37 protein-coding genes and 1 tRNA gene are annotated in these 44278 nt (G+C 69.3%); 20 read left to right on the top strand and 18 right to left on the bottom strand.

Going from position 1 to position 44278, the window contains the following annotated elements; genetic code table 11:
* The 3 genes from HNV26_RS22025 to HNV26_RS22015 form a co-directional block, all read right to left on the bottom strand.
* Positions 1 to 889: zinc metalloprotease HtpX (locus HNV26_RS22025; protein ID WP_171452865.1), on the bottom strand; the 889-nt coding region annotated here is incomplete at its 3' end.
* Positions 890 to 1055: 166 nt separating this feature from the next.
* Positions 1056 to 2510: an HTTM domain-containing protein gene (locus HNV26_RS22020; protein ID WP_171442998.1), complete on the bottom strand. Its 1455-nt coding sequence runs from the start codon at positions 2508 to 2510 to the stop codon at positions 1056 to 1058.
* Positions 2503 to 3741, bottom strand: coding sequence for an imelysin family protein (locus HNV26_RS22015; protein WP_216612589.1), 1239 nt, complete (start codon positions 3739 to 3741; stop codon positions 2503 to 2505). Before HNV26_RS22015 ends, HNV26_RS22020 begins: the two co-directional genes overlap by 8 nt.
* Before the next feature lie 187 nt (positions 3742 to 3928).
* Between HNV26_RS22015 and HNV26_RS22010 the strand changes: the two genes are divergently transcribed.
* Together HNV26_RS22010 and HNV26_RS22005 are read left to right on the top strand one after the other, a co-directional pair.
* Positions 3929 to 5401 (top strand): NHL repeat-containing protein, encoded by a 1473-nt coding sequence (locus HNV26_RS22010; protein ID WP_171443000.1) that lies wholly within the window; start codon positions 3929 to 3931, stop codon positions 5399 to 5401.
* Between the two features lie 123 nt (positions 5402 to 5524).
* Positions 5525 to 7957, top strand: a complete 2433-nt coding sequence (locus tag HNV26_RS22005) for a TonB-dependent receptor domain-containing protein (RefSeq protein ID WP_171443001.1) — start codon at positions 5525 to 5527, stop codon at positions 7955 to 7957.
* A gap of 33 nt (positions 7958 to 7990) precedes the next feature.
* On the opposite strand, the gene HNV26_RS22000 is transcribed toward HNV26_RS22005, so the two are convergent.
* The gene (locus tag HNV26_RS22000) at positions 7991 to 8398 is read right to left on the bottom strand and encodes a hypothetical protein (RefSeq protein ID WP_366816920.1); all 408 of its coding nucleotides are present in this window, start codon (positions 8396 to 8398) and stop codon (positions 7991 to 7993) included.
* A 161-nt stretch (positions 8399 to 8559) separates the two neighbouring features.
* Between HNV26_RS22000 and fni the strand changes: the two genes are divergently transcribed.
* Genes fni through HNV26_RS21975 form a run of 5 tightly spaced genes read left to right on the top strand, consistent with a single transcriptional unit; the run spans position 8560 to position 13991 of the window.
* Positions 8560 to 9618: a type 2 isopentenyl-diphosphate Delta-isomerase gene (fni, locus tag HNV26_RS21995; RefSeq protein ID WP_171443002.1), complete on the top strand. Its 1059-nt coding sequence runs from the start codon at positions 8560 to 8562 to the stop codon at positions 9616 to 9618.
* Positions 9619 to 9651: 33 nt separating this feature from the next.
* Complete coding sequence (locus tag HNV26_RS21990) at positions 9652 to 10980, top strand: hydroxymethylglutaryl-CoA reductase, degradative (RefSeq protein WP_171443003.1); 1329 nt, start codon at positions 9652 to 9654, stop codon at positions 10978 to 10980.
* Between the two features lie 4 nt (positions 10981 to 10984).
* Positions 10985 to 11917 (top strand): mevalonate kinase, encoded by a 933-nt coding sequence (gene mvk, locus HNV26_RS21985; protein ID WP_140864810.1) that lies wholly within the window; start codon positions 10985 to 10987, stop codon positions 11915 to 11917.
* A gap of 8 nt (positions 11918 to 11925) precedes the next feature.
* Positions 11926 to 12912, top strand: coding sequence for a diphosphomevalonate decarboxylase (gene mvaD, locus HNV26_RS21980; RefSeq protein WP_171443004.1), 987 nt, complete (start codon positions 11926 to 11928; stop codon positions 12910 to 12912).
* Complete coding sequence (locus HNV26_RS21975; RefSeq protein WP_171443005.1) at positions 12912 to 13991, top strand: mevalonate kinase family protein; 1080 nt, start codon at positions 12912 to 12914, stop codon at positions 13989 to 13991. Before mvaD ends, HNV26_RS21975 begins: the two co-directional genes overlap by 1 nt.
* Positions 13992 to 14089: 98 nt before the next feature.
* Here the strand turns inward: HNV26_RS21975 and HNV26_RS21970 are convergent, their stop codons facing one another.
* Positions 14090 to 16360, bottom strand: coding sequence for a pyridoxal phosphate-dependent decarboxylase family protein (locus HNV26_RS21970; protein ID WP_253816886.1), 2271 nt, complete (start codon positions 16358 to 16360; stop codon positions 14090 to 14092).
* Between the two features lie 486 nt (positions 16361 to 16846).
* On the opposite strand from HNV26_RS21970, the gene HNV26_RS21965 reads away from it, so the two are divergent.
* Complete coding sequence (locus tag HNV26_RS21965; protein ID WP_171443006.1) at positions 16847 to 18187, top strand: trypsin-like serine peptidase; 1341 nt, start codon at positions 16847 to 16849, stop codon at positions 18185 to 18187.
* Between the two features lie 228 nt (positions 18188 to 18415).
* Here HNV26_RS21965 and HNV26_RS38540 read toward each other — a convergent pair whose 3' ends face one another.
* Positions 18416 to 18595 carry a hypothetical protein gene (locus tag HNV26_RS38540; RefSeq protein ID WP_253816884.1) on the bottom strand — a complete coding sequence of 60 codons (180 nt, stop codon included), beginning with the start codon at positions 18593 to 18595 and terminating at the stop codon, positions 18416 to 18418.
* A 58-nt stretch (positions 18596 to 18653) separates the two neighbouring features.
* Here HNV26_RS38540 and HNV26_RS21960 point away from each other — a divergent pair, with 58 nt between their 5' ends.
* The 3 genes from HNV26_RS21960 (at position 18654) to HNV26_RS21950 (ending at position 22817) form a co-directional block, all read left to right on the top strand.
* The gene (locus HNV26_RS21960; protein ID WP_253816883.1) at positions 18654 to 19970 is read left to right on the top strand and encodes an FG-GAP-like repeat-containing protein; all 1317 of its coding nucleotides are present in this window, start codon (positions 18654 to 18656) and stop codon (positions 19968 to 19970) included.
* Positions 19971 to 20169: 199 nt separating this feature from the next.
* The gene (locus tag HNV26_RS21955; RefSeq protein WP_216612595.1) at positions 20170 to 21732 is read left to right on the top strand and encodes an alkaline phosphatase family protein; all 1563 of its coding nucleotides are present in this window, start codon (positions 20170 to 20172) and stop codon (positions 21730 to 21732) included.
* The gene (locus tag HNV26_RS21950) at positions 21729 to 22817 is read left to right on the top strand and encodes a lysylphosphatidylglycerol synthase transmembrane domain-containing protein (protein ID WP_171443008.1); all 1089 of its coding nucleotides are present in this window, start codon (positions 21729 to 21731) and stop codon (positions 22815 to 22817) included. The genes HNV26_RS21955 and HNV26_RS21950 overlap by 4 nt, the downstream gene beginning before the upstream one ends.
* A gap of 56 nt (positions 22818 to 22873) precedes the next feature.
* Here HNV26_RS21950 and HNV26_RS21945 read toward each other — a convergent pair.
* The 7 genes from HNV26_RS21945 to HNV26_RS21915 form a co-directional block, all read right to left on the bottom strand.
* A tRNA-Leu gene (locus tag HNV26_RS21945) sits at positions 22874 to 22957 on the bottom strand.
* An 83-nt stretch (positions 22958 to 23040) separates the two neighbouring features.
* The gene (locus tag HNV26_RS21940) at positions 23041 to 23418 is read right to left on the bottom strand and encodes a 2Fe-2S iron-sulfur cluster-binding protein (RefSeq protein ID WP_011554983.1); all 378 of its coding nucleotides are present in this window, start codon (positions 23416 to 23418) and stop codon (positions 23041 to 23043) included.
* Between the two features lies 1 nt (position 23419).
* The gene (gene hscA, locus HNV26_RS21935; RefSeq protein ID WP_171443009.1) at positions 23420 to 25267 is read right to left on the bottom strand and encodes a Fe-S protein assembly chaperone HscA; all 1848 of its coding nucleotides are present in this window, start codon (positions 25265 to 25267) and stop codon (positions 23420 to 23422) included.
* Positions 25264 to 25821 (bottom strand): Fe-S protein assembly co-chaperone HscB, encoded by a 558-nt coding sequence (gene hscB, locus HNV26_RS21930; protein ID WP_026114026.1) that lies wholly within the window; start codon positions 25819 to 25821, stop codon positions 25264 to 25266. The genes hscA and hscB overlap by 4 nt, the downstream gene beginning before the upstream one ends.
* 108 nt (positions 25822 to 25929) lie before the next feature.
* The gene (locus HNV26_RS21925; RefSeq protein WP_002634234.1) at positions 25930 to 26328 is read right to left on the bottom strand and encodes a HesB/IscA family protein; all 399 of its coding nucleotides are present in this window, start codon (positions 26326 to 26328) and stop codon (positions 25930 to 25932) included.
* 25 nt (positions 26329 to 26353) lie between these two features.
* Positions 26354 to 26755 (bottom strand): Fe-S cluster assembly scaffold IscU, encoded by a 402-nt coding sequence (gene iscU / locus HNV26_RS21920; protein ID WP_002634235.1) that lies wholly within the window; start codon positions 26753 to 26755, stop codon positions 26354 to 26356.
* 96 nt (positions 26756 to 26851) lie between these two features.
* Positions 26852 to 28213, bottom strand: a complete 1362-nt coding sequence (locus tag HNV26_RS21915; RefSeq protein WP_237079598.1) for an IscS subfamily cysteine desulfurase — start codon at positions 28211 to 28213, stop codon at positions 26852 to 26854.
* Positions 28214 to 28560: 347 nt separating this feature from the next.
* Between HNV26_RS21915 and HNV26_RS21910 the strand changes: the two genes are divergently transcribed.
* Together HNV26_RS21910 and HNV26_RS21905 are read left to right on the top strand one after the other, a co-directional pair.
* Positions 28561 to 30453 (top strand): SPFH domain-containing protein, encoded by a 1893-nt coding sequence (locus HNV26_RS21910; protein WP_216612586.1) that lies wholly within the window; start codon positions 28561 to 28563, stop codon positions 30451 to 30453.
* 57 nt (positions 30454 to 30510) lie between these two features.
* Positions 30511 to 31953 carry a protein-disulfide reductase DsbD family protein gene (locus HNV26_RS21905; protein WP_171443011.1) on the top strand — a complete coding sequence of 481 codons (1443 nt, stop codon included), beginning with the start codon at positions 30511 to 30513 and terminating at the stop codon, positions 31951 to 31953.
* 84 nt (positions 31954 to 32037) lie between these two features.
* On the opposite strand, the gene HNV26_RS21900 is transcribed toward HNV26_RS21905, so the two are convergent.
* Positions 32038 to 32466 (bottom strand): thiol-disulfide oxidoreductase DCC family protein, encoded by a 429-nt coding sequence (locus tag HNV26_RS21900; RefSeq protein WP_171443012.1) that lies wholly within the window; start codon positions 32464 to 32466, stop codon positions 32038 to 32040.
* A 150-nt stretch (positions 32467 to 32616) separates the two neighbouring features.
* Here HNV26_RS21900 and HNV26_RS21895 point away from each other — a divergent pair, with 150 nt between their 5' ends.
* On the top strand, positions 32617 to 33516 hold the full coding sequence (locus HNV26_RS21895; RefSeq protein WP_253816882.1) for a VanW family protein: 900 nt from the start codon (positions 32617 to 32619) through the stop codon (positions 33514 to 33516).
* Positions 33513 to 34562 carry a hypothetical protein gene (locus tag HNV26_RS21890; RefSeq protein WP_171443013.1) on the top strand — a complete coding sequence of 350 codons (1050 nt, stop codon included), beginning with the start codon at positions 33513 to 33515 and terminating at the stop codon, positions 34560 to 34562. Before HNV26_RS21895 ends, HNV26_RS21890 begins: the two co-directional genes overlap by 4 nt.
* Before the next feature lie 71 nt (positions 34563 to 34633).
* Here HNV26_RS21890 and HNV26_RS21885 read toward each other — a convergent pair whose 3' ends face one another.
* The 4 genes from HNV26_RS21885 to HNV26_RS21870 form a co-directional block, all read right to left on the bottom strand.
* On the bottom strand, positions 34634 to 35218 hold the full coding sequence (locus HNV26_RS21885; RefSeq protein WP_171443014.1) for a tRNA-uridine aminocarboxypropyltransferase: 585 nt from the start codon (positions 35216 to 35218) through the stop codon (positions 34634 to 34636).
* Positions 35215 to 35763 (bottom strand): hypothetical protein, encoded by a 549-nt coding sequence (locus HNV26_RS21880; RefSeq protein ID WP_090495904.1) that lies wholly within the window; start codon positions 35761 to 35763, stop codon positions 35215 to 35217. Before HNV26_RS21880 ends, HNV26_RS21885 begins: the two co-directional genes overlap by 4 nt.
* 101 nt (positions 35764 to 35864) lie before the next feature.
* Positions 35865 to 36731, bottom strand: coding sequence for a DMT family transporter (locus HNV26_RS21875; protein ID WP_171443015.1), 867 nt, complete (start codon positions 36729 to 36731; stop codon positions 35865 to 35867).
* Between the two features lie 58 nt (positions 36732 to 36789).
* Positions 36790 to 37521: a helix-turn-helix transcriptional regulator gene (locus HNV26_RS21870; RefSeq protein WP_171443016.1), complete on the bottom strand. Its 732-nt coding sequence runs from the start codon at positions 37519 to 37521 to the stop codon at positions 36790 to 36792.
* A gap of 87 nt (positions 37522 to 37608) precedes the next feature.
* Here HNV26_RS21870 and HNV26_RS21865 point away from each other — a divergent pair, with 87 nt between their 5' ends.
* From HNV26_RS21865 to HNV26_RS21845, 5 genes are all read left to right on the top strand, one after another.
* Positions 37609 to 38367: an alpha/beta fold hydrolase gene (locus HNV26_RS21865; protein ID WP_171443017.1), complete on the top strand. Its 759-nt coding sequence runs from the start codon at positions 37609 to 37611 to the stop codon at positions 38365 to 38367.
* A gap of 29 nt (positions 38368 to 38396) precedes the next feature.
* Positions 38397 to 40004, top strand: a complete 1608-nt coding sequence (locus HNV26_RS21860; RefSeq protein ID WP_171443018.1) for a sensor histidine kinase — start codon at positions 38397 to 38399, stop codon at positions 40002 to 40004.
* 140 nt (positions 40005 to 40144) lie between these two features.
* Positions 40145 to 40747, top strand: a complete 603-nt coding sequence (locus tag HNV26_RS21855; RefSeq protein WP_171443019.1) for an RNA polymerase sigma factor — start codon at positions 40145 to 40147, stop codon at positions 40745 to 40747.
* The gene (locus tag HNV26_RS21850) at positions 40744 to 43740 is read left to right on the top strand and encodes a CHAT domain-containing protein (protein WP_171443020.1); all 2997 of its coding nucleotides are present in this window, start codon (positions 40744 to 40746) and stop codon (positions 43738 to 43740) included. The genes HNV26_RS21855 and HNV26_RS21850 overlap by 4 nt, the downstream gene beginning before the upstream one ends.
* A gap of 96 nt (positions 43741 to 43836) precedes the next feature.
* Positions 43837 to 44025, top strand: a complete 189-nt coding sequence (locus tag HNV26_RS21845; protein WP_171443021.1) for a hypothetical protein — start codon at positions 43837 to 43839, stop codon at positions 44023 to 44025.
* Positions 44026 to 44278 lie beyond the last annotated feature (253 nt).

The following is a 44278-nucleotide window of genomic DNA, read 5'->3' as shown; positions in this document are numbered from 1 at the left end:
GGTGGGTGGAGAACAGGGTCATGACTCCGCCACGGTGGAGCGGGTTGACGATGAAGAGGTGGGCGGTGGCCGGGGCCCTGTCGTAGGGAATGGCCTCCGCGCCGCGTTCCAGCTTCAGCAGGGCATTGGCGAGCGCGTCCGGGTCGCCCGCCAGCTCGGCGCCCGTCTGGTCCGCCCCGTATTCCCGTGAGCGGCTGACGGCGAGCTGGAGCAGCGTGGCGGCGATGGGGGCCACCAGCAGCAGGCCCAGGTTGGCGAAGGCGCTGCCCAGTCCGCCGCGCTCGTCGTTGTCGCCCCGGCTGAGCATGGAGCCGCCGAACCAGAAGAGCATCTGCGCGGCGTAGCTGATGATGCCGGCCAGGGTCGCCGCCACCGTGCCGATGAGGGTGTCCCGGTTGCGCACGTGCCCCAGTTCATGGGCCAGCACGCCCTCCAGCTCGCGCCGGTCGAGCAGCTCCATCAGGCCCGCTGTCACCGCGATGGCGGCGTGGCTCGGGTTGCGGCCCGTGGCGAACGCGTTGGGCGCCGCCGTGGGGAGGATGTAGACCTTGGGTTTGGGCATGCCCGCTCGGGAGGCCAGCCGCGCCACCATGTCGTGCAGCCAGGGCGCCTGCTCGTAGGGCAACGGCCTGGCGCCGTGGATGGCCAATGCAATCCGGTCGCTGAACCAGTAGGAGCCGAAGTTCATCACCACCGCGAAGAGGCCGGCGAAGAGCAGACCTTGCGGGCCGCCCAGTCGGTCGCCGATGACGAGCACCAGGGCCGTGAGCCCGGCCAGCAGCACGGTCGTCTTGAGCGCGTTGCCCAGCCGGTGCCAACCGCCGCCTCCGTGCAGTGCTGGCCGGTCCGCGTCGGCGCGGGCCGTATCGTGGGAAGATTGGAACGCCATGGCCGCCTCGTTTCCGGAGACCCTTCGGGGCCCTCTGGAAACGTAAACAAGCGCGAGGGCTCGGCAATGACGGGGGACGGCACGCCCCCCAGGGCCAGGAGGCAGGGGGCCTGGGTGCAATGGTGCACCCTCCACCCAGCCCCTGGCCCCTTGCCGTGACACGCTCCTACGGGCGCTCGGCCGTCGCGCCGCGCAGCGGAGAGCGCAAGCGGATGGGCGGCGACTCCGGCGCGGGGCGGATCCACCGCTTGGGCGCCAGGCCGTCCACCTCCCGAGCGAGGTCCACGTCCGGGTCCACCAGCAGCTCCGCGGGGCGGCCATTGAGCGACACCTGGGCGTCGACGTGGACCTGGACGCGGCCCTTGCCCTGCGCCTCGAAGTCCCGGGCGATGTGCCGCGCCAGTTGGAGGATGAGGTCCGGCTGCACCGACATCTCCCGCTCCTGGAGGCGGGTGAGGTACTGGCTGGGCGCGACGTGCCACTCCCGGTCCGACGCCGGGTCGCGGACGATGAAGGTCACGCTGCCGTTCTTCTCGCGCGCCATCACTCGCCAGGAGAAGCGCATGCCCTGCTCGTGCCACAGGACGTTGCCGCCGTAGAGGTGGGTACGCAGCGGAATGGCGACCTGCACGAAGGCGTAGGTCAGGGCCAGGCCGAGCGCCACCTGTCCCTTCCATCCGGGAGCGCTCAGGGTGGGCGTCGTGGGCGTTTCCGAGGCGGACGAAGTCGCGACGGACGTCCGCGCGAGGCGGGCGCGCAGCCCGTGGCACAGCCGCCGTGGCCAGGAGGCTTCGAAGAAGACCAGGGCCCCGGTGACCATGATGAAGGGGAACATGCCAATGGGAAACAGCGCGGAGGTGGCCGCGTGGAACCCGAGCACCACGACATAGGCGAAGGGCCGCAGCTTCCGGGTGAGGAGGAAGGCGACGATGGTGGTGTCGAAGAGGAATCCCGACCAGGCCGCGAGGTAGGCGACCCAGGGCTCGTCGAGCATGGGACCGACGAGGGGCAGGCTCGTCCGGGCCGACAGCCAGATGCCGAGCGGCTGGGCATGGAGCAGCCAGTCACCGGTCAGCTTCGCCAGCCCCGCGAAGACGTACACCACGCCCACCTGGAAGCGCAGCAGCAGCGTGCACCACGAGGGCAGCCAGTCACTGCGCAGTGAGGGCTTGCGCCAGGCATCCACCGAGAAGGCCCGGTGCGCCGGCACGACGAGCATCAGCCCGAGGAGCAGGCTCACCAGGTAGTAGTGATTGAGGTAGTTGCTGACGTCCACGAGCTGGACGTAGGTGAAGGCGACGAACAGCAGGCCCACCGTCACGCGGTAGAAGAGGCCCGCCGCCATGCAGAGCCCGAGTATCGCGAGCACCGCGAAGACGGTGTGCATCCACGGCGCCGGCAGCGCGGGCACCCAGCCGAAGCCCCAGTAGGTGAAGTGGAAGCGGGGGCCGGTGAACAGCACGTCCACCCAGCCGTAGGCGAGGAACCGGACCGCTGAGACGAAGATGAGCAGCCCCAGCGCCACGCGGAACGCCACCAGCGCCGCGATGTCTCGCGGCGCCAGCAGCACCTTCCAGATGCGCCCGGACGCGGGGCGCTCGCCCGACGCCACCTCAGTCATTGTCCCCCTCGACGGACTGGGGCAGCTCCAGGTCCAGCACGGTGACGAGCTCCGTCTTGAGCACGTCCGTCACGGCCTTGATGACGTCGTACATCGTCCGCATCGCGGCCTTGTCCTGAGCCAGGACCGTCGCCAGGTCTTCACCCGGAACAGCCTCGATGCCCGCCGCCGCCGCCGCGTTGCGCTCGCGCAGCTTCGCCGCCAGCGCGCCGGCGCCCGAGGCCTCGAGCAGGTCGTCGAAGCCCGTGCCGGAGAAGTTCTCGCCGCAGCCTTCCGTGATGCGCCGGTAGCCCACCAGGTTGGCCCGGATGTTCGCCTTCGAGCGCGCGGCGAACTGCGACTCCAGGTGTTCGGGGCACGTCGACGTGGCGCAGTCACGCAGCGCCAGCGGCCGTGCCACCTTGAGGTCCTTCACCTCGCGCTCGAAGTAGAAGATGGCGTCGCTCACGGAGTTCAGCGCCGCCTGCGTGGAGGGGTACACGGCATTGCCGGAGCCCGCCGTCGCCAACGTCCGGCTGAAGTTCTCCTGGTCCGGGGCCCACGCGTTCACCAGCGCGTCCGCGCGTCGGCGGACGTCGGCGGCCACCACGGCGGCGTACGCCCGCTTGCGCGCGGCCCGCTCGTCCGCGGACAGCGCCGCCCACGTGCCCTGGGATACGATGACGGAGGTGCCGGGGCAGGCGGTGTCGTCCCCCTCGAAGAAGAGCAGGTACTCCAGCGCGTACAGGCCGCGGCGGCTCACCAGTGAGCTGTCGAAGGTCTCCGACTCGTAGCTGCGGTTGACGAGCTGCTCCTCGATGGCGCACCGGCTGACCAGGGGCCACGAGTAGATGTTGTCGCGAATCTCCGCGCCGCCCGGGAGGCTCCGGGGCGCGGCGGGACCGAACTGCATCACCTCCGCCACCTGCCACGCGTTCATGGCCTGGTGGTAGGCCTCGCGCGCGGCGTCTCGCGTGGTGGCATCCGGCGTGGCCGCGAGGGCCGCGCCGGCGCTCTCCAGCGCGGCGGCCGCGGTCTGGAACTCACGTGCCGTCTGCAGCACACAGGCTCCGGTCGATTCCAGCAGCGCGGCGCGCGTCGCGGCCACCGTGTCGTCCGGATTGTCCGTCCCTGCGTCCGGCGGGGTCACCTTGTCCGACTTGCACGCGGACAGCGAGAGGAGGGCGGGCACCGCGAGCGCGATGGCCCGCGCACGCAGGACGGAGAGGGGGCGCGATGACTCGGTGTTCATGTCCGGGCTCGCTAGCACGCCGAAGTTGTTAATGACAATCAACTTCAAATTTGACCGGGGAAGCGTGCGAGTTTCCACAGGTTGGGTGTTGACCCGTCGCGGTCTTCCGGAGTACGAGGCGGATGTGGAGAAACTGATAACGATTATCGTTTGCAGTTCGAAGGGTTCCTGAGGAGGGGAAGACATCATGTTGAAGACGGTGAAGCACCGCAGCTTCCTGGTGCGTGGAGCCGCGTTGGCGCTCACGCTGGCGTGCATGACGGGCTGTGGCGACGACGATGAGCCCACTCCGACGCCTGACGCGGGCACCAACACGGACGCCGGTACGGACGCGGGCACGAACCCGACGCCTGACGCGGGCACCGGCGCGCTGGACAGCGACATCGCGGTGGTCCGCTTCAACGAGGATGGTACGCACGACACGACGTTCGGTGCGGGCGGCGTGACGCACGTGGACTTTGGCACCGGCCGCGACGGCACGCGTGACTCGCTGTGGGACGTGCGCGTGGACGGCACGGACCGCATCGTGCTGTTCGGCAACAAGCGCGCGGACGGTACGCGCTCGGACACCGACCGCGTGGTGGCACGCTTGACGGCGACAGGTGCGCTGGACACGACGTTCGGCTCCACCGAGACGCCCAACGGGTTCAGCGTCCTCAACCTGTCCAACCTGAACGACGGCATGCGCTACGGCTTCATCCAGCCGGACGGCAAGATCATGACGTCCGGCTACACCTCCATGCCCACGGGCGTGGGTGCGCAGGCGGCCAACCGCATCGTGCTGCAGCGGCTGAACGACAACGGCACGGCGGACGACGCGTTCGGCTGGAAGGGCGTCGTGACGTCCGCGCCGTTCCAGGCCCAGAGCGAGACCAACCCTGAGTGGGGCATGGCCGAGGCCTACGCCGTGGGCATGCAGTCCAACGGCAGCTACGTGACGACCGGCTACGGCCGCTCCGCGTCCTCCGGCGCGGTGGACCTGGTGTCCTTCCGCTACACCGCCACGGGCGCGCTCGACCCGACGTGGGGCGTGGGCGGCGCCGTGGTGCTGGACCTGGTCGGTGACAACGACCGCGGCCGCAACCTGGTGGTCCTGAACGACGACCGCGTCCTGCACGTGGGCAGCGGCTCCCTGGGCGCGCAGAACAACCAGGCCCTCCTCCTGGTGCAGACGCCGGACGGCCAGCCGGACACGGCCTTCGCGCCGGAAGGCTACAAGACCTTCAGCCTCGACCGGCCGGAGCAGGCCTTCTTCGGCGTGGCCCGGTCGGCGGACGGCAATTGGGCCGCCGCGGTGGGTTACCGCGCGGGTGGCAACCAGAACGACGACGGCATCCTCGCCATCATCCCCACGAGCGGCTCGGCGGAGGAGGTCATCATCAAGGCCACGCCGATCTCCACCTCGGAGAACGACCGCTTCTGGTCCGTCGCCTTCGATTCGACCAACCGCATCTACGCGGCGGGCTTCGTGACCGAGGGCGGGGACAACCAGATGGTGGTGGCTCGCTTCACCACCGAGGGCAACCTCGACACGACCTTCGGTACCGGCGGTATCGCGAAGCTCAACGTCGCGACCGCGGGCACCGAGGAGGCCGCTCGCGGCATCGCCATCCAGTCGGATGGAAAGATCGTCATCGGCGGTCCCATTGAGAAGCGGTAGTCGCTGACGCAGTGTAGAAGCAGGAGCCGGGGAAGGCGGCCCGCGCGCGGGCGAGTCACCATCCCTGGCTCCTGGCTTTTGAGTCGTCGGACATCCCAGTCAGACAAGGTCGAAACGCTTCAGATGGCACTGTTCGAGCAGAAGCTGATGTGGGCGCGGAGTTGGACACTTCCGGCGCTCTTGCTGGCATGGGCCTCCCCGGCCGCGGCGCAGTCCGAGCCGCCCCAGGATGCCGCCACCGTGGCCCCCGAGCCGGCGCAGGCGCAGGACACCGCCGTCGTTCCTGAAGCGCCGCCGGCGCAGGACGCCGCCGCCCTTCCTGAGGCGCCGCCAGCGCAGGACACCGCCGCCGAGGCGGCGCAGTGGGCCGAGCCCGCGCAGGCGCCCGTGGGCGACGCGCCGCTGGCCACCGAGCCCCCCGCGAGCGAGCCCCTGGCGCTGGAGCCTTCACCCGCGGCGGTGGAGAAGAGATTCGAGAGCGTGGTGGTGGGCACCTCGGAGGCGCGCACGAGCGGCTCCATCCACGTGCTCAAGCCCGCGCAGTTGGAGCGCTTCGAGCGCGATGACCCCGCCGCCATCCTCCAGACGGTGCCCGGTGTGTACTCCCGTGGCGAGGACGGCTTCGGCCTGCGGCCGAACGTGGGCTTGCGCGGCGTCAATCCGGACCGCAGCAAGAAGGTCACCCTTTTGGAGGACGGTGTCCTCTTCGGCCCGGCGCCGTACTCCGCGCCGGCGGCCTACTACTTCCCGCTGGCCACGCGCATGCAGAGCATCCGCGTGCTCAAGGGGCCCTCGGCCATCCAGCAGGGACCGCAGACGGTGGGCGGCTCCGTGGAGTTCATCACCCGGGACATCCCCGCGTCCGAGTCCGCCTGGCTGGACGTGGCGGGCGGCGAGTACCTCTACGGCAAGGCCCACGGCGTCTTCGGCGCCAGCACCGAGCGCGCGGGCTTCCTGCTCGAAGGCATCCACCTGCGCAGTGACGGCTTCAAGGAGCTGGACACCGTTGGCGGCAACACGGGCTTCGCCCGCAACGAGTGGATGGCCAAGGGCCGCTACCTGCTCGTCCCCGAGGGCCCCGTGCGCCAGACGCTCCAGCTCAAGCTGGGCTACTCGGACGAGGACTCGAACGAGACGTACCTGGGCCTGAGCAGCGCGGACTTCGCCGCCGCGCCGCTGCGCCGCTACGTCGCGAGCGCCCTGGACCACATGAAGTGGCACCGCACGCAGGTGGTGCTCAGCCACGAGCTCGAAGCGGGCGGGCTGGCCGTGACGACGTCCGTCTACCGGCATGACTTGAGCCGGGCGTGGCGCAAGGTGAACCGCTTCCGCGGCGCCTCCATCGCCAGCGTGCTGGCGGACCCCACGAGCGCGCGCAACTCCATCTACTACGGCGTGCTCACTGGCGAACTGGACTCGTCGTCGTCCCAGGATGCGCTGCTCATCGGCCCCAACGACCGCACGTACGTGTCCCAGGGGCTCCAGAGCATCGCCCGTTGGACGGCCACCACCGGGTCGCTGAGCCACAACCTCGAGCTGGGCGCGCGCTTCCACTACGACAGCATCCTCCGCCTCCACACCGAGGACGCCTTCCTGATGCAGGGCGGCCAGCTCGTGCGGACCAGCGAGCCCACGTACACGACGGCCGACAACAAGGACTCCACGCACGCCATCGCCCTGCACGCGACGGACGCCATCGGTTGGGGGCCCCTGGTGCTGACGCCGGGCGTGCGCATGGAAATCATCCGCTCGGCGTCGCGGAACCACCTGACGGGCACCGAGTCGAGCGGCGCGCTGGAGGTGCTCATGCCGGGCATGGGCATCTACGGCGCCTTGACGCGCGAGCTGGGCCTGTTCGCGGGCGCTTATCGCGGCTTCTCGCCCCCGGCGCCCGGACAGCCGGACGTGGTGCTGCCGGAGAAGAGCATCAACTACGAGGCCGGCGCGCGGTGGACCCGCCGTGGTGAGCGGTTGGAGGCGGTGGGCTTCTTCAACGACTACTCGAACCTCACCGACATCTGCACGTTCTCCAGTGGCTGCCTCAATGATGCCCTCGACCGGCAGACGGACGCGGGCAAGGCCTACATCTACGGCCTGGAAGTCTTCGGTGAGAAGACGTTCCGTCCGGGCGGCGGCGTGACGTTCCCCGTCTCGCTGTCCTACACCTTCACGCGCACGCGGCTGCGTGAGGACTTCCAGTCGGCGGACCCGCAGTTCGGCAACGTGCGCGCGGGCGACGAGCTGCCCTACGTGCCCCGGCACCAGCTCTACGCCACCGCGGGCGTGGAGACGTCCTGGGGCGGCCTGGCCCTGAGCGCCTTCTATGTGGATGCCATGCGCGAGCAGGCGGGGCAGGGCGAGGTGCCTCCGGAGCTGCTGACGGACGCGCTGCTGACGTTCGACGTCAACGCGAGCTGGAACTTCTCCCGCTGGGGGCAGCTGTACCTGAGCGCGCGCAATATCCTGGACGAGCAGGCCGTCGTGTCGCGCCGTCCCTACGGTGCCCGGCCCAACGCGCCTCGGGCCGTCATCGTGGGCGTCAAGGTGGGCCTCTGAAGCCCGGCCACCACCGCGGGCGGCGCCTCGTTTCTAGAGATAGAAGCGGTCCGTCACGCCCGCGGTGCGCTGGAGGATGGCGCTCCAGCCCAGCCACAGGGCGATGCCGCTGGCATCCGCCCGCGCCTCCGCACCCAGGGCTCCCAGCGAGCCCGTGCACCCGGCCAGCGTGAAGCGTCCTGAATCGGTCAGGTGTGTGAGGAGGGCGCGCAACGTGGGCATCCCACGCGACTCGAAGCGGTCGGAGACGTCATCGCGGCCCATGAAGTCCGGGTCGTCGAGCGCCCCATCGAGGAAGCGCTCCAGGGCCCACCAGAAGAGGTACACCTCCGCCTTGCGGCCAGAGGCCACGGCAGCGGCGGCGATGGACAGGCCTTGATGCACGCGGTCGTAGTCGCCGCTGTGCAGGAAGACAACCACGTGGGTCGGGGGGGCGCTCACGCGGCGCTCATACCGCCCACGAGGCGCCAGCGTCCACCCACACGCCGGGACTGACCGCCCGGGCCCTTTGGCTTGCGCCTTGGCCGCCGTGCTTGCTAGGAAACCTCGGTCATTCGGGCACTTACGCGCCGTAGCACCTGGGCGGACCGGACTTCATCGAGATGGGCGACGACATCACAGCCAGACGCAAGGACGCGCATCTCGACCTTTGCTCGACGGGTGACGTCGAACCCAGCGGAAACAGCACCCTGCTGGAGTGCATCAAACTGGTCCACTGCGCGATGCCGGAAATGTCCGTGGAGGACGTGGACCTGTCCACGGCGTTCCTGGGCAAGCGGCTGCGCTACCCGCTGCTCGTCACCGGCATGACGGGTGGGACCGAGCGTGCGGGTGCGGTGAATCGCGACCTCGCGCTGCTCGCCGAGCGCCACGGCCTGGCCTTCGGTGTGGGCAGCCAGCGCGCCATGTCGGAGGACGCCTCGCGGGCCGCGTCCTTCCAGGTGCGGCAGGTGGCGCCCACGGTGGCGCTCCTGGGCAACATCGGCATGTTCCAGGCCATCGGGCTGGGCGTGGACGGGACGCGCCGGCTGGTGGACGGCATTGGCGCGGACGGGCTGGCGCTGCACCTCAACGCGGGTCAGGAGCTGACGCAGCCGGAAGGAGACCGGGACTTCCAGGGCGGCTATCGCGTGGTGGAGCTGCTGGTGAAGGCCTTTGGCGACCGGCTGCTGGTGAAGGAGACGGGCTGCGGCATTGGCCCGGACGTCGCGCGGCGGTTGGTGGAGCTGGGCGTGCGGAACATCGACGTGTCCGGTCTGGGCGGGACGTCCTGGGTGCGCGTGGAACAACTTCGCGCGTCGGGCGTACAGGCACAGCTGGGGGCGGAGTTCAGCGCGTGGGGCATTCCCACGGCGGCGGCGTTGGCCTCCGTGCGCCGGGCCGTGGGCCCGGACGTCCACCTGGTGGCGAGCGGTGGCCTGCGCACGGGGCTGGACGCGGCCAAGGTGCTGGCGCTGGGGGCGAACCTGGCCGGCATGGCGCTGCCGTTGTTCCGGGCGCAGCAGGCGGGCGGGCTGGAGGCGGCGGAGGCGGCGCTGGAGGTCATCCTGGCGAGTCTGCGGCAGGCGCTCGTGCTGACGGGAAGCAGAAGCTGCGCTGAACTGAGACAGCGCCCCCGGGTGGTCACCGGAGAGTTGAAGGATTGGTTGGCGGCGCTGTAGAGGGTGCCCGCGCCGAAGTCTGGAAGGAAGAATATGTCTGACACCGTGACGTCCCGGCTTCCCGGGTTCCACAAGCTGCCGATGGAGGAGCGCCACGCGCACCTCTCCCGCATGTTCCGGCTCACGCCCGAGGACCTGCAGCAGCTGCTGGGCTCGGAGGCGCTCCAGCCTGTCCTGGCGAACCAGATGATTGAGAACGCGGTGGGGACCTTCTCCCTCCCGCTGGGCCTGGGCCTGAACCTTCAGGTCAACGGGCGCGACTACCTGGTGCCCATGGCGGTGGAGGAGCCGTCCGTCGTGGCGGCGGTGTCCTTCGCGGCGAAGATTGTCCGGGAGGCGGGCGGCTTCATCGGTGAGGCGGACCCGTCGCTGATGATTGGCCAGGTGCAGGTGTCGCGCTACGGCGACCCGACGGTGGCCACCGAGCGCATCCTGGCGCACAAGGAGCAGATCCTCGCGCTGGCCAACAGCTTCCACCCGGCCATGGTGGCGCGTGGCGGCGGGGCGAAGGACGTCGAGGTTCGCGTGCTGCCGGCCCCGGAAGGGCCGCGCGGCGAGCCGCTGCTCATCGTCCACCTCATCATCGACGCCCAGGAGGCGATGGGGGCCAACCTCATCAACACCATGGCGGAGGGCGTGGCGCCGCTCATCGAGCAGGTGACGGGCGGGAAGGTGTACCTGCGCATCCTCTCCAACCTGGCGGACCGCCGGCTGGCGCGCGCCATGTGCCGCATCCCCATCCCGCTGCTGGCGGACTTCGAGATGCCGGCCGAGGAGATCGCCGAGGGCATCGCCCAGGCCAGCCGCTTCGCGGAGGCGGACCCGTACCGCGCGGCCACGCACAACAAGGGCGTGATGAACGGCATTGACGCGGTGGCCATCGCCACGGGGCAGGACTGGCGCGCCATTGAAGCGGGCGCGCACGCGTTCGCCTGCCGCAACGGGCAGTACCGGCCGCTGTCCACCTGGTACCTGGAAGAGGGCCACCTGGTGGGCCGCATCGAGCTGCCCATGGCGCTGGGGACGGTGGGCGGGCCCATCAAGATCCACCCGGGCGTGCAGATGGCGCTCAAGCTGATGCAGACCACGTCGGTGCGAGAGCTCGCCATGGTGTTCGCGGCGGTGGGGCTGGCGCAGAACTTCGCGGCGCTCCGGGCGCTGGGCAGCGTGGGCATCCAGAAGGGCCACATGGCGATGCACGCGCGCTGCGTGGCGGTGACGGCGGGCGCGCGGGGCGACTGGGTGGAGAAGATCGCCAACCTGCTGGTGAAGGCGGGCCACGTGAAGGTGGAGAAGGCCCGCGAACTGCTGGCCAGCCTCCCCGCCGAGGATGCCGCGGCCGCGACCGGCACCACGGTCTGACGCCGTGGCTCCTCGTCCTGAATCCTTGTCGGCCTTTGGCGCCGGCAAGGTCATCCTGTTGGGTGAGCACAGCGTCGTGTACGGGCACCCGGCCCTGGCCGGGCCGTTGTCGCAGGGCGTGACGGCGCGCGCGGTGCCCGCGAAGGCGTGTCAGCTCGCGTTGCCCTCCACGCTCAGCCGCCCGCAGCGGGCGCAGCTCACGGCGGCGTTCGCCCGTGCGGCGGAGGTGACGGGCGCGCCGCCGGTGAAGGTGTCGCTGGAGGCGGACCTGCCGTTGGCGGTGGGCCTGGGGAGCTCGGCGGCGTTGTCGGTGGCGTGCGCGCGGTTGCTGCTCCAGGCGGCGGGGAAGGTGCCCACGCCGAAGGACGCGGCGCGCGTGGCGTGGGCGATGGAGCAGGAGTTCCACGGCACGCCATCCGGGGTGGACCACACCACCAGCGCGGCGGAGCAACTGGTCCTCTATCGGCGCAAGCCGGGGGCCGCCAAGGGGACGGGGCAGGTGGTGGAGTGCCCCAAGCCCTTGCACATGGTGGTGACGCTCGCGGGTGAGCGCAGCCCCACGAAGAAGACGGTGGGCGCGCTGCGGGAGCGGCAGGCTCGCTGGCCGTCGCGCTACGAGCGCCTGTTCACGGAGATTGGACGGGTGGCCTCGGAGGGGGCGAAGGCGGTGGCGGCGGGAGATTTGGAGGCGCTGGGCGACGCGATGAACGTCAATCAGGGCCTGCTCGCGGCGCTGGGCCTGTCGTCGCCGCAGTTGGAAGAGATGGTCTACCGGTTGCGGGAGCTGGGGGCGCTGGGCGCCAAGCTGACCGGAGCTGGTGGAGATGGTGGGGCCGTCATTGGCCTGTTCCTGGAGCCCAAGCCCGTGGTGACGAAGCTCACCCGGATGGGCGTGCGCTGCTTCAGCAGCCAGCTCGCGGGTCCGCGGGCGTCGTGAGTCTTCCCATGAAAGCCACAGCTCTGGCGCATCCCAACATCGCCCTGGTGAAGTACTGGGGGAAGCGGGATGACGCGTTGATTCTGCCGCACCAGTCCAGCCTGTCCCTCACGCTGTCGCCGTTGTCGGTGACGACCACGGTGGAGTTCGGCGCCGCGAGCGACCAGGTGGAGCTCAACGGGCACACCGCCAAGGGCAGCGAGCGCGATCGCGTGCTGCAGCTGCTGGAGTTGGTGCGCGCCCAGGCGAAGGCCGACCTGGGCCCCGCGAAGGTGGTGTCTCGCGGGGACTTCCCCATGGCGGCGGGGTTGGCCAGCAGCGCGGCGGGCTTCGCGGCGCTGGCGGTGGCGGGACGCGCGGCGGCGGGGCTGCCATCGGAGCCCCGCGCGGCCAGCATCCTGGCGCGCATGGGCAGCGGCTCGGCGTGCCGGAGCGTCCAGGGTGGGTTCTGCGAGTGGCAGCGCGGCGAACGTCCGGATGGTGAGGACAGCTTCGCGGTGCAGCGCTTCGACGCGGCCCACTGGCCGGACGTGCGCATGGTGGTGGCGATTCTCGACCGCGGCGAGAAAGAGGTGAAGTCGCGGGACGGGATGAAGCTCACGGTGGACACCAGCCCGTACTACCCGGCGTGGGTGAAGGACGCGGAGGTGGAGGTGGTGCAGGTGCGCGAGCACATCGCCCGGCGAGATTTGCAGGCCCTGGGTGAGCTGTGTGAGCGCAACGCGTGGCGGATGCACGCGACGTCGTTCGCCGCGAATCCGCCGCTGAGCTACATGAGCCCCGGCACGTTGGCGCTCATCCAGCACCTGAAGGAGCAGCGCAAGAAGGGCATCCCGGTGTGGTTCACGCTGGACGCGGGGCCGAACCCGGTGCTGCTGACGGACGCCGCGCACGAGGTGGCCGCGGAGGCGCTGGCGCGCGCGTGCGGCGCGGTGGATGTGATTCGCTGCGTGCCGGGTGGTGACGCGGAGCTGAAGGCGGAGCACCTCTTTTGATGGAGCGCGCCCTCTCCGCGCCGGGGAAGCTGTTCCTCTCCGGTGAGTACGCCGTGCTGTGGGGCGGCGTGGCGCGACTGGCCGCGGTGGCACCGCGCACCGCCGCGTATGTCCGCCGCCGTGCGGATGCCCGGGTGCACGTGTGCCTGGAAGATGGGACGCTGGCGGGAAGTACGACGCCGTTGGGCGTGCGCTGGGAGCGTGAAGTCCCAGCGGGGTTCGCCTTCGTGGCGCGGGCGCTGGACGAGGCCCTGCGCGCTCACGGACGCGCGAGCCAGGGGTTCGACCTGGCGGTGGCCCCGTCCGCGGTGGGGCCGAACGGGCAGAAGCTGGGCATGGGCGGCAGTGCGTGCGCGACGGTGCTGGCGGCGGAAGGCGCGCGCTATGTGCTGGAGGAGCGCTATGACGCGCTGAAGCTGGCGCTGCTGGCGCACACGCTGGGGCAGGGCGGCAAGGGCAGCGGCGGGGACGTGGCGACGAGCTTCGCCGGTGGCATGCTTCGTTACCGTCGCTACGACGTGGCGTCGCTGATTGAGGCGAGCAACACCGGGCGGTTGCGCGCGGCGCTGGCGGAGTCTCCGTCGGTGGACGTGTGGCGGCTACCTTCGCCTCGGGTGTCCATGGCGTATGCCTTCACGGGCGAGAGCGCCTCGACGCGGGTGTTGATTGGCCAGGTGGAAGCGCGTCTGGAGGAGTCAGGCCGCCAGAGTTTCGTGGCGCGCTCGGACACGCTGGGTCACGCGATTGAAGACGGGCTGAGCGGCGGTGACTTCCGGGCCTTCGCGGAGGCCGTGAAGGCGCAGCACGCGCTGCTGTTGGAGCTGGGGCCGCTGGAGACGGAAGGCATGCGCCGCGTGCTGGCGCTGGCGGCGACCTACGGCGCGGTCGGCAAGCTGTCCGGGGCGGGTGGTGGAGACGGTTGCATCCTGTTCGCGCCGGATGCCCAGGTGCGGGCGGAGATGTGCAAGGGATTGGACGCCCGAGGCTTCCATACGCTGCTCCTGGATGCCGAACCCGGCGTGCGTGGTGAGGCCCAGGCGGTTCCCCGGCTGCGGACCTGGGTCGACGCTCTATCCTGAGTGCGCTTTTCCGAAGACGACGAGGCTGCCGGGCCTTGAGAAATCCAATGCCTCACGGGCTCAACAGCCTCGTCGCTGACGGAGCTCCCTGCAGCGCGTCAGCGCGAGCGCTTCGATGAGGTGCCGCGCATCTCGTTGAGCGCGTCCGTCACGGCCGCTCGCAGCTCCTCGATGATGGTGTCGAGGAACGGTCGACCCTGGAGGTCTTCGGTAATCCAGGGGTCCATGATGACTGAGCGCAGCACGGTGATGCGGCCCTCCCCGCCACGTCCCGACGCCGCGCCACTCCCCAACAAGCGCGTCTTGTAGTCATCGAAGAACTTCTTGCCGTAGTCCTCCTCGATGAAGTCCGTGGTGCTCACCAGCAGCCGGTAGCCGTAGATGTCACGGCCATCCGCTTTGACACCCAGACGATCGTAGATCATTCGGTTGAAGGTGTTTGCCTCCTCCAGGCTCGTGTTGAGTCCCTGCTCGTTCTTGAAGTTGAAGGCGTACGTGAGGATGTTGAGGTCCGCGCCCGTTTCGCGCAGCAGCTCCAGTTCCTCCTCACCCGAGGCGCTGAGGAGCTGCTCCTGACGCATGCCCTGGATTTGCTGACGCAGGACCTCCAGCGCCTGCTTCTCTCCGCCGTACTTGCGCTTGAGGGAGTCGGAGAGCTTGAAGCGCGGTCCCGGGACCACGATGAAGTCGCTCGCCACGGTGTTCATCGTCAGTAGCCGGGCATGGAAGAGCTTGCAGTTGTAGAGCGCCCTTCCGAGGATCTTCCCGTAGCCACGCTGGTCGGGTGGCACGACGGCATGACTGAGGTACACGCCCGCCGCCGCGGCACCGGGCTTGGAGCCCTCGATGCCGTACTTGCCCACGGTGAGATCCTCCTGGCTCCCCGCTGTGTTGATGTAGGGCGCCTCGAAGGCCACCAGGCTTCGCATGGATTGATTGCGGTAGCACAGCGCACCGGCGGGGTAGGGCAGGTAGCCCGTCTTGTGCGGGTCCACGGTGATGGTGTCCGCCTCCGGGAGGGCCTCGAACTGCTCCGTGACATAGCGGCTCAGTGGCAGCACGGGGGCGGGCGGCCCCGCGAGGCGCTTGTTTGAACTCGGCGGCGCGCGGAGGAGTGAGGCGAAGTACCCGCCCCAGGCCGCGTCGGCGTGCACGCAGAACGACATCCCCTGCGGATGGTACTTCTGCCGGCGAAGCGCCAGCACGGACGCGAGCGGGTCCACCAACCCTTCCTCCGTCGTCCCCATCACCGCCGTCACCGCGATGACGGGCTGCTTGTCCTTCACGCATTGGTCCAGCCGCGCCTCCAGGGCCGACACGTCCATGCGCCCCTCTTCATCCAGAGGAATGCTGAACATGTGGTCCGCGCCGATGCCCAGAATCGCCGCCGCCTTGGGCAGCGAGTAGTGCTTCGAGCCGGGGACCATGAACACGGGCGCCGGGAGGTCTCCCAGGTAGCGGCGGGTGAACTCCACGAGCCCCAGATCCTGGAGCATGTAGTTGCTCACGTTCGCCGTCAGGGTCTCCGGCGGGATCTTGAACTCCTCATGGATGCGGGTGGGGAGGCCCAGCACCTCGTCTACATCCAGGTTCAACGCTTGCCACACATCCAGGTCAACCAGACGTGCCTGGGTTCTCGAGGGCAGCGTTACCTTGAGGGCCTTCGCGGCGGCAAGCGTGGACTCCCGCTGAAGGGCCGCGCTCAGGGACAGGGGATAGAACTTCAAGTTTCGCGCGGCCCACATCGCCTCGATGTTGGCGGTGGTGCCTCCGCTGGTCAGATGGCTCCAGGGCCGGATGCCGTTCTGCTGGGTGTAGCCCACCATCCGGCACAGGTCCTCGCCAGCCCGGACCTCCAGCAGCGTCGTCAGCGGTGAGGCCTCCAGCGCGACGTTGTTCTGATTGTAGAGCATGGCCGCGAAGTAACCGGCCATGCCCGGGAGCGTCTGCTCCCACGTCATGTGGCCCTGGTAGCGCATGCTGAAGAACGGCGCGGACTTCTTCAGCTCGGCCAGGAGGTTGTCGAACTCGGTGTGCAGTGTGTCGAGCGCCCGGAGGTAGCCCGGGTCTCTCTTGATGCTCTGGGTGATGGCCGGTGGGTCCATCGGGTGGAAGTTCCGGCGCCAGAAGGCGTGGTCTCTCAGGGCCTCCAGCACCAGTTGCTCGAAGACGTCCGCGTTCTCCGCGCGGGGGCCCAGGAACCAGGCCTCGACGTCCCGCTCGTTCTCGACCGGTGCCTCCCTGCCGTGGGTTGATTCCCACAGCAGCTCTCTGTGCGCGAGTTGGTTGGTCTTCAGGCGCTCGCGCAAAGCTTGCTTCAATCCATCAAGGGCATGACTGGAGTAGTCCGGCTGGGACTTGTGGGCCATGTGGGGCTCCTTGCGGCGGGGACGGACCATGGCCAGACGCGGATAGCGCACTCAGCCACGGGGCGCCCAGATATAGCTGATGCGCTCCCAATCCCTTTTGAGATGTTGCACTGGTGCCTGTAGATGACAGTTTCCTGCCCTTCAGGGCCGGCAGGCCACAACCACGCTTCATCCGGAACGGCTGCCCTGCTGCCGCTCTTCTTTCGAGCGAATGAGCCACAGGCCACGAGGTGGGCACGTTTACGGCCACCAGCGGCCCGGTGGTGCCAGGGGTACTGGGAGCTCGCTGCGTGCGGACTCGGGAACGCCACATGTCAAGCTGTCTGTTTTTGAGACCAAGGGAAGTCCGCGTGCGGCAGCCCCAATTGAGGTCCGGCTGATATTCGTCCCAATTTGCTTGCGGATTTTCCGTTAAAAAGTGGATTATCTGATGAGTGTTCTTTGTGTGACGTCCGAGATTCTCAACTCCAGCAGGAGCCACCTTTCATGCAGGTCATTCTCAGTCACGTTCGACGGACGCTCTTCGGCGTGCTGCTCTGTTTCATTTCGGTGGCGGCGTGCGTGCAGGATTCCGGGCCCGTGACAAAGGGAGGCGACACGCCCGCTCCCACGGACATGCTTCAGCAGCGCGCGGTGTACGGCAATGACGACCGCATGGACTATTACGCGCACCCATCCCTGGCTCTGCGGAAGCTCACCCAGGAATCGACCGTGGCGCTGATGGATGTGGATGACCTCAACATGAGCGACTCCTCAAGAACCATCTTCTTCTCGAAGACGCTACAGGAATCCCTGAACCTCTGCTCCAACCAGAGATTCCTGCAGGACCCGACGCCCGCCTTTTGTTCAGGCACGCTCATTGATGACGACCTGGTGCTCACCGCAGGCCACTGTATAAAGGGGCCGCGGTCGTGTTCATCCACGCGCTTCGTCTTCAAGTATTACCGAACAGGGGCGACCACCCTGGAGTCGTCGACGTGGGAAGACGTCTTCAGTTGCAAGCGCGTCGTCGTGCGCAATACGTCCACGGTGGCTGGACGTCAGTTGGACTATGCCGTTGTCCGGCTGGACCGCCCTGTCAATTCATCGCGCGCCTTCCCAGCGTCTGTCCGCGTGAGCAACACCGCGCTGCCGGTGGGGGCCAAGCTGGCGGTGATCGGAACGGGCAGCGGCATCCCCTTCAAGATTGATTCAGGCGGCCAGGTGCATGACCCGCGTGGTTCCACGCTGGACTACTTCGTCGGCGACACGGACACCTTCGGAGGTAACTCCGGTTCGGGCGTCTACGTGAGCTCCAACGGCAACTATTTCCTGGCGGGTATCCTCGTGGGCGGCAGTCCAGACTACGTCGAGGCCCCTGATGGGGAGTGCAACGTCGTCAACGACTGCCAGGATGGATCGTGTTCCGGAGAGGAAATCACCTACGTGCGGCCGGCCATTGATGCGTATTGCGCGGTGGATACCAGCGTGCGGCTATGTGGTGGCCAATTGCCGCCGACACCGGTGACGTTCAGTTTCCAGGCGAGCAATACCAACAATGCTCGGCGCGACACCATCACCCGCGACGTCACGTTGTCGGCGGGGCAGACCCTCTATGTGGGGACCGCGATGGTGCACCTCGCCACGGCCACGGGGGATACGTATTTGCGCCTGTATCGGCGCGGGGCCTCCGCGGACGAGTTCGTCGCGGTCGCGCACAACGATGATGCTTATGACAGCCTCTCCCACATCCGTTACACGGCGACGGTCGCGGGAACGTACCAGATTCGCGTTGGCTGTGCCTTGGACAGTTTCTGCGCTGGCAGGGTGGCGTATGTCATCCGTTAGGGGCCGGGCAGAAGGTGCTTGTTGGTCTTTCGTTGATACCCTATTCCGGAGCCGGACGGCTCCCAGCCAGACAAGTGAGGGCCTCGTGCGGAGAAGCTCGACCTTTCATGCCCTGCCTCTCCTCCTGACGTTTGTGGGAGGCCTTCTCATCACGGGTTGTGGTGGCTCCGGCGAGGCGCTGCCCTCGTTCGAGCAGGAAGGGACTGTCGATACGGACTCGAGAGGGCTCTACGCGGACACGTCGTCCACCTGGGATTCGCCATTCATCCCCGTCTGCTGGGAGAACCCATCAGCCGCTGACGCTGTCGCGCGAAGCTGGGTGCAGAGCGCGGCTGAAGGCACCTGGGGTTCGGTCACGAAGATCGACTTCACTGGCTGGGGCCCGTGTTCCTCGGGTTCGCGTGGCATCCGCATCCTCATCTCGGACACCTCCGCTGGGGCGCGGACGAAATACCTGGGGCGGCACTTGGATGGCCGCTACGCCGGCATGGTGCTCAACCTCACCTTCGCTTATTGGATGCAGGAGTGCCTGGTCACGCGAGAAAGATGCATCCGCGCTAGCGCGGTGCATGAATTCGGTCATGCGCTCGGCTTCGCCGACGAGCAGACGCGAAGTGCTCCTTTCAGTTGTCCGGCGACCGCGTATGCCGGCACTTTTACGCCGTTTGGCGAAGCTGAGGAGGACGTCGATTCCGTCATGTATGAGTGCGCCGACAGCCGGTGGCGCCGGGGAGGCCGACTGACCGCGTATGACGTCAAGGGGGCCGCCTTGCTCTACGGCGACGCGCTGTGGAGCCGCCAGTTCGGCGCTGACGATAGCGCTGGGGGGTGGAGCGTGGAAGACCACGTGCGTGTCATGGGAGATGTCACTGGCGATGGGCTCCCCGACATCGTCGGCTTCGGATATGCGGGCGTGTATGTCTCCAAGAATATGGTGGAGTCCGACTTCATTCTCCCGGAGAACGGCTCCTTCGCTCCCACGCTGCTCAAGCTGCAGGGGTTCGGATATGCCCAGGGCTGGCGCGTGGAACGCCATCCACGCACCGTTGCGGACGTCAACGGCGATGGCAAGGCCGACCTCATTGGCTTCGCCGACAATGGCGTATACGTCGCACTGTCCAATGGCGACGGCTTTGGCGCGCCCGAACTCTGGCTGACGAATTTCGGCTACGATGCCGGCCAATGGCGTGTGAAATTCCATGAGCGCACCGTCGGGGACGTCAACGGCGACGGCAAGGCCGACATCGTTGGTTTTGGAGTCGCTGGTGTGTATGTCTCACTTTCCACGGGCTCTTCGTTTGGTCCTTCCAACATCTGGATTGCGGATTTCGGCGTAAACCAAGGCTGGTCTTGGTCCGCGACTGTGCGTACCGTCGCGGACGTCAATGGGGATAACAGGGCCGACATCATTGGCTTCTCCGAGAGTGGCGTATACGTCGCACTGGCCAACAGCGCTGGCACCGGTTTCAACCCAACTCAGCAATGGAGTTCTGAGTTCACCTACAACCAGCAATGGCGTGTGGAGCGCCATGTGCGCACCGTCGCGGACGTCAATGGGGATAACAGGGCCGACATTGTCGGGTTCGGAGAGACGGAGACCCGCGCCGCCCTGTCGACGGGCTCCAGCTTCTCTGCGTCCACCCTCTTGTCGCCGGACTTTTCCTTCGACGCTGGTGGCTGGCGCGTGGGCCGGCACCCTCGCTTCGCCGTGGACCTCGACGCCGACGGCCGAGCGGACCTCATCGGCTTTGGCGAGATGGGCGAATACGTGTCACTGCGCTGAGCCACTGGGGCCGCGTGCTTCGCGGTCCTGGCACGGTGGCGTGATGCGGCGCTTCCCCCCGAGTTGATGCGCCTCGACGGTTGCCCGGCCGCTGCCCTGGAGGGCGTCCCTCCCTCCAGGGCAACTGGCCTCTTGGGTGCTCATCTTGGCTGCCGGAGGAGGGGAGGCGACGCCCGTGAGCACTGTGCTTCCACCAGCGATGCGCTTATGGGCTCACGGCCTCGTGCGCCGGGTCCGGGATAAGGTGCCACCCGCGCCAGGGCGCAGGGCGAGGAGGCTGCTCCTCGTCCACCTGGATGGCGTCCCCAAGAGCCTGCTGGATGAAGCGCTCGTCGCGGGGCGCATGCCCTTCCTATCGCGGCTCGTCCGCTCGGGGGCCTTCCACCTGGACGAGGCCTTCTGGGGAGCGCCCACGTCCACGCCTTACTTCCAGGCAGGCCTGCTCTACGGCATGCGCCACTCCAACCTGCCGGCCTACTCGTGGTTCGACCGCGAGCTGGGCCGCAAGGTCCAGATGAACACCCCGGCGGATGCGCTGGCCATCGATCATCGCCTGCGCGGCGCTGGGCGCACGAGCCTGCTCGATGGTGGGGGACACGGGTATTTCTCCCTGTTCCGAGCGGGAGCAGAGAACGCGCTGAGCATGAGCACGCTGGCGAGCTTCGAGCAGATGTCGCGCGCGTTCTCCTACGAGCTGCTGGGGTTGTTCACCGCGCGCACGCGCGGCATCTGGGACTACCTGCGCTCGCTGGGCATGGACACCTGGGCCGCGGCGCGCGAAGTCGTCCACTGGGCTCGCGGGCTCCACGACTGGCGCCACGAGCCGGCCTTCCTCTTCAGCCACGTCTTCCTCCAACGGTTGGGTTGGAGCTTCGCCTTCACCAAGTCCCTGGTGGACATGGCGCGGGGCGTGCCCGTCATCTACCTGGTCTACGGCAACTACGATGAGGTGGCCCACCGCCGGGGGCCGCGCTCCGGACAAGCCCGCGCCGAGCTCCACCGCGTGGATGCGTACCTCGCGGAGTTGTACGCCGTGGCGGGCGCGGTGGAGCCGCCCTACGACGTCGTCTTCCTCTCCGACCACGGGCACGTGGACTGTCTGCCTTGGGAGCAGCGGAGGGGCCAACCTCTGGACCCGTGGCTGATGGCGCCCCACGGCGACGGCCCCCTCTCCGACGATGTGGTCCGCGGGCTCTGCGACGGAAGGACTCGACCGGAGCCGGACACTCGGCCGCGAGCGCCGTTCACGCCGGTGGCTGTCGACTGCGGCAACTTCGCCCACGTGTACTTGTCCGGCGAGTCCCATCCGCTGGAAGCCATCTCCCTGCTCGCACGCCACCCGGATGTCCTGGCCCGGGTGACGCGGAGTCCGGACATCGGCCTCGTCGCGCTGCGACGGGGCGACAGCGCGGTCGCGCTCGTGCGCGACGGCGTCTACACCGTGGACACGCTGGACCGGGCCCCTCTGTCCACCGAGTTCAGCAAGCGCGCGGTGGCGGACTTCCTCCGCGTACTCCCAACCATGTCCACCGCGGGCGACCTGGTCCTCTTCGGCGAAGCCGTGCAGCGCGGTGGCACCGTGGGCTTCGCCTGGGAGTTCGGCTCGCACGGAGGACTGACTCGCACGGAGGCCAACAGCCTGGTGTGCTGGCCCGCGAAGGGGCCCGTGGACCTGTCCGGCCTTTCGCACTGCGTACAGCTCCATGAGCGGCTTGCGGCGGCCTATCTCGACAACATCCCACGACTCCGGTTGGTGCCGTGAAGGGGAGGGCGCGGCACGCCGGAGGCCGGACGCTGCTCAAGGCGCTGCTCGCCGTCTTCGGGCTCGTGCTGTCCGTCGTCCTGCTGTCCACTGCCTTCTTCAAGTGGAACCTGAGCGGGACGGGGCCGCTGCTCCAGCCGCGCTTCCCGCTGGGGGACTTCGTGAGGGACTTGCCCGGCCACCTCGTGTGGCTGATTCCCTTCATGTTGCTCCAGGCCTCCATCATCCCGCTGCGCGCGGTGCAGTGGCAGCGCACCCTCCGTCGGCATGTGCCCCTCAAGGAGCGCTACCACCTGGTGGCCATTGGCGCCTTCGTCCACAACGCGCTGCCGGGAAAGCTGGGCGACGTCATGCGCTCGTTCCTCCTGTCGAGGACACAGCGCATCCCCTTTCTCCGGTGCCTGGGCACCGTGGGCGTCTGCAAGCTGATGGAGTTCGCGGCGCTGATGCTGCTCGTCATGCTGTCGTTGCTGGGCCCCTTCGGCCGGACGCTGTCCCGCTTCGAGGGGGAGCTGAAGGCGGCCGTATTACTCTGTGTGGGGCTTGTTGCTCTGGTGGTGTTGCTGGCGCACTGGTCCGGCCCGCTCGCCTTTGCCCTCCACCGTCGCCACAAGCTCCCGAGGGTGGAGGGCTTCCTCTATCACGTCAGCGAGGGCCTGGGCACCGCGCGCTCCTTCACCGGCATGGCGAAGGTGTTCATCTTCTCGGTGGCGCCAGTGCTGGCCTCCGCGCTGGCCTATGGCCTGGCACTCCACGGCATCGGCATCTCCGGCGGACTCTTCGCCGGGGCGGTGGTGCTGGGGGCCATCTCCCTGGGGCAGTCGCTCCCGGGCGTCCCCGCGGGCATGGGCATCTACTACTTCGTGACGAGCTGGGCGGCCCGCAGCCTGGGGGCCTCGGCGGAGGACGCGGCGGCCTTCGCCACGCTCACGCACCTGGGCACCGTCATCAGCCAGGTCGCCGTGGGGGCCGTCTCCGTCCACCTGCGGAAGATTCGCATCCGCGACTTGCGCAAGGGCGGGAGCCTCGCGCGCGAGGCCGCGAATCACGTGGCGCACGATGCCGTGGAGCCCGCGCGTCCCTGACCCCTGAAAAGCGAAAAGGGGCCCCGGTTTGAAACCGGGGCCCCTTCTCAACTTTGTGCCCAGGAGAGGACTCGAACCTCCATGCCCTTGCAGGCGCTAGACCCTGAATCTAGTGTGTCTACCAATTCCACCACCTGGGCAGGTGGGGCATCGCGGTGCGGCGCTGCGATGGGCCGGACGTATAGAGCTCCTGCCCCGCCCCGTCAAGCACTACGTAACAACCTCATTTCTTCAGCGGCCATTTTCCTTCGGCCTCGAGCGAACGGCGCAGGACGGGGTTCTCGTCCATGAAGGCGGTGAGGGACTCCTCGGTGATTTCGACCAGGATGTCCTCGGCGCCCAGCTCCGTCTGGCAGCTCAACCGGGAATAGGGGCGGACGTCGAAGCCCATGTCCAGGCGGTCCGCCTCCGCGTCCGTCTGCTCGCTCAGCGAGTCGAGGCCCTTGCGGACCCAGATATGACAGGTGGAGCAGCCGCAGACCCCGCCACAGCTATGCCCCACCTGGGCGCCGCACGCCTCGGCGGCGTCCAGCAGGGTGGTGCCGGTGGGCACGTCGGCGCTGACCTCGGCCAGGGGGCTCTTGAAAGTCACCTTCGGCACGTCAGTAGTCCTCCACGGAGTGGCCAGCCACCACCTGGGTGATGGCCTGGTTCATCACCCGCTCGATGAAGGGGCGGGACGCCTCGTCCAGCGCGTGCACGGCCTCCTTCAGCTTCAGGTGGTCCTCGCCCGTCATCAGCTCGCGCACCCGGGCGATGGCGGAGTCGATGACGGCGCGCTCCCCCTCCTGGAGCAGCGAGCCGTGCTCGCCCAGCTGCCGGTCCGCCTCGGCCAGGACGCGCTCGGCGTCCACCCGCTGCTCGCGGACCTGCCGGGCCTGGATGTCGTCCTCGGCGTAGTCGATGGAGTCGAGCAGCATCTGCTCAATCTCCTCGTCCGTGAGGCCGTGGCTGGGCTTCACCGTAATCGACTGGCTGACGCCGGTGCTCTGCTCCTGCGCGCTGACGGAGAGGATGCCGTCGGCGTCCACCTGGAAGCGGACCTCCACCCGGGCCATGCCCGCGGCCATGGGCGGAATGCCGGACAGGGTGAAGCGCGCCAGGCTGCGGTTGTCCTCCACCAGCTCGCGCTCGCCCTGGAGCACGTGGACGTCCAGGCCCGTCTGCCCATCCTTGAAGGTGGTGAACACCTGGCCCGCGGTGGTGGGGATGGTGGAGTTGCGCTGAATCAGCTTCTCCACGATGCCGCCCATCGTCTCCAAGCCCAGGGAGAGGGGAATCACGTCCAGCAGCAGCACGTCGTCCTGCCGGTCCGCCGTGGTGAGCAGGTTGGCCAGCACCGCGGCGCCCAGCGCCACCACCTGGTCCGGGTCGATGTCGCCCAGCGGCTCACGGCCGAACAGCTCCGCCACGTAGCGGCGCACCGCCGGCACGCGCGTGGCGCCGCCGACGAGGATGACGCCGTCCAACTCCCCGGCCGTCACGCCCGCGTCTTTCATCGCCCGCCGACACACCGTGCCCGTCTTCTGCACGAAGGGCTGAACCCAGGCGTCGAAGTCCTCGCGCTTCACCGAGTGCGTCTGCCCGCCCGCGGAGAACTCCACCGAAGCTGCGTCGGTGAGCGCCTCCTTGGCCTTGCGCGAGGCCGCCAGCACCTCCGCCACCAGGGCGGGAGCCGGCGCCTCGGACGCGCCCAGCGTCTCCAGCACGCGCTGCGCAATCGCCCGGTCGAAGTCATCGCCACCCAGCGCGGAGTCGCCGCCGGTGGACTTCACCTCGAACACACCGTCCACCAGCTTGAGGATGGAGACGTCGAAGGTGCCGCCGCCCAAATCGTAGACGGCGAAGGTGCCCTGACTGCCCTTGTCCAGACCGTAGGCCAGCGCGGCGGCGGTGGGCTCGTTGAGCAGCCGCAGCACCTCCAGCCCGGCCAGCCTGCCCGCGTCCTTGGTGGCCTGCCGCTGGGTGTCGTCGAAGTAGGCGGGCACGGTGATGACGGCCTGCTCCACCTTGGTGGAGAAGTGCGCTTCCGCGCGGCGCTTGAGGGCGCGCAGCACCTCACCGGAGACTTCAATGGGCGTGACCGGCGTGCCGCCCGCCACGTCGAAGCGCACCACCTTGGCGCCAGGCGCGAACTTGTAGTGCCCCAGCTTGCGCGTCTCCGCGTCGTCCGGGCTGCGCCCCATGAAGCGCTTCACGGAGGCGATGGTGTCAGTGGGGTGCTCGGACGCCAGCTTCCGGGCCCGGGCGCCCACCACCACGCCGCCGTCCTTCGCGTAGTGCACGACGGAAGGGAGGAACAGCGCGTCGCCCTCGTCCACCGGGACGCAGACGGGCTGGTCCTTCACCACCGCCGCCACCAGTGAGTTCGTCGTGCCCAGGTCGATGCCCACCGCCTGCCCCTTGGGCTTCAGCGGGTCGTGAATCTGAAGGTAGCCGTTCTTGCTCACGCCTGAATCTCCTCCTCGAACGCGTCCACCTGCTCGAGGAAGCGCGTGAAGTAGCGCACCCGCCCCAGCGCGTGCGATGCCTTTCTCACTTGTTCCTGCCCGCCGTCCCCCGGCTCGCCCGCCTCCAGGGTGCGAAGCGACTCCGCCGCCTCGGTGAGGGCCGCCTTCTTCCGGGCCTCCACGTCGTCCGCCATGGCCCGGGCGCGGCCCAGGTCCTTCTTCGCCATGGCGGTGTCCAGCGACTCGCGCAGGTCCATGACCTCTTCCAGGAAGGCCAGGGGCATGTCCTTCTGGGCGCCCGCGTCCTCGCGGTCCAGGTCGATGCCGTGCAGCTTGAGCAGGTAGAAGGCGCGGCGCACCGGGTCCTTCAGCGTCTTGAAGGCCTCGTTGAGGGCGGTGGTGCCCTCCAGTGCCTGCAGGCGCTCGCGCGCGCTGGCCTGTGCCACGCGGTCCGGGTGGAGCTGCAACGACAGCTCGCGGTACTGCTTCTCCAGCGCCGGCACGTCCACGTCATAGGCGCGCTTCAGGCCGAAGACGTCGAAGTGGGTCCTCAAAGGGGGCTCTCCAATGCGGGGAGGGGACAAACGAAAAGGGCCCGGCGGCTGGCCGGGCCCGCGTGGCGGCGGCTCCGCCCAGAAGGGGGCGGAGCGCTTGCTGTCGCGTCAGACGGAGAAGCTCTCTCCGCAACCGCAGGCCGCCTTGATGTTGGGGTTGTTCAGCTTGAAGCCGGAGGCCATGAGCGTCTGCTCGAACACCAGCTCGGTGCCGATGAGGTACAGGTAGCTCTTCGGATCCACGAAGACGCGCACGCCGTCCTTCTCGAAAATCTTGTCGCGCTCGCGGGACTTCTCCGACCACTCCATGGAGTACTGGAGGCCCGAGCACCCGCCGCCCTTCACGGCCAGCCGCAAGCCCGCCTCGGGCGTCTGCCGCTGCTCCAGCAGCTCCTTCAGCCGGGCCACCGCGCTGTCGGCAATGGTGATGCCCTTGGGGGGCTTGGCCACGGGCGCGGTGGCAGGCGCCTGGCGCTGCGTCGTCTCCTGGGTCGCCTGTTCGCTCATGGTTCGCCTCTCCCTTTCCCGAACGTCAGGACGCCTTGGCCTGACGCGCGGCGCGCTTCTTCTTGAAGTCCTCGATGGCCGCCTTGATGGCGTCCTCGGCCAGCACGGAGCAGTGAATCTTCACCGGCGGCAGCGACAGCTCGCGGGCCACGTCCTTGTTGGAGATGGTCATCGCCTGGTCCACCGTCTTGCCCTTCACCCACTCGGTGACGAGCGACGACGAGGCAATGGCCGACCCGCAGCCGAACGTCTTGAAGCGGGCATCCTCGATGAGCCCGTCCTCGGAGATCTTGAGCTGCAGGCGCATCACGTCGCCGCAAGCGGGCGCGCCCACCAGGCCGGTGCCCACGTTCGGGTCTTCCTTGTCGAGCGTCCCGACGTTCCGGGGGTTCTCGTAGTGCTCGATGACCTTGTCGCTGTAAGCCATGCCTGCTCCTTCAACGGATGCTTCTCACCAAAGGTTCCGGCGGGCAACGCCCTCCGGGCGAGGAGGCTCGCGCCCCCCTGTCTACCTGGAAAGGCGCTAGTGCGCCGTCCACTCGATGCTCTTGAGGTCGATGCCTTCCTTGGCCATCTCGTAGAGCGGGCTCATGTCGCGCAGCTTGCGGACCTTGTCCACTACGAGGTTCACCACGTAGTCGACTTCCTCTTCCGTGGTGAAGCGGCCCAGGCCGAAGCGGATGGAGCTGTGCGCCAGCTCCTCGTCCACGCCCAGCGCGCGCAGCACGTAGGAGGGCTCCAGGGAGGCGGACGTACACGCCGAGCCGGAGGACACCGCCACGTCCTTGATGCCCATCATCAGGGACTCACCCTCCGCGTGGGCGAAGGAGATGTTGAGGTTGCCCGGCAGCCGGTGCTCCAGCGAGCCGTTGATGATGGTCATGTCCAGCGCGTCCGTGAGGCCCTTGCGCAGCTTCTCACGCAGGCGAAGGAGGCGCGCCGACTCCTCGGGCAGCTCCTTGCGAGCCAGCTCGGCCGCCATGCCAAAGCCGACGATGGCCGACACGTTCAGCGTGCCGGAGCGCATGCCGCGCTCGTGACCGCCGCCGTCGATGATGGGCGCGATGCGCACGCGCGGCCGGCGGCGCACGTACAGCGCGCCAATGCCCTTGGGGCCGTACATCTTGTGCGAGCTGATGGAGGCCAGGTCCACCTTCATGGCCTCCACGTCGAAGGGCACCGAGCTGATGCCCTGCACCGCGTCGCAGTGGAAGAGCACGCCCTTGGAGCGGCACAACGCGCCAATCTCAGCGACGGGCTGCACCACGCCAATCTCGTTGTTGGCGAACATGATGGAGACCAGCACCGTCTTCGGCGTCATCGCCGCGGCCAGCTTCTCCAGGCTCACCCGGCCGTCGGGCTCCACGTCCAGGTAGGTGACGCGCGCGCCGCCGGTGGGCAGCTCGGCCCACTTACGGTACGTCTCGTCGGAGTCCACGTCGTGCTTCGCCAGCAGCTCAGACTGGTTGTCCTCGGTGACGTCCTGGCCCGCCAGCTGCGCCAGCCGCAGCAGCTTCAGCTCGTCCAGCCGCTCCTGCCGCACGCGCTCCAGGCGCTTGCAGGTGTCCAGGATGGCCTTGTGCTCTGTCTTGAGGGTGATGATGTGGTCACCCTTGGACTTGTAGAACTCGATGACGCCCTTGATGGCCAGGTTGTCGGACTCGGTGGCGCCCGAGGTGAAGACGATCTCCTGCTCGGCCGCGCCGATGAGCTCGGCCACCTGCTGCCGGGCCTTGTTCACCGCCGCCTCGGCCTTCCAGCCGAACACGTGATTGCGGCTGGCCGCGTTACCGAAGTCCTCTCGCAGGTAGGGCAGCATCGCCTCCAGCACCCGCGGGTCCAGCGGGGTGGTGGCGTGGTTGTCCATGTAGATCGGCAGCTTCACCATTGCTTCCAACACCTTCCTGGAGGGGACGTCGACCGGCGCCTCGGAGCGCCTTTGCCGCAGGGGAACCTACACCGTCACACCTGAATGTGGACCGGACTGGTCAAATATAAAAAGGGGCGCCTTCGGGTCAAGCGAACATCAGGCGCGCCGCGGGTGTGGGTGTGTGCTCCCAATAGGACGTCTTAAGTCAACGCCGCGCCGTCGTGGATCAGTCCGGGCGCGCCGTCCTGGGACGATGCGCCCCAGAATGGCGCACCCCCTCCGGCCAACCGCCTGATTTCCCGGCGGGCCCCTCCCTGGCCGGCCACCTGCACGGGTGGGGGCCACCACAGGGAGGCACGCACATGAGCGCGAAGCAGACGGCCCGCACGAAGGATGCGCAGGAGACGGGGGAGGGCGGCGGCAGGACGCACCTGGTCCGGATGGACGGAGGCAAGCTGGAACAGCCGCGCTACGTGGATGGGTGGCGTGCCGGCAAGCCCGCGGAGGACCCGGAGAAGATGAAGCGCTGGGGGCTCGTCACCGCGCGGCCCAGTGAGTTCCTGGTCCACATGCGGCGCGGCCGGGTGCGGGAGGTCAGCGGCCAGGGCGCCAGCTGCTTCAAGCTGCCGGGGGACTCGGTGGCCATCGTCCCCACCAGCATCCAGCGACTCCAGTTCACCGCGGACCAGGTGACGCATGAGAAGGTGGGTGTGCAGGTGACGGGGCTGGCGGTGTACCGGATTGCGGACCCGCTGGTGGCCTTCCGCATGCTCAACTTCTCCTTCCCGGAGCGCGCGCAGGAGAAGCTGGCGGAGCTGCTGCGGGAGATGTTCGTCGGCGCCGCGAGGCGGCTGGTGGCGAACATGTCCGTGGAGGAGTGCCTCTCCAAGCGCAAGGAGGGCATCGCCGCGGAGCTGGTGCGCGAAATCGCGCCCGTGCTCTCCGGCCGGGGCCGCCTGGAGGACCAGACGGACGCGGGCTGGGGCGTCATCCTGGACACGATTGAAATCCAGGACGTGCGCGTCCTGTCCTCCACCGTCTTCGCCAACATGCAGGCGCGCTTCCGCCATGAACAGGAGCGGCAGGCGCGTGAGGCGGAGCTGGCCAAGGAGCGCTTCGTCCACCGCGAGGAGACGGAGGCCGAGCGGCAGTTGAGCCTCCAGCGGCTGGCGGCCGAGGAGGAGGTGCGCCAGAAGAAGCAGACAGCGGAGGAGCAGGCCCGGCTGGAGGCGCTGGCGGTGGAGGCGCGCGTGGCCGAGGCGAAGCTCGCCCAGGAGCGCACGCTGAAGCAGGAGCAGGCCACCGTGGAGCGCGAGGTGGCGCTGGCGAAGATGGCCGCCGAGCAGGAGGTCCGCCAGAAGAAGCAGGTGGCCGACGAACAGGCGAAGTTGGATGCGCTGGCCGCGGAGTCCCGCCTGGCCGACGCGAAGATCGTCTCCGAGCGGGCGCTGGCCATCAGCCGCGCGCAGGTGGAGATGGAGAAGCTCCAGCGCGAACAGGACGCCGAGGTCGCGCGCCAGCGCGTGGCCCTGGAGAAGCTCAAGCGCGAGCAGGACACGGAGGCCGGTCGCGCGAAGCTGGAGCTGGAGAAGCTGAAGCTGGCGCAGGAGTCCGAGGCCGCGCAGGCGAAAATCGAGCTGGTGCGGCTCCAGCGCGCGCAGGAGGCGGAGAACGCCAAGGCGCAGATGGAGCTGGCGCGGCAGCAGCGTGAGCAGGAGCTGGAGCTGTCACGCCAGCGGCACGAGCAGGAGGTGGAACTGGCGAAGCTGCGCCGCGAGCAGGAGGAGGCCGGCGCCAAGGCGCAGTTGGAGCTGGAGCGCCTGCGCCGCGAGCACGAACAGGCCACCGTGTGGCACGAGGTGCAGATGGCCGCGCACCAGCAGGAGGCCGAACGGCTCCACGCCGAGCTCCAGGTGGTGCAGGCCCGGCGGTCCATCGTGGAGACGGAGGTGGTCATCGCCGAGCTGAGTGTGCGCAAGGACCGGGCGCAGCAGGACCTGGAGCTGGGCAAGGCGCGCGCGCTGCGCGACATCGAGAACAGCGTCAGCCCGGAGGTCATCCAGATGGCCCTGGCGCAGCAACTCCCGCAGGTGGCCGCGGCCTTCCAGCAGAAGATGGGCGAGGTGCACGTCACCGCGGTGGATGGGGCCAATCCGTTTGGTTACATCGCCGCCGCGGTGGAGGGCGTCATGGGGCTGGCGCGTTCCGCCGGACTGAAGTCGCCTGCTTCCCCGCTTGCTTCCCCAGCGCAGTAGCACGGGGCCCCGGGCCTGCGTATACAAGGGGGCCTGGGACCACGGAGTCACGCGCGCATGGATGCGAAGAAACTCGGAGTGATGGCGGTGCTGGCCGGAGTGGCAGTGGCCGTGGTGCCATGGCTGCTGCCCACGGGCCCCAACGCCAACCTGGATGCGGCCCGGTTCCTCGAATCCGGCAGCCTCGCGGTGGGCGCGGCGGTGGTGTTCGCGGGTGGGTTGCTCACCGCGCTGACGCCGTGTGTCTATCCGCTCATCCCCATCACCGTGTCCGTCTTCGGCGCGCGCAAGACGGAGGGCCGGGGCCGCGCGCTGCTCCTGACGTCCTCCTACATCGTGGGCATGGGCGTGGTGTTCAGCGCGCTGGGCGTGCTGGCGGCGAAGACGGGCCAGGCGTTCGGGTCGATGCTGGGGCACCCCGCGGTGGTGACGGGGCTGGCGGTGTTCCTGCTGCTGCTGGCCACGTCCATGTTCGGCGCGTTCGAGCTGGCGCTGCCGTCGTCGTTCCAGACGAAGCTCAACGCTGTGGGGGGCGCGGGTGTGGCGGGCGCGTTCCTGATGGGCAGCGTGTCCGGCTTCCTGGCGGCGCCGTGCACGGGCCCGGTGCTGACGGGCCTCCTGGCCTTCGTGGCGAAGTCGGCCAACACCACGCTGGGCGCGTCGCTGCTGTTCGTCTACGCGTTGGGCATCGGCGTGCCGTTCTTCCTCATTGGCGTCTTCACCGTCCGGCTGCCGCGCGGCGGCGTGTGGATGGAGTGGGTGAAGAGCGTGCTGGGCATCATGCTGGTGGCCCTGGCCTTCAGCTACCTCAAGGACGCCTTCCCCTGGGCGCGGGACGTGGTGAAGGGGCTGGGCCTCCACGTGGGCAGGGTGCCGGGAGCCGTCATCGCCGCGCTGCTGGTGGCGGTGGGCGTGGCCCTGGGCGCGGTGCACCGCTCGTTCAAGGAAGGCGCGCGGGAGTTCTCGTTCAAGGCGCTGGGGGTGACGCTCGTCGTCGCGGCGCTGGTGCTGCGCGGCGGTGCGCTGGACGCCGGCCCGGTGGGCACGTTGTGGGTGAGCCTGGGGCTCGCCGAGCCGCCGCGCGCGCCGTCCTGGCAGTGGCACCACGTCATGCCGGCGAAGCAGGCCATCTTCTCCCCGGAGGCCTTCGACCAGGTGCTCGCACAGGCGAAGGCGGAGGGCCGCCCGGTGCTCATCGACTTCTTCGCGGACTGGTGTGCGGCCTGCAAGGAGCTGGACCGCGACACCTACCCCGCGCAGCAGGTCATCTCCGAGTCCGACGAAGGGCGCTTCCTCAACATCAAGATTGACGCGACGAACAGCGAGGACTCGCTGGACGCGCTGCTGGAGCGCTTCGGCGTGGAGGGCTTGCCCACCGTGGCGTTCATCTCGCCGGAGGGCAAGGTGCTCACCCAGCCACGTGTTACCGGCTTCCTGGCGCCCAGCCCCTTCGCCACGGAGATGAAGAAGGCGCGCTGCACGGACGCCAACGCCTGCTGAGGGCGGGCGTGTGTCAATCGTCGTCGGAGAGGGTGGGCTCCGGGGCCGGCGGCTTCGGGGAGCGAAGTCCGGTGCTGCGAGACTTCAGGGCGCGGTCTCCGGAAGGAAGCGGGCTCGCAGCTCGGGCGTGGGGATGCGGCACTGCGCTTCCCGGCCGAACCAGCGGTAGCGGTTGCGCGCGATGGTTCGGTAGACGAGGTCGCGCAGCGGCCGGGGCACCACGATGAAAGCGTAGAGAAACCGCCACGGCCCCTTCAGCATCCGCGCGACGCGGAGCGCGGCCGTGGACCGCTCGTACAGCTTGCCGTCCTGCAGGAGGACGAAGCTGTCCGGTTCCTCCTTGGGCACGACGCCATGCGGCGCCAGCAGCGCGGCGGCCCGCTGGGACTGCAGCGCCGTGAAGCGGATGCGCGCGTCCGGGTCCCGGTCGATGATGAAGAGGACCGTGCCGTTGCACAGGTTGCACACGCCGTCGAAGAGGACCACGGTGTCCGGGGGCTGGGCGCGGGGCATGATGCGGCAAGTCTAACAGCCGACTCCGTCGGGTGACGCCGAAGCGGCGGGGGAATTCCTGACGGGTGTCCCTGCAGCCGCGCCCGTGCACGCGTGGTGTCAGGCCCGGGTGTTTCCTTCCCTGGCGCCGCCCTTGCAGAATGTTTGGACATGTCCTCGCCGCCCATCGCTCCCCGACTCCTGGAGTTATCCGCCCACGCCCTGCTTTGGAGGCGAAGCAAGCAGTGGATGCTCCAGGCGAACCGGCTGGTGCGGTGGTCCGCGACCCCCGAGCGCTGGCCACGCCCGCTCCTGGCGCCTGCTCACGAGAAGGGCGTGCTCCTCGGCTCGCACACCGTGAATCTGGAGCGCGCGGACTCGGACGCGGACCCTGTGCTCGAAGCGGGCAAGCAGCACAACGTGCGTCTGGCGGCCCCCGCCTTCGATGGCCTCCTCCTCGCTCCGGACAGGCCCCTCTCTTTCTGGCGCACGCTGGGCCGGCTGACGGAGCGCAAGGGCTACCGGCATGGGCTGGCGCTGAGCGGCGGCTGTCTCACCCCGTCCATCGGGGGCGGCATCTGCCTGCTGGCCAATGCGCTCTTTGAGTTCGCCGCACGCCAGGGGTGGCACATCCTGGAGCGCTGGGGACACACGATGGAGGCAGTCCCCCCGCCGCCAGGCGCGCTGTGGGGAATGGATGCCACGGTGGCCTGGCCCTACGTGGACCTGGTGATGGCGCCTCGTGAGGGCCCGGTGCGGCTGGGGGCCCGCGTCTCGGACGGGAAGCTGCGGCTCTCCATCCATGGGGCGGAGGCCCTCCGGACACGCTCACGGTTGTGGTCCGAGGACGAGTCCCTTCTCGAGCTCCCCGAGGGAACCCTGCGCATCAACCGCGTCATGCGCCGAGTCGAAGACATCGGGTCTGGCGCTGTGCTCGAGGAGCGCACCATCGCCGAGAACCGGCGACGCCTGCTGAACCCCGAGGCGCGGAAGCGGACGTGCCTGACGTGCGGGGAGACCGCATGCCACGCCCGCGTCGAAGTCCCACGGGTGGAGGCCCGGGCGCCATGAACCTGGTCCTCGCACCGGAGCCCGCCCCCTGGCTCTCCCATCTCGCATCGCTGCTCATGCGCGAGGCAGAGGTGCTGGCCCCCTGGGCGCTGCCGAGACTGCCCGATTGGGGACCACTCCCCACCCGCCTGCGTCAGGCCTGGACCCGCCGGACGTTGCCAGTGCCCGAGGGCTTCCGCGTCTGGGGCCTGCCAGGCTGGGGGGCCGTGGAGGCCGGGATGCGAGTCGCGGCGCGCTCGACGGCGGCGACATTCCAGGCCCGCTTCACCCTGCGCAGGCGGTGGGCGCAGGCGGCCTCGGCCCTGCTTCCGGCGTCGGTGGAGACGGTGCTCGCGCCTGCGCTCGGTGCCCGGGAGGTCTTCGCGATGGCACGCCGCCGGGGCGCGCGCTGCGTGCTGGTGGAGGACCTGCCCTCCTTGAGGGCCCTGCACGCGGACCTGGACGCCGCGGCCGCGAGACACCCGGAGGAGGCCTTCCTTCGCAACCACCGCGCCTCCGCGGAGGACGTCGCGCGGCAGGAGGCGGAGCGCGTCCTCGCGGATGAAATCTGGGTGCGAGGCGAGCTCGCCCTCGAGCGGCTGCGGCTGGCCGGACACGCCCCGGAGAAGCTCCGCAGGCTGCATTTTCCACCGGACCGCGAACCGCCTCAGGCGCCCCGTCTGCCCCAGCGCCACGGCCCGCACGTGGCCCTCCTCGCTGGGCCCGCGCTCGCGCGCGGCGGACTGCGAGAAGCCTTGGCGGTGCTCGACGAACGACCCCAGTGGAACCTCTGGGTGCGCCCCGCTGAGGGCACGGACCCACGACACCTGAACCACCCCCGAGTGCGGAAGGTGACGGCTCAGGTCCAGCGCACGCTCCAGCAGGTGGACGTGGTGCTCGCGCCAGCGTGGTGTGAGAGCCATCTGGGCGAGCTGGCGCAGGCGCGGGAGCAAGGCCTCCCCATCATCGCCACGGACCGCGCCGCGGGCTTCTGGCCCTGTCGGGCGATTCCTCGCGGCGATGTGCCCGCCCTCATCGCCGAACTGGACGCATTGACCGCGCGCTGAAGCCCGTGCCTGTTGGCGCCAGCCCCGCGTGAAGCGCCGGCCGGGGCGGCCCCTTGACGGCGTCGAGCGCGCTAGGTGTTCCGTCCCCGGCTCGCGAGGACGCGGTCAATCATCTGCTCGTGCAGCGCGTAGAGCGGTTGGGCGACGTGTTCGCCCTCCAGGTGCGCGAGCGCACCGGCGATGGCCTCCAGCGTGGACATGCCATCCGGGTGGGGCGGGCGACGCAGGCGCCGCGAGTCCGGCGCGGGCGGTGGCAGCTTCAAGCCGGGCAGTCGCCGCAGCGCGGGGACCCGCTGCACCATGCGGCGTGCTTGTCCCCAACTCCCATCCAGGATGATGAGCCTGCTGGGAAAGGCCGCACCGGGCGCGGGCTCCTGGTGCGCGTCCGGGAACAGCAGCCACGTGTCATCGCCCTCCAGGACGGAGACGTCGAAGGGGACGCCCGGCGAGCCATAGGAGACGATGCTGCACCGGGGAATGGCGAGCGCCGCCATGCGCGCGGTGTTGGTGGATTTGAGCGTCTCCTTGTGGTGCCGGACGATGAGCAGCTCCGTGCGAGTGGAGACGCACGGCACCTCGGCGCACAGACACAGGGCAACGGGGAGGAAGCAGCGCGGGCAGCGACCCGCGAGGTCCTCGGGCGTTCGAGACCTCATTTGCCCTGGCGGTAGCGCTCCATGAGGGTCCGGGCCTCGCGCAGCTTCTCCTCGACGAAGCGGTCATCCGCGTCCGGCTCGTACTCCGCGTCCGGCAGGTCGAGGTGGAAGAGGGCGGAGAGGCTGACGGGCGTCACTTCCAACCATTCGGCGGTGCGGTTGAGCGCGGCCTGACGGCGGCCCGCGAAGGTCTCCGGCCCGTCTTCGGGGCCGCAGCGGCAGATGCGCGCCGAGTCACCGGACACGTCCACGTAGAGCCCCAGCACCTCCGCGTCCAGCTCCGCGGCCAGCGCGCACGTGGCCTCGCTGACGTAGGCGGCCATGGCCTGCGCCGCGGAGCGCTCCGTCAGCGAGCGGACCAGGAACACCTGCCAGCCGGCCTCGGTAATCGCGCCGGCTTCCTGGAGCGGCGCCAGCTCCGCGGGCGGCGCATGGATGCGCGTGAGCAGCCGTCGCACGGGCACTTCCATCCGCTCGAGCCGGGCGCTCGACGCGGGACAGAAGAAGACGACGCGATACTCACGGCTGTCGGCTGCGGTTTCCATAGGCATACGGCGTCGCCAGGAACGGAGGGGAGGGTGTGTGCGGGGCCCAAGAGGACCAAAGGACTCCCCAGACATGCAAGCGGTGATTTGGAGCCCGTGTTTCAGCGCGCCGCGGCGCGCAGCGGCACGGCCTGGAGGGGGGCGCGTCGCTCGGCTGCCACCCACGCGCCCGCCACCAGCACCAGCAGGCCTCCGCCCAGGGCGACGGGCGTCAGCGTCTCCGAGAAGAAGGCCCAGCCCACCAACGACGCGGTGAGTGGCTCCAGGTACGTGAGCGCCGCCGCGGCCGCGGTGGGAACCTGCCGCAGACCGGTATGGAAGAGGATGTTTCCAATGAGGCCGCAAACGATGCCGCCCACGAGCACGAGGAGCGTGCCTCCATCCACCGTGGGCGGCAGTATCCGGTCTCCGAAACAGAGCAGCAGCACGCCTGCGGAGATGGGGGCATGCAGTGATGTCACGGCCATGGGTGAATACGCCCGCGCCGCCTGTTTCGCGGCCAGGACGATGATGGCGTAGAAGCAGGCACTTCCCGCGCCCATCAGCGCCGTCAGCCCCGAGAAGTCACCGTCGGGCCGGCCGATGAGCAGGGCGAGGCCCACCAGCGTCACCGGGCCGCCTAGCAGGGCCCGGGTGGAGCGCTCCTCGCCCAGCACCCAGGGGGCCAGCAGCGCCAGCAGCAAGGGCGCCAGGTAGTGCGTCAGCACGGCGATGGACATCGGCCCGCGCTCCATGGCGGCGAAGAAGAGGGCCGTGTTCGCCGCGTCCGCCAGCGCCACGACGAGTAGCGCGAGGGTGGCCCGGCGGTCGCGCAGGGCATCGCGCCGGAACAGGAAGGGCGCCGGGAGCGACATGGCGAGGAGCACGAGGAATGCGTTCTGCGGTCCGGCGAGCCCCGCGGGACGGAAGAAGAGCGCCCAGCACCCCCAGAGGGTGGCCCCGGCCGCGACCATGGCGAAGTACCGCACCGTGTGACTCCTGGTGACTCCGGCGCGCACTCCGGCTCCGGCGGGCGCGCAGCCTACCTCAGCGCGAGGCTCGCGTACCGTCCGCGCGTTGGGCCTCGGCCTGGGCTCGCAGGCCCTCCATGTCGGGCGTGAAGGGGCGGTCGGGGACGAGGCGCGCCCGGCGGATGCGGTCCATGCGGAACATGCGCGCCGCGGCCTTTTCCACGTCCCGGGCCAGCACGTACCAGACGGGCGATTCGACCAGCAGCCCGTGCGGCTCCACGATGCGGCGGGTCGCCTTGCCGTGCCGGTCGCGGTATTCGAAGGACAGGCAGACCTGCTCGCGGAAGGCCCGCTCGAAGACGGCGAGCAGCTCCTCCGGCAGAGTTCCGACATCCGCCAGCACGCGGGCGCTCGCCGGCCGTCCCACCACCACGCGGCGGCAGAGCTCACGCATGCTCCGGGCCCGCTCCTTGGGGACGCTGGCGAAGAGCTTCTGGAGCCCCGAGCGCGCCGCGCTGCCCCAGGGCAACGTGCTGCCCGTCGCGGACAGGTTCGCGGCCAGCCAGAGCGCGACCACCTCCTCCTGCGACAGGTGGACGGCCGCCACGCCCCGGTCCCGCTCCAGCCGGACGCCACCCCCAGGGCCTGTGTCACTGCTCAGGGGAATGCCCTGTTGTCGCAGCGTCGCCAGGTCCCGGTGGACGGTGCGCGCGCTCACGTCGAGCGCCTCGGCGATCTCCGCCACCGTCGTCCCATCCCGGCCCCGCAGGAAGTCCAGCAGTCGCATCACCCGGTTGACTCGCGCCATTGCTGACAGTTTCTGTCAGGGATGGGCCGTACTCCACAAGCATCAGGTCGCGCATGACCGCGCGCTTCGAGGCCAGAGGAGGCCGTCATGATGGGTTCCAAGGGACTGCTGAATGTCGACGATGGGGGCGTGGGTGGACTGCCGGTGGTGTTCGTCCATTCGAGTGCCGGCAACACCACGCACTGGGCCGCGCAGCTGTCGCATCTGCGCGAGCACCGCCGTGCCTTGGCATTGGACCTGCGTGGCCACGGGAAGTCCGAGCTGCCACGGGACGGCGGCTTCGCCGTGGAGGACTTCGCGCGGGATGTGGGGACGGTGGTGGATGGGCTGGGGCTTCAGCGCTTCGTGCTGGTGGGGCACAGCCTGGGCGGGGCCGTCTGCGTGGCCTACGCGGGGGCGCATCCGGGCCGCGTCGCGGGGGTGTTCCTCCTCGACCCGGCCTCGGATGGACGTTCGATGCCCGCGGAGCAGGCCCAGGGCTTGATGGCGGTGCTGGGGACCGAGGCCTGGAGCGCGGTGGTGGGGGAGGCCTGGGGCCCCATGTTGGCGGCGTCCCGGCCGGAGGTGCGCGAGCGGGTGCTCTCCGAGATGCGCGCCACGTCCCAAGAGGGCGTCCGGGGCGGACTGGGAGCCCTGTTGGACTTCGACCCCGTGACGCCGCTGCGGCGCTACTCGGGGCCGCGTCTGTCGGTAGTGACGGCCTTCAACGAGGAGCCGGGCTCGTATCACCACCTGGTGCCGGAGTTGCCGCACGCGAAGGTGGAGGGCACGGGGCACTGGGTGCAGCTCGACGCGCCGGACGAGGTGAATCGGCTGCTGGACGGCTTTCTCGCCACGGTGCGCTGAGCGCGCGCGGAATCTGTCACAGTACCGGCATGGGGCCCTTGTTCGCCTACAGCCTCGTGCCTGTCCTCTCCGTGTCGCTGCTGCTGTTCTTCACGGCCGCGCTCCGGGGGCACAACGCACGGGGCCTGGCGCTCTACTGCCTGGCGACCGCGGGGTGGACGGGCGCGCTGCTGCTCCTCTGCATCCCGTCCATGGCGTGGGTGGGGGAGCGCTTCGTCGCGGGTGGGGCCTTCGTCGCGGCGGCGTACCTGCACTCCGCCTATGACGTGACCCGGCAGCGCTCCTATCGGCTGGTGGTGTTCGCGTACGGCGTGGCGGTGGTGGTGACGGGCATTGGCGCGTTCCTCCCCAACGTCCTGCACGGGCCGCTGGCGATGGGGCGAGGCCCCTTGTTCTGGCCCACCATGGTGCTCGCCGTGGCGGCGGCGAGCGTGCCGCTGGTGCACCTGTCGCGCGCGTACCGCGGCGAAGCTCCCGAGCGACGGCCCATCCTCCTCAGTCTGGGCATCGCCGGGCTGCTCGCGTACCTGGGCAGTATCGGCAACGCCCTGTTGCTGTCAGGCGGGTACGCGTTGCCGTTCGGGATGTACCTGGTGCTGGCGGCGCTGCTGGTGCTGGTGCACGTCATCAATGCCCATCAGCCAGCCGCGGACCGACGGCTGCTCGAACGAAGCCTCGTCTACTCCGCGGTGGCGGCGGTGTTGTCCGCGGGCTTCCTCTTTGGCGTATTGACGCTGCTGTCGGGCAGCGGCCAGCCGTTCCTTGCCGAGTACCGCGTAGGTGCCTTCTTCCTCCTGGCCCTGGCCGCGCTCGCGTTCGAGCCCGTGCGTCAGGCGCTTCAGGCCTGGCTGGGGCGCCAGCTCCTCAAGGGCCGGGCCACCAGTGATGAACTGGCCGTGGCGCTCGCTCGCGAGGAGGCGCGCGCGGACCAATCCGCGCGGCTGGCGGAGCTGGGACAGTTCACGTCCGCGGTGGCCCACGAGGTTCGCAATCCGTTGGGCGTGCTCGCCGCGCACCTCAAGCTGCTGGAGCGAAGGGGCGGGGACCCGGACACGGTGGCGGCCATGCGGGAGCAGATCGACCGCGCCAGTCACTTCGTGGACGAGCTGCTGCGCTATGGCCGCCCGCGCCCGCTGGACCTGCGCCGCGTGGATGTCTCCGCCACCGTCGCGCTGGCGTACTCCACCGCGCGGCAGGGACTGGGCTCGCTCGCGCCCGACGTCTCCTTCGAGTCCGAGGAGGACGCGTCGCTCACGGTGGAGGCCGACCAGTCCCAGCTCTCACAGGTGATGGTCATCCTGTTGGAGAATGCCCTGCTCGCCCTGAGGGACGTGCCCGCACCACGGTTGAGGACATCCCTTGGGCAGGCGAACGGCCGGTTGCTCGTCAGGGTGGAGGACAGCGGGCCTGGCATTCCACCGGAGCTGCTGCCCCGGCTCTTCCAGCCCTTCGTGACGGGCCGCAAGCGCGAGGGGCCTCGGCCGGGGACAGGCTTGGGGCTGGCCATCGCGCGAGGCATCGCCGAACGGCATGGCGGACGTTTGAGTGCGGGACGCTCGGAAGCCCTGGGGGGCGCGGCGTTGACGTTGGAATTACCCGTGGCGCAGCCTGCCTCGATTTCCGCCGCGCTGGCCTGACGCCGGCCTGTCCCTGGCCCGAGGGACGGCAGGGATGTCGGTGAGCGAGCGCAACTCGATGCGATTGAGTCTGTTTCACGACGGCCTCCCAAGGATTGCCCCGGACTTCGTTTCGATAGGCGTGGAAGGAGTCCGGGTCGATGAGCGGCCAACGCATTGCCACAGTCATTCGCATTCCTGTGGCCTACAGTACGGATGTGCATCCCGACGGGTTCGAGGAGTTCGCGCATCGTGTCAGGCCCATGCTGTTGGCCCTGGCGAGACGGTTGTGCGGTCAGGGGGGCCTCGATCCGGAAGACCTGGTGCAGGAGGCGCTCACGCGCGGACTGTTGCATCACGGGGCGCTCGCCGCGCAGCCGGAGCCCGTCTACAGGGCGTGGCTGTGTCGGGCGATGACCAATCATTTCCTCGACCAGTGCCGCAAGCGGCGCTCGGAGTTGCTGGAGCAGGACCGGCCGGAGCTGCGGCTGGTGCGCGAGGGGGTGGCGGCCCCCGCGCCGGAGGCCATGGAGGTCTGGGAGCACATCTCGGAGAAGGACTTCCAGGCGGCCATCGCCCAGTTGTCGAATCCCAGGGTGCGTGAGGCGTATTCGCTACATGCCTCGGGGCTGCGCTACCGCGCCATCGCCCTGCGCATGGGCGTCCCCGAAGGCACGGTGGGGAGCTGGCTCCATCAAGCCCGCAAGGAGTTGAAGGCGCTTCTGCTGCCGCTCACCGGGAGCGACGGAGGAGGCAGCGCGTGATGGGGTCGCTCTGTAACAGGCTGTCCCTCTTCCTCGATGGCGAGCTGCCGCCCGTGGACGAGGAGAACTTCCGGCATCACCTCGCGCGCTGTGACCCTTGCGCGTCCGGCCTGCACGAAGCCATGCAACTGGAGCTGCTGGGCTTCCATGTGATGGGGGACCCGCAGGTGTTGGCGCATGCGCAGGAGGACGCGCCCGAAACCTGGACGGCGTCCGATGCGCCCAGGACACGTGACACGGCCGAAGTGCCGGGGCGTCCGTACTGGCGCTGGGTCCCGTTCGCGGTGGGCGCCGTGGCGGCGGCCATCGTCCTGGTGCTCGTCGTCAAGCGCGCCGATGTGCGGGGTTCCCAGCAGGAGGTCTGGCTCGCGCAGACGTCGTCGCGACTCATCGAGGCGAGGGTCGCCTATGCGCGCGCGGACGGACACCGGCCCTATGTGCCCCTGCGCGCGGGCGTCAGTGGCCCTCCGGGCGGGGCTGGCTCGGCATTGCCGCTCCGGGCGCTGGCGGATCTGGAGGACCAGGGGGACCTGCATGGCATTGCCGCCGCGTACCTGGTCCGAAAGGACCTGCGGCAAGCCTCCGACTTCCTCCACCGGATGTCGCCGTCCCCGGACCGGGACAGCGACCTGGCCATCGTCGCGTTGGAGCAGGGGCATCCGGAACAGGCGCTGGCGCTGCTGGACGGGGTATTACGACAAGCGCCCGAGCACGCCCAGGCGCAGTGGAACCGGGCGCTGGTGCTGCGGGAGATGGGGCTGACGCTGCTGGCCGCGGAGGCGTTCGACGCGGTGGTGAAGCGCGGAGAGCCGGGCTGGAGCGAGGAAGCGCGGATCCGCGCGCGAGCGCTCCGGCAGCAGACGCAGGCGCGTGGGCGGGCGTGGAAGGGGGCTCGCGCGGCGGTGCGGGACCTGATGGTGGACGCGCAGGCGCGGCTCCCGCTGGAGGAGGCGAAGCGCTTTCCTGGCATCGTCCGGCTGGCGTTCTACGACGCGGTGAGGGCCGCGCCGTCGCGGGAGTGGACCCTGCGCCTGCTTCCGCTGGCGGACGTGTTGGACGGCGTCCAGGGCGGCGAGGTGCTTCGCGGCTACGTGCAGCGTGTGGCGGAGCGGGACTTCAGCCGCCGTGCACCCCTGGCGGCGGACTACGCCAAGCTCGTGCGGGGCGAGCTGTCCTCGCCAGCGCGCTTCCTGGAGACGCTGCGGCGTTCGGGTGAGGACGACCTGTACCTGGGCGGGCTCATCAATCAGTCGGCGGGCGCGCGCCACCTGGAGGATTTCACGCGGCTGGCCCGTGCGGCCGATGACCCCTGGTTGTCGCTGCTGGCCGAGCGAGAGCTGGCGGGCGCCGAGGAGCGCGCGGGCGAATGGTGGAAGGCGGAGGCGCGGCTTCGCGCGGCCGTGAATGCCTGTCAGGGCAAGGGGCTGTCCTACCGCTGCGCCACGCTGAAGAAGCGGTTGTCGGACCTCTATCTCGCGCTCAACCGCCCGGCGGAGGCGTTCGAGCAGGCGTGGAGTGGCTGGCTGGCGTCCCGGGAGCAGGAGGAATGGGAGCTGGAGCAACAGTTCCTCCAGGAGCTGGCGCACATCGCCCGCTACCGGTTGGACGTCACCAGCGCGCGCGCCTACCTGCGCGAATCCCTGGCGCGAATGCCCGACGCCTGCGAACAGCGCACCTACGTACACCGCAACCTGGCCTACCTGGCGTGGCTGGAGTTCGACGCGCACGAGGCGCGGAACGAGTTGGAGCTGGCGCAGGAGTGTGGCCGGCCGCTGGGGCTGCCCGGCGCGCTGTTGTTGTCGTACCTGGCGCGCTTCGGCGCGGACAGCCAGGACGCGGACCTTCTGCGCCGCACCCTGGCCGAACTGCACCGGGGGCAGCCCTCCCCGGGGAAGCTCGCGCAGATGCGCTTCGCCGAGGGGCAGTTCGTGCTGGAGCGCGACCGCGCGACCGGGCTGGAGCTGCTTCGCGGCGCCATCCAACAGGCGGAGGCCCTTCCCAACGATGTGGACGCGCGCAAGACGCGCATGGGGGCCTACAACGTCCTGGCGCACGAGGCTGGCCGCACGGACGCCCCAGGTGAGGCCCTGGCACTCATGGGCGCCGCGCTTCAGGTCGAGGTCCCCGCGCGATGTGTGCTGGGCGTCGCCGTGGACTACGAGCGCTCAGTGGTCGCGCTGCGTGGCGCCATGGGGGAACTGCAGGGGCACTTCGACGCCAGCCGCGCGGAGCCCCTGGGGCGGGACGCCTCCGGGCTGGTGCCGCCGTCGCTCCAGGCCGCCCTGAAGGGCTGTGAGCGGGTGGATGTGCTCGCGCTGCCGCCGGTGCATGGCCTGCGGGGGCTGCTGCCCGCGGAGCTCGCCTGGAGCTACCGCGTGGGGCGGCCCGGAGGCGCGTCTCCCGTGCCGGCTCGTGGCGGCGGGCCGCACCTGGTCGTCAATGGGGTGGAGGCGCCCGCGGCGCTCGGCCTCCCGCGGTTGCTTCCGCTGGAGCCGCCGCATGCGCCGGACCCCCAGCGAATCGAGCTGTCGGGCATGCAAGCCACGCCAACCCGGGTGCTGGCGGCCATGGCGCAGGCCAGTGAGGTGGAGATCCACGCACACGGCGCCTTCAGCCCCGAGATGTCAGACGCCTCGCTGGTGGTGCTGGCGCCTGAACCCGATGGCCGATACGCGCTGTCCGCCCCCCAGGTCCGCGCGCTGAAGCTGGAGCGCGCGCCGCTCGTGCTCCTGGCCACGTGCAGCTCGGCCCGAGCCACGCCCTTCCTTCATGAGGCCTTCAGCCTGCCGGTGGCCTTCATCGAAGCAGGAGCGGCCACGGTGCTGGCCTCCACGGTGGAAATCCCCGACTCGGCGGGGCGCTTCTTCGAAGCGGTGCGTGAGCGCATCCGGAGCGGCGCGCCGGCGGCCCTCGCGCTCCGCGACGTGCGGCGCGCGTGGCTCGCGGCCCACCCCTCCGAGGACTGGGTCCACGGCATCCTCCTCTTCGAATGATGGCCAAGGAATCCGACCTGGTGCGTTGTATCAGGGCGGAGGCGAGGGAGACGGCATGCCGCCGGGCCCCGCCGGTGCCGCGCAGAGGGGGATGCGATGGTGAAGAAGCTTTCGAAGAAGTCGAAGCGCGATGGGGCGGTGGTGAGCATCAACCCGCATGACCCACCGCCGGAGCCCACCCCGGGGCTGACGGCGTCCCCGCCGTTCTCGGCGAGGATGTCCGTCGTCCCGTCCGTGAATACGGCGTCTCATCCGGACGGCTCGGACAACGCACGTCGCAAATAAGTGATTTTTCCGGATTGTCCTGAGTCGCTTCGGCGATACAGGTTTTACGGGGTGCTCCCACTCGGGGCACCCCGGATTTTTTTGAACAGAATGCACAATAAAAAGGGCTGGGTCCGTATTTGAGATTGAGGGGGCGTTGGTCGCGAGCCCCCGAGAAGAGGGGGAGAGATGTTTCGTGGTGACGCGCGGGGCCAAGGGGATGCGAGCGGTTTCTGGGCACCTGAGGAGGGGCGTGGGGCGATGGGCGGGGGAT

This window comes from Myxococcus xanthus (assembly GCF_013116825.1).
Lineage (GTDB): Bacteria > Myxococcota > Myxococcia > Myxococcales > Myxococcaceae > Myxococcus > Myxococcus xanthus_B.
This window is presented reverse-complemented; position numbering and strand designations above follow the sequence as displayed.

What these genes read in the sequence shown, in the direction of transcription:
- HNV26_RS22020 (WP_171442998.1), bottom strand. Translation starts at nt 2,510, where the DNA reads ATGACTGAGGTGGCGTCGGGCGAGCGCCCCGCGTCCGGGCGCATCTGG.
- HNV26_RS22015 (WP_216612589.1), bottom strand. Translation starts at nt 3,741, where the DNA reads ATGAACACCGAGTCATCGCGCCCCCTCTCCGTCCTGCGTGCGCGGGCC.
- HNV26_RS22010 (WP_171443000.1), top strand. Translation starts at nt 3,929, where the DNA reads ATGTTGAAGACGGTGAAGCACCGCAGCTTCCTGGTGCGTGGAGCCGCG.
- HNV26_RS22005 (WP_171443001.1), top strand. Translation starts at nt 5,525, where the DNA reads ATGGCACTGTTCGAGCAGAAGCTGATGTGGGCGCGGAGTTGGACACTT.
- fni (WP_171443002.1), top strand. Translation starts at nt 8,560, where the DNA reads ATGGGCGACGACATCACAGCCAGACGCAAGGACGCGCATCTCGACCTT.
- HNV26_RS21990 (WP_171443003.1), top strand. Translation starts at nt 9,652, where the DNA reads ATGTCTGACACCGTGACGTCCCGGCTTCCCGGGTTCCACAAGCTGCCG.
- mvaD (WP_171443004.1), top strand. Translation starts at nt 11,926, where the DNA reads ATGAAAGCCACAGCTCTGGCGCATCCCAACATCGCCCTGGTGAAGTAC.
- HNV26_RS21975 (WP_171443005.1), top strand. Translation starts at nt 12,912, where the DNA reads ATGGAGCGCGCCCTCTCCGCGCCGGGGAAGCTGTTCCTCTCCGGTGAG.
- HNV26_RS21970 (WP_253816886.1), bottom strand. Translation starts at nt 16,360, where the DNA reads ATGGCCCACAAGTCCCAGCCGGACTACTCCAGTCATGCCCTTGATGGA.
- HNV26_RS21965 (WP_171443006.1), top strand. Translation starts at nt 16,847, where the DNA reads ATGCAGGTCATTCTCAGTCACGTTCGACGGACGCTCTTCGGCGTGCTG.
- HNV26_RS38540 (WP_253816884.1), bottom strand. Translation starts at nt 18,595, where the DNA reads ATGCCACGCGAACCCGAGGAACACGGGCCCCAGCCAGTGAAGTCGATC.
- HNV26_RS21955 (WP_216612595.1), top strand. Translation starts at nt 20,170, where the DNA reads ATGCGCTTATGGGCTCACGGCCTCGTGCGCCGGGTCCGGGATAAGGTG.
- HNV26_RS21925 (WP_002634234.1), bottom strand. Translation starts at nt 26,328, where the DNA reads ATGAGCGAACAGGCGACCCAGGAGACGACGCAGCGCCAGGCGCCTGCC.
- iscU (WP_002634235.1), bottom strand. Translation starts at nt 26,755, where the DNA reads ATGGCTTACAGCGACAAGGTCATCGAGCACTACGAGAACCCCCGGAAC.
- HNV26_RS21910 (WP_216612586.1), top strand. Translation starts at nt 28,561, where the DNA reads ATGAGCGCGAAGCAGACGGCCCGCACGAAGGATGCGCAGGAGACGGGG.
- HNV26_RS21905 (WP_171443011.1), top strand. Translation starts at nt 30,511, where the DNA reads ATGGATGCGAAGAAACTCGGAGTGATGGCGGTGCTGGCCGGAGTGGCA.
- HNV26_RS21900 (WP_171443012.1), bottom strand. Translation starts at nt 32,466, where the DNA reads ATGCCCCGCGCCCAGCCCCCGGACACCGTGGTCCTCTTCGACGGCGTG.
- HNV26_RS21895 (WP_253816882.1), top strand. Translation starts at nt 32,617, where the DNA reads ATGTCCTCGCCGCCCATCGCTCCCCGACTCCTGGAGTTATCCGCCCAC.
- HNV26_RS21890 (WP_171443013.1), top strand. Translation starts at nt 33,513, where the DNA reads ATGAACCTGGTCCTCGCACCGGAGCCCGCCCCCTGGCTCTCCCATCTC.
- HNV26_RS21885 (WP_171443014.1), bottom strand. Translation starts at nt 35,218, where the DNA reads ATGAGGTCTCGAACGCCCGAGGACCTCGCGGGTCGCTGCCCGCGCTGC.
- HNV26_RS21880 (WP_090495904.1), bottom strand. Translation starts at nt 35,763, where the DNA reads ATGGAAACCGCAGCCGACAGCCGTGAGTATCGCGTCGTCTTCTTCTGT.
- HNV26_RS21870 (WP_171443016.1), bottom strand. Translation starts at nt 37,521, where the DNA reads ATGGCGCGAGTCAACCGGGTGATGCGACTGCTGGACTTCCTGCGGGGC.
- HNV26_RS21865 (WP_171443017.1), top strand. Translation starts at nt 37,609, where the DNA reads ATGATGGGTTCCAAGGGACTGCTGAATGTCGACGATGGGGGCGTGGGT.
- HNV26_RS21860 (WP_171443018.1), top strand. Translation starts at nt 38,397, where the DNA reads ATGGGGCCCTTGTTCGCCTACAGCCTCGTGCCTGTCCTCTCCGTGTCG.
- HNV26_RS21855 (WP_171443019.1), top strand. Translation starts at nt 40,145, where the DNA reads ATGAGCGGCCAACGCATTGCCACAGTCATTCGCATTCCTGTGGCCTAC.
- HNV26_RS21845 (WP_171443021.1), top strand. Translation starts at nt 43,837, where the DNA reads ATGGTGAAGAAGCTTTCGAAGAAGTCGAAGCGCGATGGGGCGGTGGTG.